Below are 56859 nucleotides of genomic sequence, written 5' to 3' on the forward strand. Positions count from 1 at the left end.
CCGCCGCTTCGTCGCGCGCTACATCGCCACGGAGATCCGCAAACCACACATCCAGGCGGCCACAAATATCGACGTCGGCGCGCGACTGGATGCCGCCTGGAAGCTATGAACCAACGCGACGACTGATTTCGTGAGGCGAGGGTAACTCGCCGGGTACGTCCAAAATAGGTTCGGCTCCCAACGCAGGCACGGATACGAAACTGCCGACGGCACTCAGCCGTCCGCTGAAGTCTCGGGGAGGCGGGGGAGCTCAGAGTTTCCGGAGTCGCAGCCGGTTGATGGAGTGGTCGGAGTCCTTGCGCAGCACCAGCGTCGCGCGCGGGCGCGTCGGCAGGATGTTCTCCACCAGATTCGGGCGGTTGGTGTTGTGCCAGATTTCCTTGGCCTGGTTGGTGGCTTCCTGGTCGTTGAAGTTCGCGTAGTGGTGGAAGTGCGAATTCGGATCCTGGAAGGCGGTCTTGCGCAGCGACAGGAAGCGCTGCACGTACCAGTTCTCGATATCCTCGATGCGGGCGTCGACATAGACCGAGAAGTCGAACAGGTCCGACACCATCAGCCGCGGCCCGGTCTGCAGCACGTTCAGCCCCTCGACGATGAGAATGTCGGGCTGGCGCACGCAGTGGTATTCGCCGGGCACGATGTCGTAGGCGATGTGGGAGTAGACGGGCGCGCACACTTCGTGCGCACCGGATTTCACCTCGGTGACGAAGCGCAGCAGCTTGCGCCGGTCGTAGGACTCCGGGAAGCCCTTGCGGTGCATGATGCCGCGCCGGGTGAGTTCGGCTGTCGGGTACAGGAATCCGTCGGTGGTGACCAGATCCACCCGCGGATGGTGGTCCCAGCGCGCCAGCAGCGCCTGCAGCACACGCGCGGTGGTGGACTTGCCGACGGCCACCGAGCCCGCCACGCCGATGACGAACGGCACCTGGCGGTCCGGGTGGGTCTCGCCGAGGAAGGTGGCGGTGGCGGCGAACAGGCGCTGCCGGGCCGCGACCTGGAGGTGGATGAGACGGGCCAGGGGGAGGTAGACCTCGGCCACCTCCTCGAGGTCGATCTGCTCACCCAGGCCGCGCAGGCCGATCAGTTCTTCCTCGGTGAGGACCAGGGGAGTCGACTTGCGCAGGGTGCGCCACTGCTTGCGGTCGAATTCCACGTAGGGGCTGGGCTCGCTCATCCGCGCCATTATTCGTGTCCCCGCAGTCGAGACCCGCGCCCCCGCACTCGGGACTCGTGTCCCCGCATTCGGGCCGGCCGACAACAACAGCTCTCGGGAAGCCGCATCGTCGCCGTGCCCGGCGATCCGGCCAACACTCCACGCATAGCCGAATTGTGCTCGGCTCCAACATTCGGGTGAACACCAGGTGTTGCTACTGGCGGGTAACCAGAGTGAGATGGACTACATCTCAGTGGCCGGGCATGTCCGGTGAGGTTGTGCGACAGCCTGATCCGCCCCGCCCGCAGCGATCGGATCGCATAGGGTCGGACTATGGCAGCGCATCCACTGGTCACTGAATATCTGCGGCTGGGTCTGGCATTCGACCGGCTCGAAGAGGGTTTCGTGGACGCCTATACCGGCGATCCCGGCCTGCGCCGCGAGGTGGAGAACGCGCCCGCGCCGGAGCCGCGTGATATCGCCCACGGGGCAGCCGCACTGCGCAAGGAACTGCCCGAGGCGGGCCTGCCCGCGGAGCGCGTCGAATTCCTGGATGCGCACCTGCGGGCGATGGAATGCTCGGGCCGCAAATTCGCCGGCGAGGACATCAACTTCATCGACGAGGTCCGCGCCTACTTCGACGTGGACATCACCCCCGGCGATACCGAGAACTACCGCGAGGCACACCGGCAGCTGGACGAGGTGCTGCCCGGTGACGGCGAACTGCTCGACCGCATTACCGTGCATCGCCGCCAGGACGAGATCCCGCCCGAACGCCTGAAGGAATGCGTGGCCGCGTTCTCCGGCGCGCTGCGGGAACTCGTGCGCGACCGCTATCCGCTGCCGGACAACGAGCACGTGGAATACGAAGTGGTGGGCGACAAGCCGTGGTCGGGCTTCAACTATTACCTGGGCAACTACCAATCCCGGGTGGCCATCAATTCCGATCTCAAGCAGCACATGTCACAGCTGCCGCAGTTGATCGCGCACGAGGCCTACCCGGGTCATCACACCGAGCACTGCCGGAAAGAGGCCGGGCTGGTGGGCGCGGGGCAGGCCGAGCAGACGCTGTTCCTGGTGAACACCCCGCAGTGCCTGATGGCGGAGGGGCTGGCCGATCTGGCCCTGAAGTCGATCGTCGGCCCGGGCTGGGGCCGCTGGGCGCAGGAGATCTACGCGGACCTGGGGCTGCGCTTCGATGGCGAACGCGCCGAAAGGATTTCGAACGCGTCCGCGAATCTGCTGAGTGTGCGCCAGGATGCCGCGCTGCTGCTGCACGATCGCCGGCGGGATGCCGGCGAGGTGTCGGAATTTCTGCAGCGCTGGAGTCTGGTCACCCCGGAGCGGGCCGCGCAATCGCTGCGATTCCTGTCATCGCCGCTGTGGCGGGCCTATATCTCCACATATGTGGAGGGATATCGATTGCTGGGAGGGTGGCTGGACCGGGCAGCCGATCCGGAAGACCGGTCCGAGCGTTTTCGCCGTCTCTTGGACGAACCCCTCACACCCGGCGCGATCCGCCGGCTGTGAGGGGTACTCCCCGACGTCCTGATTGGTGCTTACGCGCCCCAGCTGGAACAGGACGTGCCGCCGCTGGACATGGTGCACATGGTCCGGAGCAGGGTGAAGATCAGAGTCTGGATGGTGGTGGCGTCAGCGCTCATGAAAGATTCCTCGAAAGTTCGGATGGGCCAATGTCACTGGCGTAACTTGTGCCAGCGCGGCGATACATTACCGAGATTTGTTGCCCCGCCATAGCCTGATTTCGGAGTGATGTCCACCGCTCCGGGGCGGATTCGGTCGTCTCCCCTGCGCCGACGATTCCTCTGCCCCCAATTACCGGGGCACGATTCGTCCGCGCGTGGCGACCGCCGGATGGTCGCCGCCGGTCGCGGGATAGGATGACCGGACCGCGACTGGCGCACTCGAGGTGGAAGCAACCACCGGGAAGCACCGAAGTCCGGCACCGCGCGCCTGGGTGCCTGGCGACCCCCGAACCGTATTCGGGGTACCCGGACAACGGAGGTGCGCGATGAACGAGACAGAGAACCCCCGGATCGGCTCCGCGGCAGCGGCCAATAGACTCGGCAGCGTGACCCAGACGAGCGCCTCTGTCAACAGCCAGTCCCTCGCCGAACTCGATCCCGAGGTCGCGTCCGCGATGGGCGGCGAACTCGCTCGCCAGCGCGACACCCTCGAGATGATCGCCTCGGAGAACTTCGTGCCGCGCGCGGTGCTGCAGGCGCAGGGCAGCGTGCTCACCAACAAGTACGCCGAGGGCTACCCGGGTCGCCGCTACTACGGCGGCTGCGAGAACGTCGACATCGTCGAGGATCTGGCCCGCGCCCGCGTCAAGGAGCTGTTCGGCGCGGAATTCGCCAATGTCCAGCCGCATTCGGGCGCGCAGGCCAATGCCGCGGTGCTGATGGCGCTGATGAACCCGGGCGAGAAGCTGCTGGGCCTGGATCTGGCGCACGGCGGTCACCTCACCCACGGCATGCGCCTGAACTTCTCCGGCAAGCTGTACGAGGTGCACGCCTACGGCGTCGCCAAGGAAGACCACCGCGTCGACATGGACGAGGTGCGCAAGATCGCCCGCGACACCCGCCCGAAGGTGATCGTGGCCGGCTGGTCGGCGTACCCCCGGCACCTGGACTTCGCCGCCTTCCGCGAGATCGCGGACGAGGTCGGCGCCTACCTCTGGGTCGACATGGCGCACTTCGCCGGTCTGGTCGCGGCCGGGCTGCATCCGTCGCCGGTGCCGCACGCGGACGTGGTGTCCTCGACCGTGCACAAGACCCTGGGCGGCCCCCGCTCCGGTCTGATCCTGGCCAAGCAGGAATTCGCCAAGAAGCTGAACTCCGCGGTCTTCCCGGGTCAGCAGGGCGGCCCGCTCATGCACGCCATCGCCGCCAAGGCCGTGGCCTTCAAGATCGCCGGCAGCGCGGAGTTCAAGGAGCGCCAGGAGCGCACCATCTCCGGCGCCAAGATCCTCGCCGAGCGCCTGACCGCGCCCGACGCCAAGGCCAAGGGCATCACCGTGCTCACCGGCGGCACCGACGTGCACCTGGTGCTGGTGGACCTGCGCAACTCGCAGCTGGACGGCCAGCAGGGCGAGGATCTGCTGCACGAAATCGGAATCACCGTGAACCGCAACGCCGTTCCGTTCGATCCGCGCCCGCCGATGGTCACCTCCGGCCTGCGCATCGGCACCCCGGCGCTGGCCACCCGCGGCTTCGGCGACGAGCAGTTCACCGAGGTCGCCGACATCATCGCCGCCGCTCTCACCGGCTCCGCCGACCTGGACTCGCTGCGTCAGCGCGTTTCCACGCTGGCGCAGGACTTCCCGCTGTACGACGGCCTGGAGGACTGGCGCCTGCTGGGCTGACGCCCGCCGGACAACCGAGAGCCCGCCGCGATTCCCTGATCGCGGCGGGCTCTCCGCGTCGCGGTGCGACTCCATGCCGCGATGAGATTCCTTGCCTGCCAAGGATTCCCGGCTAGAACGACCAGAACTTGCGCGGCCCGCCCGTGAGGCTCGGTGCGTCCGCGGTCACGGTGGCGATCAGCTGCTTGGGATGCGGGTTCACCCAGTTCCGTTCGGAGTCGCCGTCGCGCAGGACGACCGTGGGGACGGTCTCGTTGCCGTCGGCCACCGAGCGGACGAAGGCGGCCGCCTCCGGGTCCTGCCAGATGTCGACCTCGCGGTGGACGATGCCGTGGCGATTGAGCACTCGGCGCATGCGGGAGCAGTAGGGGCAGCCCGGGCGGCGGTAGACGACCAGTTCCGGGGTGGCGTCGGTGGTCATGATCGGAGTCTAGGTCCGCGCGGCCGCCGCCACCATGCCGGCGGGGCGACGCCGAGGCCGGGAGTCGGTGCCGCGGAATCGGGGATTGCCAAGCAGCGCAGGTGATTCGGCTTGTAGCCCGTCGTCGCGTGCCGTGCCGACGGGTGGCACGGCACGCACGACGGCTCCTGATTCAGGCGTGCTTGCTCAGGTAGTCCAGGTACATCGGGCGCAGCGCCTCGCCCACCCTGCCCTCGCCGGCGTGGAAGTAGTCGTCGAGCAGGGCGACGGTGTTCCAGATGTCGACCTCGCCCTCGCCCTGATTGCCGGCCGCGACCTCGGCGCCGGGAATCGCCTTGAGCAGTTGCCACAGGAACTTGATGTCGCCGCGCCGGGCTGCCAGCTTCACGGCACGGTCGTGCAATTCCTTGGTGGGCAGCGTTGCCAGATCCGCAGTTTCGGCCATGACCTCGACTGTAATGGAGGACATGACACAGCAACCCAGGTACCGGGTCAAGCGCGTCTACGACGATCCCGATGCGGCCGACGGCCGCCGGGTACTGGTGGACCGGCTCTGGCCGCGCGGCATCAGCAAACAGCAAGCGGCCATAGACGAATGGGCCAAGGACGTGACGCCGTCGAACGAGCTGCGGAGGTGGTATCACGCCGCGCCGGAGACACGCCGTGCCGAGTTCGAGCGCAGGTATCGAATCGAGCTCACCGCGGACGCGGCGCAGGAGGGGCTGGCGCGCCTGCGGTCGGAGGCCGCAACCGCCCCGTTGACGCTGGTCACGGCCACCAAAGAGCCGGAGCACAGCCATGTTCCCGTGCTGCTGAGTGAATTGGGCGAAACACACAGAGCGGACTCGCGTTAACGCGATCTTCACCAATGCGCCCCGCAGTCCGGAAGCCGGATCGCGATTTCGGCGGTAGCGTCGGGAGTGCGAGCCGCGTAGGTGTGGCTCGTACGGGAGGTCCTGATCGTGACTGAGCAACTCAGTGCGAGGGGGCCGGCACCCGGCCCTCGGGTCGTACGACCCCAAGGCTGACCGGCCCAGCGAGAACGCTCGCGCGGTGTCGCGCGAGTGGCAAAGGAGCCCACCGTGACTGATGCACGCTCCGTCAACGCTCCCAGCAGGGACGCCGGCTCCGACCAGAGCCGGCTGACCACGACACGGGGAGTTCGCGCCTCGCAGTCGGCCGATTCCGGACCGGCGAAAACTTTCGTAGTCGACACGTCGGTGTTGCTGTCCGACCCCTGGGCACTGACCCGCTTCGGCGAGCACCATGTGGTGCTGCCGCTGGTGGTGATCAGTGAGCTCGAGGCCAAACGCCATCACCACGAACTCGGCTGGTTCGCTCGCGAGGCACTGCGCATGCTGGACGACATGCGTCTGGCACACGGTCGGCTCGATCAGCGGGTGTCGGTCGGCACCCAGGGCGGGACACTCCAGGTGGAGTTGAACCACACCGACCCAACCGTATTGCCCGTCGGATTCCGCACGGACACCAACGATTCCCGCATCCTGGCCTGCGCGCTCAACCTGGCCGCCGAGGGACAGCGAGTCGTGCTGGTGTCCAAGGACATTCCGCTGCGCGTCAAGGCCGGCGCGGTCGGCCTGCGGGCCGACGAGTACCACGCGCAGGACGTCGTCACCTCCGGCTGGACCGGCATGGTGGAACTGGAGGTCGCCACCGGCACCGTCGACAAGCTCTACTCCGACAGCGTCATCGACCTCGACGAGGCTCGGGACATGCCCTGCCACACCGGAATTCGGATGCTCAGCCCGCGCGGCAGCGCGCTGGCGCGGGTGACGCCGGACAAGCGGGTGCAACTGGTGCGGGGTGATCGGGAGGCCTTCGGGCTGCACGGGCGCTCGGCCGAACAGCGCATCGCGCTGGATCTGCTGCTCGACGAGAGCGTCGGCATCGTCTCGCTCGGCGGGCGGGCCGGCACCGGCAAATCCGCGCTGGCGCTGACCGCCGGGCTCGAAGCGGTGCTGGAGCGCCGCTCGCATCGGAAGGTGGTGGTGTTCCGGCCGCTCTACGCGGTGGGTGGACAGGAGCTCGGCTATCTGCCGGGCTCCGAGAGCGAGAAGATGGGGCCGTGGGCGCAGGCCGTCTTCGACACCCTCGACGGGCTGGCCAGCCCGGAGGTGATGGAGGAGGTGCAGGCGCGCGGCATGCTGGAGGTGCTGCCGCTCACCCACATTCGCGGGCGCTCGCTGCACGACTCCTTCGTGATCGTGGACGAGGCGCAGTCGCTGGAACGCAATGTGCTGCTCACGGTGCTGAGCCGGTTGGGCAGCGGGTCGCGGGTGGTGCTCACCCACGACGTAGCACAGCGCGACAACCTGCGCGTGGGCCGGCACGACGGCGTGGCCGCCGTGATCGAAAAGCTCAAGGGGCACCCGTTGTTCGCGCACGTCACCCTGACCCGTAGTGAGCGGTCGCCGATCGCGGCGCTGGTCACCGAGATGCTGGAGGAGTTCGGGCCCAATTCCTGACGCCCGGTAGTTAGGATCTGCCCGGTCGGGGAGCGACGCGCCCCCGGCCGGGCAATTTTTTGGCAAGTGGTTGAACTCACATGTGGTGGGGTACCTTTCGCTGTAATTCCAGCTCGGATACCCCTTCGGTGAGTGCTGTCCGATTCGCCGGATCGTAACCGAGTTGTCGGCCAGGATTCGCGGGAGGATGGAAAATGCACCATTTCGCACGACGTACGGCTGGCGCCATCGCGGTGCTTGCGGTCGTCACCGCGCTCGGCGCGGGCTGCAGCAAGGACGACGACAAGAACTCCGCGTCGACCTCGACCACCACCGCCGCCGCGCCGGCCGGCGACGACACCCACGCCGCCGAAACCAAGATGGCCACCCGCGACGGCGCCGAGATCGCCGTCGCCGGCGGCATTCTCGACAAGTACAACCAGATGGGCGGCGCCACCGGTGCTCTCGGCATGCCGACCGGCCCCGCCATGGACGGGCCCGGCGGCGGCATGGTGCAGGAATTCGACGGCGGTGGAATCTACTTCAGCTCGGCCCACGGCACCCACGTGGTGTGGGGCGAGATCCGCAAGGCCTGGGACGACCAGGGCGGCGCCGGCGGCACGCTCGGCTACCCGACCAGCGACGAATACGACATCACCGGCGGCAAGCAGAGCGATTTCAGCGGCGGCTCCATCACCTGGGTGGACAACGAGACCACGGTCACCGAGAAGTAGCCCGGCCGGTCCGGGCCGCCCGGTGACGGCATCCCGGACCTGGCTGCGGCCATAGCCGATTCGAATACCGCGCGAAGGCCCCCATGTTTGCCCCGATGCCGCTAGGTTGTTCGCGTGCAGAACGTTTTGTCCGATCGGGAACTGCTGGAATCACTCGCGGCCGAGGTGGAGACCAACCTCGCGCGGCACATCGCCGCCGCCCCCGAGTGGCAGCCCCACGACTACGTGCCGTGGGACGACGGCCGCAATTTCCAGTTCCTCGGCGGAACCGATTGGGATCCGGCGCAATCCGGCCTCAGCGAGGTCGCCAAGACCGCGCTCACGGTGAGCGTGCTGATCGCCGACAACCTGCCCGCCTACCACCGCGAGGTCGGCAAGTACCTGCGCAGCGGACCGTGGTGGCGCTGGGTCGGCCGCTGGACCGCGGAGGAGAACCGGCACGAGATTCTCATCCGCAACTACCTGATGGTCACCCGCGCCGTCGACCCGGTCGCGCTGGAGCGGATGCGCATGGCGCACATGACCACCGGCTTCCGCCGCCCCGCCATGCACCTGCCCGACGTGCTCGCCGCCTGGGCCCTGGAAGAGACCGCGGCCGCCGTCCGGCACCGCGCCACCGCGCGCCTGGCCGAGAACGTCATGGTCGCGACCATCGCCGACCGGCTGGCCGCCGACGACGAACTGCAGGCCGTCTTCTTCGCCAACCTGGTCGGCGCGGCCCTCGACCTGGCCCCCGACCAGACCGTGCGCGCCATCGCCGACCGCATCGCCGACTTCCACGCCCCGGTGGTGCAGCTCGCCGACGGCCGCACCAGCGACGAGGTCCTCGCCGAGGCCGGCGTCTACGACCGCGCGAACGAAGCCGAACTGGTCTTCGCGCCCCTGCTCGAGCAGTGGAAAGTCTTCAGCCGCACCGACTTCGATGAGGAAGGCGAGAAGGCACGCGCCGAACTGGCCCACCTGCGCCCCTGAGCGTGCCCCTGCCCCGCAGAACCTGATCCCGTGCCCTGTGCGCGGTTCGATGCCGACGCCCGCCGCGAAAACGTGGCGGGCGTCGTGCTTTCCGCCGGGAGAGCCGGCTCAGCGGGGAAGGAGTGCGCGCACGACGCCGGTGACCGTGCCGCGCAGGAAGTTCTCCCAGCTGAAGTGGTCGTGCCACAGCGTGATGCGGCCGTCACGGAACTCGAAGGTGCCGCAGACCCAGAACGAGATCTCGACCGGGCCCATGCGCAGATAGTCGGTGCGTTCGGTGAGCACCGTGCCGTCCTCGGTGGCGGCGATGTGATGCATATCGGCGCGGAAGCCGTAGCGGGGACTGTTGAGCAGATTCAGCACCCAGCGCACGCGGTCCACGCCGCGGATGTCGGGGAGCGAGGTGTTCTTCCAGACGATGCCGGGATCGACCAGCTCCAGGGCTTCGCCGACGATCTTCATTTCCATTGCCGCGAAGAACTCGCGCACCGTGGTGACCGGATCCTGCTTCAGCTCGGGTAGCTCTGACATGAGCCGAGCGTAGGCCGAAACCGGGCAGTCGCACAGATATCCGCGGCAACTACCGCTGTGTCCGTTCGGGGCGGCGACGCCGGGTCTCGATGAGCACGGCCAAGCCGTCCAGGATGCGGTCGATGCCGAAGACGAGGGCATTGTCGCGGCCGGTCTCGGCGGCGGTTCCGGACATGGTCTCGGCGAAGGCGGCCGCGGCGTGCGGAAAGCGCTCTGCCTGCGCCGACAGCACCGCGCCGAGCTCCCGGGCCAGTCCGCCCTCCAGATCCTCACCCGCCGTCGCGGTCTGCTGGGCGATGCCGCGGGCGTGACCCAGCAGCAGCACGACGGTGTCGAAACACTCGGCCGCGGTCAGGCCGGTGCCGTCCAGCGCGCCGACGGCCGAATCGAGCCAGGCCAGCTCATTGGGGCCCATGGGGCGGACGCCGGTGGACGCGTCGTTCCCCCAGGGGTGTGCGACGGCGCGGGTGAAGAAGGTCTCGGTCCACGGGCGTAGATAGGTGCGCCAGCGTTCCGGATCGGAATCCGAAGGGGCGGTGGTGTTTTCCGGCGGCACGCCGATGGCGGTGTCCAGCATGAGCGCGATGAGCTCGGTCTTGCCGGGGAGGTAGCGGTACAGCGCCATCTTGGCGCAGCCGAGGCGTTCGGCCAGCCGCGCCATGGACAGGTTGGCCAGTCCTTCGGCGTCCGCGAGGTCGATGGCCTCGGCGACGATGCGCTCCAGCGTGAGGGACGGCTTGGGCCCGCGCCGAGGGCGGTCGGGAGAGCCCCAGAGCAGTTCGAGGGTGGTCGGTGCCGGCATGGTCGCCATCCTTCCGGATTCCGGGCTTGACGCGAAACTGCGTCCATCGTACGCTATCGCCGTCAACAGCGTCCGCCGGACGCAGTTATCGAAGGAGTCACCGCCATGCGCACCACCACCGTCCTCATCTCCGGAGCCAGCGTCGCCGGTCCGGCCCTCGCCTACTGGCTGCACCGCTACGGCTTCCAGGTGACCGTGGTCGAGAAGGCGCCCGCCCTGCGTGCCGGTGGCCAGGCCATCGATTTCACCGGCGAGACCCACATGACCGTGCTCGAGCGCATGGGCGTGCTCGACGACATCGAGCGGCGGCAGACCGGTAAGACCGACTGGGTGCTGGTCGACGAGAGCGGCGTCGAGCAGGCCGTGATGGCCGGGGAGTTCCTCGGCGGCGATATCGAGATCCTGCGCGGCGACCTCGCCCGGATCCTCTACAGCCGGACCGCGGGGGAGTGCGAATACCTCTTCGGCGACACCGTCACCGCGCTGCGGGAGACCGGTGACGGGGTATACGTCGAATTCGAGAACGCGCCCGCGCGGGTCTTCGATCTGGTCTTCGGGTGCGACGGCATCCATTCACGGGTGCGGAAGCTGGCCTTCGGCCCGGAGGCGGACTTCGTCACGCACGACGGCTACTACTACGCCATCGCGGGCGCCTCGGTCTGGGAGGACATGCCGGAAGGGAATCGGCCTCGCGCCAGGTCTCTCGGCTGCAATACCCCCGGCCGGCTCGCCATGACGGGCGGTAACAAGGCCGCGCAGATGTACCTGTTCGCCTCGCCCGAAATCGACTACTCGCGTGACGATTTCGATCAGCAGCGCCGTATCGTCGCCGAGCGTTTCGCCGGAATGGGCTGGGAGGTGCCGCGCATGCTGGCCGAACTTCCGCGCCTGGACGGTTTCTACCTGGACGCCATCGCCAAGGTGTCGATGAAGCACTTCACGTCGGGGCGGGTGGCGCTGGTCGGCGATTCCGCGCACGGCCACACGCTGAACGGATTCGGCACCGGTTCGGCGATTGTCGGGGCCTATGTGCTGGCCGGTGAATTGGCCACGGCCGACGGCGATCACACCGCGGCATTCGCCCGCTACGAGGAAATCATGAAGCGCCTGCTGCGCAAGACCGACGATGCCAACCCCGGCCGATTCCTGGCGCCCCGGACCGCGCGCGGTCTGCGCCTTCGTAATTGGTTCGTGCGTTCGCGTGGCTTCAAGATGATGGCGAAGTACGCCGAGAACGCCAAGAACGACATCGATCTGAAGAACTACCCGGACATGGTCGGCGCCGCTTGAACACCTGGCGCGGGTGTGGCAGCCACCGCCGCCACACCCGCCGAGCCGGATCCCGAACGTGACGCCCTATTCGTTCTTTCCATCCACCTGCGCCATGGAGAGCACATCCAGCCGGCGATCCAGCTCCTCGAGCGAGAGCTTGTCGCCGATCAGACCGCGATCGATCACCGTCTGCCGGATCGTCTTGTGCTCCTTCAACGCCTGCTTGGCGACCGCCGCCGCCTCCTCGTAACCGATGGCGGAATTCAACGGGGTCACGATCGACGGCGAGGATTCCGCCAGCCGCCGCAGCCGGTCCACATCGGCGACCAGGCCGCGGACGCACTTGTCGGCGAACAGGCGGGAGACATTGGCCAGCAGGCGAATCGACTCCAGCACATTGCGGGCCATCATCGGAATGTAGACGTTCAATTCGAACGCGCCGTTGCCGCCGCCCCAGGCGATCGCGGCATCATTGCCGATGACCTGCGCGGCCACCTGCGTAACCGCCTCCGGCAGTACCGGATTCACCTTGCCCGGCATGATCGAGGAACCCGGCTGCAGGTCCGGCAGCTGCAGCTCGGCCAGACCGGTGAGCGGGCCCGAACCCATCCAGCGAATATCGTTGGCGATCTTGGTCAGGCTGATCGCGACCGTGCGCAGCGCACCGGACAACTCCACCAGGCTGTCGCGGGCGGCCTGCGCCTCGAAGTGATCGCGGGCCTCCGACAGGTGATCCAGATCGGTCACCCGGGTCAGCTCCGCAACGACTTTCGCGCCGAAACCGGCCGGCGCGTTCAATCCGGTGCCGACCGCGGTGCCGCCGATGGCCAGCTCGCCCACCCGGGGCAGGGTGGCCAGCAGGCGCTCGATGCCCGCGCTCACCTGCCGGGTGTAGCCGCCGAACTCCTGACCCAGGGTGATCGGAACCGCGTCCATCAGATGGGTGCGGCCGGACTTGACCACGTACTTCCACTCCTGGGACTTGTCCAGCAGCGCCAGCCGCAGATGATCCAGGGCCGGGACCAGATCCTTGACCACCGCCTCGGTGGCCGCGAGATGCGTTGCGGTGGGGAAGGTGTCATTGGACGACTGCGACATGTTCACGTCGTCGTTGGGGTGCACGGTGACGCCGTCACGGGCGGCGATGCTCGCGATCACCTCGTTGGCGTTCATGTTCGAGCTGGTGCCCGATCCGGTCTGGAAGACATCGATCGGGAACTGGTCGTCATGGCGGCCGTCGGCGATCTCCTCCGCCGCCGCGATGATGGCGTCGGCCTTGGCCTTGTCCAGCAGACCCAGATCGCGATTCACGGCCGCGCAGGCCGCCTTCAGCAGGCCGAGTGCGCGAATCTGCGCGCGCTCCAGGCCGCGTCCGCTGATCGGGAAGTTCTCCACCGCCCGCTGGGTCTGCGCCCGCCACAGCGCGTCGACGGGAACGCGGACCTCGCCCATGGTGTCGTGTTCGATGCGGTACTGCGTCTCCTCGCTCATGAACCGACCCTATGCCCGCCGCGCACCCCGTGGGAGTGCCACGCCTGAGGGAATCCGCACAGCGCCCGCAGGAATAGGACATCGCCGGCCCCGGACACAGCGCCGCCCCGGTGGACGGATCCACCGGGGCGGCAAGCTGTTTCGCTCGGATCAGGGGAGCGGCGGGGTGGCGTGCTCGTCGCCGACGAAGTCCACCGACGCGTACTCGCGCAGCTTGGTCAGCCGGTGGTAGGCGTCGACCATGCGGATGGTGCCGGACTTGGCGCGCATGACGATGGACTGGGTGTACGCGCCGCCGCCGTAGTAGCGGACGCCCTTGAGCAGGTCGCCGTCGGTGACGCCGGTGGCGCTGAAGAAGACGTCCTCACCGGAGACCAGATCCGTGGTGTTCAGGATGCGGTCCAGGTCGTGGCCGGCGTCGATGGCCTTCTGCCGCTCGGCGTCGTCCTTGGGCGCCAGCTTGGCCTGCAGCGCGCCGCCCAGGCAGCGCATGGCGGCCGCGGCGATGATGCCCTCGGGGGTGCCGCCGATGCCGATCAGCATGTCGACGCCGGACTCCGGACGGGCACAGGCGATGGCGCCGGCCACGTCACCGTCGGAGATGAGGCGGATGCGGGCGCCCGCGTCGCGCACGGCCTTCATGTGCTCGGCGTGGCGGGGGCGGTCCAGGATGCACACGGTCAGGTCGGAGACCGAGGAGTTCTTGGCCTTGGCGACCCGGCGTAGGTTCTCCGCGATCGGGGCCGAGAGGTCGATGACATCGGCGGCGTCGGGGCCGACGGCGATCTTCTCCATGTAGAACACGGCCGAGGGATCGAACATGGCGCCGCGCTCGGCGACCGCCAGCACGGAGATCGCGCCCGGGGAACCCTTCGACATCAGGGTGGTGCCGTCGATCGGGTCGACCGCGAAATCCAGTTCCGCGCCGGTGCCGTCGCCGACCAGCTCGCCGTTGTACAGCATGGGCGCTTCGTCCTTCTCGCCCTCACCGATCACGACGATGCCGCGCATGGAGACCGTCGCCACCAGCTGCCGCATGGCGTCCACGGCCGCGCCGTCGCCGCCCTCCTTGTCACCACGGCCGACCCAGCGGCCCGCGGCCATGGCGCCGGCCTCGGTGACCCGGACCAACTCGAGCGCTAGGTTGCGGTCCGGTGCCTCGCGGCGGCTGGATGCGGTCATGACGAGAGCCTCCTTGGTTGTCTAAAGCTGCGTAAATTGTCGCATTGCGGTTTACGGCCCTCGGCACGTACTTACGTTTCCCGAGACCGTGAGCTCGGTCGCACCCGGGCCCCATGGATACTGAGTGCGTGTCGTACCAAAAGCCGCGCACCCAGCACGACTACAAGGACCTGGCCTGGTCCCTGCTCCCGCTGGTGCTGATCTGCCTGGTCATCGCGGGCATCGCCAGCCAGTGCTCGTTCTCCGCGAAAGGTCCGACGCAGGGGCAGATTCCCCACTTCGACGTGAAGGCCGCGCTCACCGACGACGCCAGGCTCATGTCGTTCCCCATCCGCCTGCCCGTGCTCCCGGACTCCGGGCCGGACAAGTGGACCCCCAACTCCGGCAGCCACGACGTCCTCACCGGCACCGGCGGCGGCAACGCCAGCACAGTCGGCTACATCACGCCGCAGGGCACCTACATGCAGCTGACCCAGTCCAATGCGAGCGTGGACGCCCTGGCCAAGAAGTACGCGGCCAACCTCACCGCGACCGGCACCGAGCAGCGCGGCAACCAGAAGTGGAGCGTCTTCACCGAACCCGGCTCCGAGCCGGCCTGGATCGCCGACTTCGGTGACGCCCGTGTCCTGATCAAGGGCGCGGGCAACGGCCCCGCCTTCAACACCCTCGCCACCGCGGTCGCCCAGGCCCAGCCGCTGCCACGCGGCTGATCAGATAAATCGCTCGACGTCACCGCGGTCTATTGCTGCGATGAGCGGCATGAGCGTCCTCGACGAACTGCGCGCCCGCGAACCGATTTTCCATCGGCCCGAACTGGGCACCGATTTCGCGCCGATGGTGGCCGCCGACTTCTGGGAGATCGGCGCGTCCGGGCGGTGCTTCGACCGCGACCATGTGCTCGAGGTGCTGGCCGAGCGGCAGCGGACGCCGGCCGAGGAGATCTGGGAGACCAGCGAATTCCGATGCCAGGAGCTGGCTCCCGACCTGTACCTGCTGACCTATCTCCTGCGGCAGCCGGAGCGGGTCAGCCGGCGGGCCACCATCTGGCGGCGGGGCGGGGCGGACTGGCAGATCGTTTTTCACCAGGGCACGGTCGTCGCCTAGCGGTCACTCCTGCGCCGTGCGGTGGGCCAGGGCGTCCTCGACGCGCTTGCGGGCGCCGGCGAGGTGCTGTTCGCAGCGGGTGGCGAGGGCTTCGCCGCGTTCCCACAGGGCCAGCGAGTCGTCGAGATCCATGCCGCCCTGCTCGAGCATCTTGACGACATTGACCAGTTCGTCGCGGGCGCGCTCGTAGCCGAAGGTGGCGATTTCGGCGCGTTCGTCGTCGGTCATCAGGAGTCCTTCCGGGTCGGGCGGGGAGCCAGGGATTGGGCGCCGAGGGCGGCGGCGGAGATCGCGCCGTCGGCCACCCGGATGCGGAGCTGCGTGCCGGGCGGGGAGTCCTCGATGGCGCGGACCACCTCGCGGTCCTTGCCGTTCACCCGCTGCACCACGGCGTAACCGCGGGCCAGGGTGGCGGCCGGGCCCACCGCGGAGAGCTTTTCGCGCAGGTGCCGGGTGGTGGTGGACTCACTGCTCAGCAGATGGTCCACGGCCCGCTGGGCGCCGGCGCGCAGCCGCTCCACCTCGTCGTGGCGCTGATCGAGCAGCCGCAGCGGGTCGGCCAGCACCGGGCGGGAACGCAATTGGGTCAGGGCGCGGGCCTCGCGGTCCACCCAGCCGCGCAGGGCCGCGTTCGCGCGGGACCGAAGTTCCTGCAGCAGCGCGGTTTCGGCGGCGGCGTCGGGCACGATGCGCTTGGCGGCGTCGGTGGGCGTGGCGGCCCGCAGGTCGGCGACATAGTCCGAGATCGGATTGTCCGGCTCGTGGCCGATGGCGCTCACGATCGGCGTGGTGGCGGAAACGATGGCGCGGCACAGGGTTTCATCGGAGAACGGCAGCAGATCCTCGACACTGCCGCCGCCGCGCGCCAGCACGATCACATCCACCTCGGGATTCGCGTCGAGCGCGGCGATGGCCTCCAGGATCTGCGGCACCGCGGTCGGGCCCTGCACGGCGGTATTGCGAATCTCGAAGCGCACCGCCGGCCAGCGCTGCGTGGCCACCGTCACCACATCGTGCTCGGCGGCGCTGGCGCGGCCGGTGATCAGGCCGATCCGATTGGGCAGGAACGGGATCGGGCGCTTGAGCCGTGGATCGAACAGGCCCTCCGCCGACAGCAGCGCCTTCAAGCGTTCGATGCGGGCCAGCAGCTCGCCGATGCCCACCGGCCGAATCTCGGTGACCCGCAACGACACCGTGCCCCGCCCGGTGAAGAACGACAGCTTGCCGTACACGACGACCCGGCTGCCCTCCTGCAGCGGCACCGCCGAATTACGCAGCAGCTCCGGGTCACAGGTCACCGACAGCGACATGTCCGCCGCCGTATCCCGCAGCACCAGAAAGGCCGTCCGCGTCCCCGGCCGCACATTCATCTGGGTGATCTGCCCCTCCACCCAGACCGCCCCCAGCCGGTCGATCCACTGCGCCACCTTCACCGCGACGGTCCGCACCGGCATCGGGTTCTCGGCGGACGAGCTCGGCGGCCGCGGCGTCGTATCGGTGCTCACCGCACGATTCTGTCAGTGCCCACCGACGCCCGGCGCACACCGCCCGCCGACACGGGATTCGCGCGCTGTCCGACCCCGCGGATCCCGGTTGATACAAACACCGGCCGCCGGGCGGTAGCCCGAGCGGCCGGCGCTGGTCGAGGATTGCCGATGTGACGGCGTCGGAGTTCCGGGGCCGGGCCCCGAACGTTGTATCGGGTTCGGGCGGAGCCCGCAGTCCCGAGTTGTTTCGGGGGTCCGGGGCGGAGCCCCGCAGTCTCAGGGGTTTCAGGGGTGAAACCCCTGAGAGCTCCCGAGAGTTGGGTTCACTTCGCCTGAACGGTCGCGATGCGGTTGGTCAGCATGGTGACGAACGGGGCGCGGTCGAGGGTCTCCTGCTCGTAGGCCAGGAGAGCCGCGAGGTCGTCGACGGTCAGCTGGCGCAGGCGGGCGCGCAGCTGGGCGATGGTCATGGCGGAGTAGTCGAAGCGGGCCGCCACTTCGGGTTCGACGACGGCGCTGCTGTGGTGGCCGTTGGTGGTCGCCTTGGAAGCCGTTGCGGGTGCGGCGGTCTCGGTGATCTCCGGATCGGCTGCCTCCTGCGCGGCCGATTCGGCGGGCACCGGTTCGGTCTCGACCGCGACCGGCTCGGTCTCGACCGCGACCGGTTCCGGGGCCGCGACCGGCGCCACCACGGCCGGAGCGGGCTCCGCGACGGCCGGTTCCGGATCGGTGAAGAGGTCGAAACGGCTCTGCCGAACCGATTCGGCGGCGAAGCTCGAAGTTTGCTCGTCTTCCTCGTCCTCATCGAAGGTGGCCCAGGCGGGCTGTTCTTCGGGCTGGTTGAGCAAACGGTCGAAAACGGCGTCGCCCTTGAGAGCGAGGCTGGTCACGAACTGCTGGAGGTGCATGGTGGTCTGCAGCACCTGGCTGATCGCGGTGATCGGGAAATTGATCGCGGTCGTCGGTAGCCGACGAGTTTCCTCGAGAGCATAGACGGCGGCCCCGGCGGCGACCCGGGCCAGGAACGGAGGTCGGAACATGTCCCTAGCCTGCCCGAAACGCCGTGTGATGCAAAGGCGAAAAGCCGCGAAAAGTGATTGTGACCCTGACCTCCGCGCGAATGCGCGCCGGAGCGCACACGTATTCTGTGGGGCATGTCCTCGGCTATCCCTTTGAACGTCGGAATCGTCGGGTCCGCGGCGGGTGATGCCGACGCGCCACGGGGCCCACAAGACAAGCGAGTACTGCTCGCCGAACCGCGCGGCTACTGCGCCGGTGTGGACCGAGCGGTCGAAACGGTGGAGAAGGCGCTCGAAAAGCACGGCGCGCCCATCTATGTCCGCAAGGAAATCGTGCACAACCGGCACGTGGTGGAAACGCTGCGCGAGCGCGGTGTGATCTTCGTCGACCAGACCGAGGAGGTGCCGGAGGGCGCGCTCGTGGTGTTCTCCGCGCACGGCGTCTCCCCGGCCGTTCACGAGTCCGCCGCCCGCCGCAACCTGCACACCATCGACGCCACCTGCCCGCTGGTCACCAAGGTGCACCAGGAGGCCAAGCGCTTCGCCCGCGACGACTTCGACATCCTGCTCATCGGCCACGAGGGCCACGAGGAGGTCGAGGGCACCGCCGGTGAGGCGCCCGACCATGTGCAGCTGGTGGACGGCCCCGACGCTGTCGACTCGGTCACCGTGCGCGACGAGAACAAGGTGATCTGGCTCTCCCAGACCACGCTGTCGGTCGACGAGACCATGGAGACGGTCAACCGCCTGCGCCAGAAGTTCCCCAAGCTGCAGGATCCGCCGAGCGACGACATCTGCTACGCCACCTCCAACCGCCAGACCGCGGTGAAGGCCATGGCTCCCGAATGCGATCTGGTGATCGTGGTCGGCTCCCGGAACTCGTCCAACTCGGTCCGGCTGGTGGAGGTCGCGCTGAGCGCCGGCGCCCGCGCCGCGCAGTTGGTGGACTATGCCCGCGAGGTGGATCCCGCCTGGCTGGAGGGTATTCGCACGGTCGGCGTCACCTCCGGCGCCTCGGTTCCGGAGATTCTCGTGGAGGGCGTGCTGGAATTGCTGGCCGAGCACGGTTTCGGTGCGGTGGTTCCGGTCACCACCGCCAATGAGACGCTGGTCTTCTCGCTGCCGCGCGAACTTCGCACCGCGCGCGCGTAACTCGTTCCGAAACGCATTCGCGCCCTCCGCATTCGTTGTGGAGGGCGCGAATTTGCTATCCGGATGATCTTATTTCGTGCCCGATTTCCTGATTGCCGGAAATACACGGTGCGGGTCGCTCGAATGTCGCCGGGGATTCAGCGTTCGATGCGACCCGAATCACGTTCGCGGTAGCGCACATTCGGCCGCGGATGCGGTGGCAGTTCACCCGGCTGCGCGCGACGGCGGCGGCCGCCCTCGGCGGGGGCCGGATTGCGCTCGGGGGCGGCGTGGCGTTCGGCGCCGCGACCCACGGCCTGCTCGGGGCTCTGCGCGCGGCGGCGGCGGCCCTCGCCCTGGGCGGCTTCCGGCGCCGGCGGGGTGGCGCGACGCTCACCGTTGCGGGGGCGATCGGCCGGGGCGGCGCGGCGTTCACCGTTGCGCGGCTGGTCGCCAGGGGCCGCGCGGCGCTCGCCGGCGCGGGACGGCTGCTCGGCGTACTGGGCCCGGCGGCGCCCCTCGGCGGTAGCGGCGCCGGACTGGTTCGGGCCCGCGGCGCGGCGGCGGCCCTCGGTGGCGGCCGGGGTGCGTTCGGCGGCGGTCTGATCCGGATCCTGGGCGCGGCGGCGGCGGCCCTCGCCGGCGGGTCGTCCGGTGTTGCTCACCCGCGGCGGCCCGGCCGCGACCCGGGCGTCCGCGCGGCGGGACGAACGAGCGGCCTCGGTGTCGGGAGTGTCGCCTTCCTCAGCGGCGTCCGCGCCGGGCCGGAAGCGGCGTCTGGCGGGTTCCTTGGTGGAGCGGGTGCGCTGAGCGCGGGCGCTGCCGGGGCGGGTGGCACGGGCCCGGGTACCGCGTGGTTCGCCGGTCGCGCCGGCCTTGGTCTCGCGGTGGTGCAGCACGATGCGGACCGCGCCGACGATCAGCACGATCACGGTGGCCAGCGCCATGGTGGGGAACCGATTCACCAGCGGGATGGCCAGATTCAGCAGGATGTCCTTCAGCTTGAGACTGCCGGAGGACCCGAATAGGAACTGGTAGGCCAGCGGCACCGCGATGAACAGCAGCAGCGGGGGGAGCACGAGCGTGGTGAACAGTCCCCGGTAGCGGACCGCGAGCACGGCCACCACACAGCCGGCGATGTACAGCAGGGCGAAGGAACCGGTGAGTTCGTCGCCCTGTGGTCGGCTACCCGAGCTCTGAGCGTCGATCAGAAGACCGACGAACGTGCACGTCACAGCGATCAGCACCGCGGCTCCGGCCGGGACGCCGGGAACCGACGGCAGGATCGAACGGTGCGACTGGGGCACCTCGGTTCGCTCGCGTTGGGTAACTGCCACGTCAAGCACACTAAGGCATATCGGTGTTTCGCGAGGCAGGCGACATCAGGCGGCTATGCGGAATCGCATGAACCCGGTGATAGCTATTCGACCCCAGCGCATAGACCAAGCGGTTGCTCAGGCATCACCCCCGCTGTTCGATCCCATCGGCGAACCCCACCGCGTACTCGTCCGCGAACCCCACGGCCCGCGGCCAGCTCTCCACCCGCCGGACCTCCGGGACCGGCGCATCGGCGATCTCCAGGTCGTGCAGCTTCCGGGCGGTCACCATGACCCGCGACTCCACCGACGCCACGGTGTGGTTGTAGGCGTCGACCGCCTTGCCCAGCTGCGCGCCCAGCCGGTCCAGGTGGCGGCCGGTGGTGCCGAGCCGGGTATAGAGCTCACGGCCCAGCTGCTGGATCACCGCCATGTCCGCCGACAGCGCCTCCTGCCGCCAGCCCAGCGCGACCGTGCGCAGCAGGGCCATGAGTGTGGTGGGCGTCGCCAGGACCACATTGCGACCGAAGGCGTACTCGAGCAACCCGGAGTCGGTGGTGAGGGCCGCGTCCAGGAACGGATCGCCGGGCACGAACAGGACCACGAACTCGGGGGAGGGATCGAAGGCCGCCCAGTACTCCTTGGCCGCCAGCTGATCCACATGGTTGCGCAGATGCCGGGCGTGGCGGGCCAGGTGGCCCTCGCGCTCGCGCGGGTCCTCGGTACCGGCGGCGTCCAGGAAGGCGATGCAGGGCACCTTGGCGTCCACCACGATCTGGCGGCCGCCGGACAGGCGCACCACCAGATCCGGGCGCACCACGGTGTCGCCGCGACGGGTGACCTGGGTGTCGAAATCACAGTGCCGGGCCATGCCGGCCAGTTCGACCACACGCTCGAGCTGGATCTCGCCCCAGCGGCCGCGCACCTGGGGCGCGCGCAGCGCGGCCACCAATTGACCGGTCTGCGTGAACAACTGATGTGACATCCGCTGCATGCCCGCGACCTGTTCGCGCAGGCCGGAGTACGCGTTGATGCGGTTGTGCTCGACCTCGCGAATGTGGCGGTCGAGGCTGCCGACCGCCTCCCGCAGCGGATCGACCAGCGCGCCGATGGCGTGGGACTGCCGGCGGGCCGCGTCCTCGCTGGCCGCGCCGAGTGATTGCCGCAACAGTTGCTCGTTGTCCCGCATGGCCGCCAGCCGCGCCTCGGCCACCGCCGCCCGCTGTCCCGCGCGTGCGGCGTGGCCGAGCCAGCCCAGGGCCAGCCCCGATACGAACACCAGCAGCAGCGCGAACAGCATCGGTGCGGTCATGGCGGAGATAGTGCCGGAGACCACCGACAATTCCGCCGCTCCGGGATTTCGGCGGCGCGTCGGGACCAATTCCGCCTCTCCGGGACTTCAGCGGGCGGCTCGGAGCCGTCGACGGTTGGGCGTCCGTGCCGGTGGTCGGGTGCCGACCCGATTCCGGGCGTGCCCGGTGAGTTACCCCGACCGTTGCGAAAACAGCTGTCGCCCTGGCATACGCGCGGTGTGTTCGACGCGACTCGCGAGGGTGTCGCGCGGGTTGTCGGGGGGATCCAATAGCGTCTTGCGGCATGCGGATCCTGCACACCTCCGACTGGCATATCGGGCGCACCTTTCATGGCGTCGATCTGCTGGCCGATCAGGAGTGCTCGCTGCGGGCCATCGCGGAATTGGTGGCGGCCGAGGGGGTGGACGTGGTCGTGCTGCCAGGGGATGTGTACGACCGTTCCATTCCCAGTGCGGATGCGATTGCGGTGTGCAATCGGGGATTCGAGGCAATTCGGGCGGCGGGGGCGACCATTGTCGCCACCTCCGGTAATCACGACTCGCCGACTCGGCTCGGTGCGCTCGGCAGTTTCGCGGCGGCGGGCGGATTGCATTTGCGCTGCCGGATCGCGGATGTGGCGCGGCCGATCGTGCTGTCCGATGAATTCGGCGACATTGCCTTCTACGGCATTCCCTACCTGGAGCCGGAGATCACCCGGGTGGAATTGGGCGTGCCGCAGGCGCGTTCGCACGCCGAGATCCTGGACGCGGCCATGAGCCTGGTGCGTGCCGATCTCGCCGGGCGGGCGGGGGCGCGGTCGGTGGTGCTGGCGCATGCTTTCGTGGTGGGCGGCGAGGCCACCGGGTCGGAGCGGTCCATTTCGGTCGGGGGCGTGGAGACCGTGCCGCTGTCGGCCTTCGCCGGGATCGACTATGTGGCGCTCGGCCACCTGCACTCGCCGCAGACGCTGTCGGAGTCCGTCCGCTATTCGGGTTCGCCGCTGCCGTATTCGTTCGGCGAGCGCTCGCACCGCAAAGCGGTCTGGATCGTGGACATCGACGCCGCGGGGCTGTCCGCCGTCGAGCGCCACGAACTCCCGGTGGTGCGTGGCCTCTCACAACTCGCCGGGCCCCTGGAATCCCTCCTGGAAGCGCCGGAGCACACCGAAGCCGAATCGCACTATGTCTCGGCCACCCTCACCGACGAGGCGCGCCCCGTGGACGCGCTGCGCCGCCTCCGCGAGCGTTTCCCGCACGCCGTCCACGTGGAATGGCAACGCCCCGAAGGCAACCCGGAACTTCGCTACCGCGAACGCGTGCACGGCCGCCGTGACACCGAGATAGCCCGGAGCTTCCTCGCCGACGTCCGCGGCACCCCCACCCCCGGCGAAATGACCTGGCTCGAACGCGCCCTCGCCGCCGCCACCCGTGAAACCGACGCTCCCCTGCGCCTTCCCGCCCCGGCCGAAACCGCCGCGCCCGTTTCTCCGGCCGCTGTCGCCGCCGAGGATGTCGTGCCTGTCGGTGCTGCGTTGGGCGATCCGGCCGCCGCATCGGTCGAACGGGCTGCGGCCGCCGCGGTTGCCGTCTCTGTCGAGGCGGCCGGCATTTCCGAAGGCGGCGCACTGACAGCTGCAGTGCCCGGGGAGGCTGTCGTGGCCGCGGAGGGCGCGTTGTTCGCCGTGCCCGATGATGCCGATGCGGCGGGTGCAGGCGCCGGACATGGATCGGTGGGCGCCGATTCGGTGGGAGGCGGCGGCGGGGCCGAGGTTGCGGCGCGGGTGGTGAGTGCGGCCGGGTTCGATGGGTCGGTGCGTGGGGTGGACGCGGCGGAGGCCGACGCGGCGCTCGGGCTGTTCGATCTGGGTGACTTCGGGTTGGAGCCGGGCGAATCGGGCGATATGGCCGGCGGGATGACCGCATGAGCGTTGGGGCGCTGAGTGTTTCGGCGTGTCCCGCGGTGGGCGGTGGGTGCCGGGTAGTTGGATGGGGAGTGGCGTTGAGGGAAGGGAGCGCTGCGTGCGGCTGCATCGGCTGGAGCTGACGGCGTTCGGGCCGTTCGCCGAGACGGCCGTGGTCGACTTCGACGAGCTCGGTGCGGACGGGTTGTTCCTGCTGCACGGGCAAACCGGGGCGGGGAAGACCACGGTGCTGGACGCCATCGCGTTCGCGCTGTACGGGAGCGTGCCGGGGGCACGTGGCGATATCAAGCGGCTGCATTCGGACCACGCCGACGAGCAGACGCCGCCCCGGGTGCTGCTGGAGGCCACGGTGGGTGGCCGGCGGCTGCGCCTGAACCGGTCGGCGGAATTCCAGCGGCCGAGCAAGCGCGCCAAGTCGGGCTGGGTGAAGGAGAACGCGGCCGCCACGCTGGAGTGGCTGGACGGGCGGGGCCAGAACCTGTCCCGCATTCCCGATATCGGCGACGAGGTGCTGCGCCTGCTGGGCATGAGCGCCGATCAGTTCTTCCAGGTCGTACTACTGCCGCAGGGTGATTTCGCGCGGTTCCTGCGGGCCGACAACGAGGATCGCGAGAAGCTGCTCGAAAAGCTCTTCGACACCGAGCGTTTCGGCACCGCCGAGCAGTGGCTGGTCGACAAACGCCGGACGAGCTCGGCCGATCTGGATGCCCGCAAGCACAGCATCGACCGTCTCATCGCCCAGGTCGGCACGGCCGCGGGCCTGCCCGCCACCGAGACGGCCGGGCTGCTCGAGTCGGTCGGCTGGTCGCAGTCCCTGCTGGCAGCCGCCCGCTCCTTGGTGACCGAGACGGCCGCCGATCTGCGGCAGCGCCGGCAGGATTCGGCCGGTGTGCGCGCCGCAGCGGAGGCGGAGCGCCGCCGCCACGAGCTCTTCCGCCGCAGCACCGCGGCCCGCATCCAGCTGGCCGACTTCGCCGCCACCGCCGACCACCGCACTGCGCGTCAGTCCGAACTCGATCGGGCCCGCCGCGCCGAACCCGTCGCCACCGCCCTGGCCGAGGCCCGCGCCGCCGCCGTCACGCTGCGCCGCCGCACCGACGACGCCACCCGCGCCGCCGAGCGACTCGCCGACCGCCTCCTCGAACCGGCCAGCGCCGAGCTCTCCGGAACCACCTGGGCCGCAGCCGATCTCGCCGCAGCGGAACTCACCGGCACCGACCTCGCCGCCGACCTCGCGGACATCGACGCCGGCGCAGGTCACGCTGGAGATCTCACCGCCCCCAGCCCGTCCGACGCCGTCGACTCCGACGCTGGTGACCGGACGCACGACGGCAACGGTGTCGAGGACGCTGGACCGGCGATGCTCGAGGGCCGTGCCCGGGGGCTCGAGGCGGCTGTGCAGCGGTGGAGCGCACAGGTGGGCGCGCTCGATGAGGTTCGGGCGGATGCGGATTCGGCGACCCGGTTGACGCGGGAGCTGGCCGGGTTGCGGACCGAGCAGGCCGATCTGGCTGCCCGTGCCGGCAAGCTGGCTCATCGGTTGCGGGAGCTGCCGGAAGCCGTTGCCGCGGTGGAGGTCCGGTTGCGGGACGCCGCGGATGCGGCGGCCGCATTGCCCGGACTGGAGGCCGAGTGCCAGCGGTTGCGCACCTCGGCCGCTGCCGCGGTGGAATTGGAGCGGCGGCGCGGTGAACTGGCCGGGGCGGGAACCGCTTTCGAGCGGGCGCGGATCGGGCACACCGAGGCGTGGCGGCGTACGCAGGCACTGCGGGAGCAGCGCATGGCCGGGATGGCGGCGGAGCTGGCGGAGGGACTGGCCGCCGGCGAGCCGTGCGCGGTGTGCGGGTCCCTCGCGCACCCGGATCCGGCGCGGCCGGCCGAGCATGCGGTGTCCAAGGCCGACGAGGACGCGGCGCTGGCCGCGGAGCGGAAGGCCGAGGCCGAGCGGGAGCGGGCCGGGCAACGGGTCGCCGAGCTGGAGCGGGCGGTCGAGGTGCTGGTCGAGCGGGGCGGCGATGTCGACAAGGCGGAACTTGCCGCCGCACTGGACGATTCGACCCGGCGGTACACCGCGGCCAAGGGCATCGCGGGTCTCGTGGACGGGCTGACCGCCGAACTCGGCACGCTGCGCGCGGATCAGACCCGGCTACAGGACGAGGCGCGGGAATGTGAAAGCCGTTCCAGTGCAACGACGGAGCGGATCGTCGCCACCGATCGGCGGCTGGCCGAACTCACCGAGCGGCTGCGCGCGGCCGCCGGCGCCGACGGCACCGTCGACCGCCGCCGGGCCCGCCTGACGGCGCTGGTCGAGGAGGCCACCGCGGTGCGGTCCGCGCGCGTCGCGGCGGCCACCGCTCGCGAGCAGGTCGCGGCGGCCGCCGTCCGGGTCGAAAAGCTTTCCTACGACGCGGGTCTGGTGGATTCCGCGCCGCCGGTGATGGGGGAGTCGGGGCCGGACTACGGCGTGCTGGGCGAGTACGCCCGCGCGGTCGACGCCGCCTCCCGCACCGCCGCGCAGCAAACGGCCATCGAGGACGAACTGGTGGCCGCCGACCGGGCTCGCGCGCACGCCGAGGCCGTGCTGGCCGAACCCGAGATCCAGTCGGCCGGGGAGGACGAACCCGGCGATCCGCGCGAGCTGGAAACCGCGGTGGCACAGGCGGAATCGGAGCTGAACCGGGCCGTCGCCGCGAACGCCGAGGCGGACCGGCGGCTGGCGCAGCTGGAGGGCCTGTGCGCACAGCTGTCGGCGGCCGTCGATCGCATCGCCCCGCTCCAGCGCTCCCACGACGAGCTGGCCCGTCTGGCCGAGGTGGTGTCCGGCCGTGGCGAGAACAACCGCCGCATGTCCCTGCGCTCGTACGTGCTGGCCGCCCGCCTGGAGGAGGTGGCGCTGGCCGGTTCGGTGCGGCTGCGCCGGATGTCCAGCGGCCGTTACGAATTCGTCCACACCGATGCCGCGGGCCCGCGTGGCCGCCGCGGCGGCCTGGGCCTCGACATCCGCGACGACTACACCGGCGCGATCCGCCCGGCCAAAACCCTCTCCGGTGGCGAGACCTTCATGGCCTCGCTGGCCCTGGCCCTGGGCCTGGCCGACGTCGTGTCGGCCGAATCCGGCGGCCTGGTCATGGACACCCTCTTCATCGACGAAGGCTTCGGCAGCCTCGACGCCGATACCCTCGACGCCGTGATGGGCGTCCTGGACGAGCTCCGTTCCGGGGGCCGGGTGGTCGGCGTGGTGAGCCATGTGGACGAAATGCGCCAGCGTATCCCCAGCCGCCTGCACGTCATTCGCGGCCGCACCGGCTCTCGCCTCGAAACCTCGGTCGGCGCATAGGCTTTCGACAGGGCGAAAGCCCGCACGGCAACGGCACCCGGCACCCCGGCCCGTCACGGCTCCAGGTCGGCCACGCCTTTGCCGCTCGAGATGTCGAACGGCACCGATACCTGATCGTGCGCGATCAACCAGGTGCCGTCGATCTTCCGCAGGCCGTAGGTGACCCGGACCCACATTCCGCTCGTCGCGGCCCCGTTCCTCAGCGTGCCGCTGAGACGAGCGAAGGCGTGCCCGAATGCCACATCATCACCGATGGTGAACGTCAGATCACGAACCTCATAGGTCACAGTCTCGAAGAACAGGAAGACTTTCGCCCAGTTCTCGAGTTTCGCCGCTATCCCGACATGCTGGAGCGGCGGCTCGACATCGAAGGACACGACGTCGGGCGTGTACGCCTGTTTCAGGGCGTCGAGGTCCTTGGCTCGCAGTCCTTCGACCACCTTGTCGATGTTCCGGCGAATCTCGACTTCGTCGGCCTCGATGCGGTCGGCGCGTGACCGAAAGTCGTTGGGTGTGGTCATGATCGACTCCTCAGGAATTGACGAGCGTGGTTTCGCCGGCCGCTCGCAGCGGCGCGAGCGCACCACTCCAGGCGATGAGCTGATCCAGCGTCTTGGTCAGGGCGGCGGCATGATGGTCGCGAGGTGTGAAGGTGGTGTGGTCCTCGAAATCGGTGAGCACCGAGATCGCGACTTGATAGCCGACATCGGCCATGCCCAGCGTGCTGCAGACCACCCGCAGCTGCACCACGGCGCGGGCGCCGCCGGCCGTGCCGTAGGAGACGAATCCGACTGCCTTGTCGGTCCATTCCCGGAGCAGATGGTCGAGGGCGTTCTTCAGCACCCCGGGGGCGCCGCTGTTGTACTCCGGGGTGACAATCACGAAGCCGTCGAAGCGGGCGATCCGTTCGGCCCAGGCGCGGGTGTGTGCATGCATCGACGGGCCGAACATCGGCGGCACGGGCTCGTCGAGATGCGGGAGCGGGTGGTCGCGCAGGTCGATCAGTTCGAACTCGGCGTCGCCGCGCTGCGCCGCCGAGTCCAGAACCCACTGTGCGACCTGCGGGCCTTTGCGGTTGGGCCGGGTACTGCCGAGGATGATGCCGATTCTGATCATCTCCGGAACTCCTGCTCTGCTGAGAACGTCATGACCCTCCGACGACACAGCCGTCCGGAATGTCAGGCCGCCTCACAAATCGGGTCGCTGATTCGTCGATTCGGTGGGTACGCACAGACCGAAGGAGCCGCACATGACCGACCCGCACCTGCCCGGGGTGATCGATGAACGCCGTCAGCTGATCAATCTCGCCTACCGGCTGCTCGGCTCCCTGTCCGAGGCCGAGGATGTGGTACAGGAGACCTACGCTCGCTGGTACGCGCTGTCCGAGCGGCAGCGGCGGGAGGTGGCGGCGCCCGGCGGGTGGTTGACGACGGTCGCCGGCCGGATCTGCCTCGATCTGCTCGGCTCGGCGCGCGCCAGGCGGGAACGCTATGTGGGCGAATGGATTCCGGAGCCGGTCCCCGACCGATCCGAATGGCTCGACGGTCCCGCCCCCGTCGATCCCGCCGACCGGGTCACCCTCGACGAGTCGATCAGCATGGCCTTCCTCGTCGTGCTGGATTCCATGACACCGGCAGAGCGGGTGTCGTTCATCCTGCACGACGTCTTCCGCTATTCCTTCGCCGAGGTCGCCGGCATCGTCGGGCGCACCCCCGCAGCCTGCCGCCAGCTCGCCTCCAGCGCCCGCCGCCGCATCGATACCTCGCGGAGCCCGTCGAGCGCCGTGCGCGCCGAGGTGGTCCGGGATTTCAAACGGGCTTGGGAGACAAAGGATATCGAGGCCCTGATCGGCCTGCTCGATCCGCAGGTGATCGCCACGGCCGACGGCGGCGGTCTGGCGCTATCCTTCCACGACCCGATCAACGGCGGTGAGCAGGTCGCCCACGCCTGGATGGAAATCGCCACCCGCGGTGCCGCGGTAACCCTGCTGGAGCGGACGGTGAACGGCCAGCCCGGCCTGGTCGCGCAGCTCGACGGCACCATCGTCTCGGTCTACGCGTTCGATATCGCGGACGACCGGATCACCCGCATCTGGGTGATCCGGAACCCGGAGAAACTGCGGCCCTGGACGGCCGGCTGAACCGAACAGCGCATCCGTACGCTGTTCCGATTCGGTTATCGGCCCGCGAAGCGCACTTCGGCGCGGGCGCGGGCCTTGGCGGCCTCGACCTCGCGGTCCTTGGGCGGGGCGGTGGTGGTCAGGCTGTTCAGCAGGCGGGTGGTCGCCGCGGCGATCTCCTCCACCGCCAGGTCGAAGGCGTCCTGGTTGGCCTGGGACGGTTTGGTGCTTCCGCTGATCTTGCGGACGTACTGCAAGGCGGCCGCGTGCACCTCGTCCGGGGTGGCCGGCGGCTCGAAGTTGTGCAGGGTGTGAATGTTGCGGCACATGGCTGCCACGGTACGCCCGGGCACCGACGCGGCCCGGGCACGCTCGGGCGCCGACCCCGGGGGCGAGAGCCCTCAGGCCGACTCGTGGTCGAGCAGCCAGCGCTTGATCGGCAGGCCGTAGCGGAAGCCGCCGAGGCTGCCGTCGGTGCGGATCACCCGGTGGCAGGGCACGAAGAGCGCGGCGGCATTGCGGGCGCAGGCATTGGCCGCCGCGCGGGTGGCGGCGGGCCGCCCGGAGATGGCCGCGAAGTCGGTGTAGGTGACGGGAGCTCCGGCCGGCACCTTGCGCAGGATCTCCCAGGCGTGGGTGAGGAACGGTCCGGAGACCTGGCGCACGGCGATGCCGTCGATGGCCGTGAGGTCACCGGCGTGGTACTCGGTGACCGCCCGCGTGACCGCGCCGAGGGCGTCGCGTGCGCGCAGGGCGGCGGGCCGGATGCCGGGGTGGATGAGCACCCGCAGTTCCTCCGGGTCAGCGGTCCAGCCGGAGGCGAGGACCACCCCGTCGGCGTCCACGATGGCGGTGAACGGACCGGCGGGTGTTGCGACGGTGGCGTAATCGGCTGTGCCGAAAGGGGTTTCGGAGCTCACTGCGGGGTCCTCCGGTTGGCCTCGGTGGGGTGGGCGAGGGCGTATTTCCACAGATGCATGGTGAGATAGGAGCGCCACGGCGACCAGCGGGCGGTATCGGCGAGGTCGATGCCGAGCAGGCCCGCGCCGCGGCGCACGATCAGGTCGGAGGGTAGGAGCACATCCGGATCGGCGAGCAGGCGCATGGTGACGTAGTCCGCGGTCCAGGGCCCGACCCCGTCCAGGGCCAGTAGGTCGCGGCGCAGTTCACCGGCGGTGCGGCCGGAGTGCAGCACCAGGTCGCCGGTGGCCAGCGCCTTGGCCGCGCCGACGATGGCCTCGATGCGCCGGCTCGGCCCGGTCAGTACCTCGGAGCCGCGTTCGGCGATGGCCTCGGCGGTGGGGAACAGGTGCGGGATCGGCCCGGCGATGGTCTCGCCCAGGCCCTGTACCAGCCGCGCGGTGTGGGTATTGGCCGCGGCCACCGAGATCTGCTGCCCGATCATGGTGCGCAGCAACAGTTCCGGGCCGTCCAGGCAGCCGGGGACCCGGATGCCGGCGGGCAGCACGGCGCCCGGAAAGCCCGGGCGCGGTGGGCTTCCCGCCATGCCGGCGGCCATGGCCTCGTCGATCCCGATGGGATCGGCATCCAGATCCAGGAGGTGCCGGATGCGGGCGACGGTCGGCGCGAGGTCGCGCATGTCCTGCAGCGACAGTGAGGCCCGCACGTGGCCGGGCTGGATGGACAGCCGAATGGTGGTGTGGCCGTGCGGGGTTCGCAGGCTGCGGCTGTAGACGCCGTTCTCCCACAGCTCCACGCCCGGGACGCTGTGGGCGGACAGGAACCATTCCAGCCACGACTTGTCCAACGGTTCGCGATAAGGGAGTCGCAGGGTGAGCAGCCCGTTGGTGGCCGGCAGCGTGTCGCCGTTGCGGCGCCGGGATTCCTCGCGCAGCGTGGTCGGGCTCACCGCGAACACCTCGCGCACGGTGTCGTTGAACTGCCGGATGCTGGCGAATCCGGCCGCGAACGCGATGTCCGACATCGGCAGCCGGGTGGTCTGGATCAGCAGCCGGGCGGTGTGCGCGCGGTGGGCGCGCGCCAGTGCCAGGGGGCCGGCGCCGAGCTCGCTGGTGAGTACCCGGGTGAGCTGGCGCTGGGAGTAGCCGAGGGCGTCGGCGAGGGCGGGCACGCCGCCGCGCTCGATGACGCCGTCGCCGATCAGGCGCATGGCGCGGGAGGCCAGGTCCGCGCGGGTGTTCCAGAGGGGCGAGCCGGGCGCGGCGTCGGGCAGGCACCGGCGGCAGGCGCGGAAGCCGTGCTGCTGCGCGGCGGCCGCGGTGGGCAGGAAGGTGACGTTGGTGCGTTTGGGGGTGATGGCCGGACAGGAAGGGCGGCAATAGATTCCGGTGGTGCGCACCGCGGTCACGAACTGCCCGTCGAACCGGGCGTCCCGGGTTGCCACGGCGCGGTAGCAACGCTCGAAATCCAAGTCGTTCGCACTCACGCATACCACCATGTCAGTCCCGGCCGACCTCTGCTAGCGGGTATCGGACATGGATGTTGGCGGAAAACCGCCACTCGTGTCAACAGCAGCGATTTGCGGGGTTCTCGGCGGCGGCCGCATGGCGATCGAGCCAATACTGGCGCTCGCTGGGAATCTCGCATCCCGGGTGCCGCAGCCGCAGGTGATCGACGTAGCGGGCGTAGTCGTTGCCGCCGAGGATCGAGTTGAACCACCAGGCAACGGCTTTCACGGCCCGGACGAGGGCGAGCCCCGCCCGCCGCAGCGGACCTGCGGCGAGCGGGGCTTCGGGGGTACTCATCGGCGCGTCAATGACTGGCGACCGTGGCCGCGCCGGGCGCGCGGATCTTGCCCTCGGCGATCAGGGTGTCCCATTCCTGCTGGACCTCCTTCTCCGCCTTGGTGGCGAGGAAACCGCTGGGGCCGAAGATCTTCGACGGCACCTCCGGCGATTCGGTGGTCTCACCGCCGCCCTTGCGGATGGCGCGCAGGCAGACCCACACGCCGACCAGCGCCACGATCAGCACCATCACCGCGAACACGATGGAGAGCGTGCCCTGGACGAAGGTATTGCGGATGATCTTGTCCATATCGTGGATCTGCTGATTCAGCGCGGCGACGTCCTTGACGCCCTTCGGCAGCTGCCCCGCATCGCGTGCGGCGATGTAGGCGTTCTGCTTGTCGATGGTGTTGTTGTGCAGCGTCCAGTAGCCGATCTTCGGGTCACCCGAGAAGATCTTCTGGAACGAGGCAGTCATGGTGACGATCAGGTCCCAGGCCAGCGGAAGCGCCGGTATCCAGGCCCATTTCACCAGCCCCTTCTTGACCACGATCACCAGCACCACCGTCAGCGCGATCGCCGCCAGCAGCTGGTTGGAGATGCCGAACAGCGGGTACAGGGTGTTGATGCCGCCCAGCGGGTCGGTGACACCCATCAGCAGCACCGAACCCCACGCGGCCACGACCACGCCGGAGCAGATGAACACGCCCGGCCACCACGACGGATCCCGGAACTTCTTGGCCACGCCGCCCAGGTTGCCCAGCGAATCGGAGAGCATGAACCGCGCGACGCGGGTGCCCGCGTCGATGGTGGTGAGGATGAACAGCGCCTCGAACATGATGGCGAAGTGGTACCAGAACGCCTTGAGCGAGGTGCCGCCGATGAACTTGTGCATCACCTCGGTCATGCCGATGGCGAGGGTGGGCGCGCCACCGGTGCGCGAGTAGACCCGGGACTCACCGACGCTCTGCGCCATGTCGTTGAGGTACTTCGCGTCGATCGGGCTGCCGCCCACACCGAGCTTGTTCACGCTGTCGGCCGCGGCCTGCGCGGAGGTGAGGCCGGGGCTGTTGATGGCGAAGTACAGGTGCTGATCCAGGATCGACGCCGCGATGATCGCCATGACCGCCACGAACGACTCCATCAGCATGCCGCCGTAGCCGATCATGCGCGCCTGCGACTGCTTCTCCAGCAGCTTCGGCGTGGTGCCCGAGGACACCAGCGAGTGGAAGCCGGACAGCGCGCCGCAGGCGATGGTGATGAACAGGAACGGGAACAGGCTGCCCGCGAAGGACGGACCGTTGCTGTTGGACGCGAACTGGGAGACCGCGGGGGCCTGCAGCACCGGCATGGTGACCAGCACGCCGATGGCGAGCAGGCCGATGGTGCCGATCTTCATGAAGGTGGACAGGTAGTCGCGCGGAGCCAGCAGCAGCCACACCGGCAGCACCGAGGCGATGAAGCCGTAGATGATCAGCATCCAGGCGATAGTGGTGCCGGACAGCGTGAACAGGTCGCGGCCCCAACCGGATTGGGACACCGGATTGCCCAGCAGAATCGCCGCCAGCAGCAGCACGAAGCCGAACAGCGACACCTCGCCGACCTTTCCGGGCCGGAAGAAGCGCAGGTACAGGCCCATGAACAGGGCGATCGGGATGGTCATCGAAATGGAGAACACACCCCACGGGCTACCGCCCTCGAGTGCGCCGGTGGTCGGATTCTTGGTCGCGGCAAGGGCATTCACCACCACGATGCCCAGCACCGCGAGCAGGATCATCATGATCACCAGCACCGCGATGATGGCCGCGATGCCGCCGACCACGCCGAGCTCGTCGCGCGCCATCTGGCCCAGCGACCGGCCGCGGCGCTTCACCGAGGCCCACAGCACCAGGTAGTCCTGCACCGCACCGGCCAGCACCACGCCGACGATGATCCAGATGGTGCCGGGCAGATAGCCCATCTGCGCGGCCAGCACCGGGCCGACCAGCGGGCCGGCGCCCGCGATGGCGGCGAAGTGGTGGCCGAACAGGACCCGGCGGTCCATCGGCATGTAGTCCTTGCCGTTCTCCATCTCCTCGGCGGGAGTGGCGACGTCATCGCGCGGCTTGGTGATCCGGTATTCGATGAGCCGGGCGTAGAACTGGTACGCGAGTACGTAAGTGCAGAGGGCGGCGATGACGATCCACACCGCGTTCACGTTCTCGCCGCGCATGAAAGCGAGGATGGCCCAGGCGATTGCGCCGATGACGGCGATGACGAGGAAGATGCCCTTCTTCGCGGGCGTCATGGGCGTCCGGTCCACGACACCTACCGGAGGTAGGTCGGGATCCGTCCGGAGGTATTCGATGGTCGCCATGCGACAACTCTCCCTGCGGTACTGCGGCTTCTAACTGAAATGGTCACAACGTAGCCCAACCGACATGCGAGTGAACCGGCTTCGACCGGCTGTTCACCTGCTGTCGTACCGCCAGGTACGGGTGGCCCGGCGGACGCTGCGGCCGGCGCGCGGGGGTGGTGCGGGCCAGTCGGATTCCCGCGACTTCGCGTGTTTGCCGCGTGTCGCAGATTGCTCCCCGTATGCTGCCATGCTGGTTCGAGATCTGCGTCACTGTGGTCCTTTAGTTCGTTTAGTTCACGGAGATATATCTTTGGCGAGCGAATGGGCGGCCCGGCCCGGCGGAATGGATCGGCGTAGCCTGCTGCGCTCGGCCGCGCTGGCGGCGCTGCTGGCCGCGGGCGGCTGCGCGGGCCGGGACGACGACGCGGTCACCTTCTTCTTCCAGGCGCGGCCCGAGGAGGCCCGGGCGCGGCTGCGCATCATCGACGAATTCCACCGGCGGCGACCGGATATCAGGATCCGCACCATCATGTCCGGGCCCGACCCCCTGCAGCAGATGCTCACCTACTGCGCGGGCGGCAAATGCCCGGATGTGCTGATGGCGTGGGAGCTGCTCTACGCCGGGCTCGCCGATCGGGGTGTGCTGGTGGATCTGCGCGAATTCCTGGACCGGGAGCCGGATTACGCCACCCGGCTGCGCGCCGACGGGTACGCGACGCTGCGCGACACCTTCGTCTGGGACGGCGGGCAGTACGCGCTGCCGGAGCAGTGGTCGGGGGTGTTCCTCTACTACAACCGGAAGCTGTTCGCCGAGGCCGGGATTCGCCCGCCCGCCCACTGGTCCGAGGCCTGGACCTTCGCGGAGTTCCTGGCGGCCGCGCGGGCGCTCACCCGCCGCGACGCCGACGGGCGCACCGGGCAGTGGGGATTCGTGGACGCCTGGGTGCCCTACTTCTCGGCGGCCTGCTTCGGTATGAACAACGGCGTCGAATGGTTCAGTCCGCCGGTGCGGCCCACCAGCACCAATCTGGGGGATCCGCGGTTCGCGGCCGGGTTCCAGTTCTATGCCGACCTGGCCGTGCGGCACCGGGTCGCGCCCAGTGTCGGTGACCGGCAATCGGTTTCGGCGCAGGATCTGTTCCGCAGCGGGCGGGCCGCCATGCTCATGGGCGGGCACTGGCTGTATTCGGAGTTCACCGGGCACGACGACCTCGACTTCGATGTCACGGTGCTGCCGATCGGGCCGGGCGGGGGCCCGGGCGCGATCACCGATATCGGCAGCACCGGACTGGCCATCGCGGCGAGCAGTCCGCGGCGCGAACAGGCCTGGGAATTCGTGAAGTTCGCGACCGGGCCCGAGGGGCAGGCCATCATCGCGGAGTCGGGTCTGTTCGTGCCGGTCCTGCGATCGGCCATGCAGTCACCGGGATTCGCCGCGGCCCACCCGGCGCTGCGCAATCTCGAGGTCTTCACCGAGGGGCCGGAGAATTCGCGTCCGCTGGCCGTGACGCCCGTGTGGGGCAAGGTGGAGGCGCTGCTCGAGCGTGGCTGCAATCGAGTGCTGCGGGGCGCGGCGACAGCGGCCTCGCTGGGCGGGCAGACCAGCGCCGATATCGATCAGCTGCTGCGGGCGGCGGTATGAGGGGTGGGCCGGTGCTGGGGCGACGGCGGGCGCGCGCCGGAAGGCTGTTCGTGGCACCGAATCTGGCCGCCATCCTGGTGTTCATGCTGTTCCCGCTGGGGTTTTCGCTGTATCTGAGCTTCCACTCCTGGGATCTGTTCAGCCCGCCGCGGTTCGTGGGTGTGGCGAACTATCGGCGGCTGTTCTCCGCGGACCCGCTGTTCTATATCGCCCTGCGGAATACGGCGGTGTTCACGATCCTGACGCTGGTGCCGACCGTGGCGGTCAGCCTCGCCGTCGCGGGACTGCTGAATCGGAAGCTGCGCGGTGTCGGGGTGTTCCGGACCGTGGCGTTCCTGCCGCTGGTGGCGTCGACCGTCGCCATGGCGGTGGTGTTCCGCTTCATCTTCGCCAGCGATGACGGGCTCGCCAATATTCTCCTGGGCGGGCTCGGCCTCGGCCCGGTGCCGTGGCTGACCGATCCGCAGTGGGCCATGGTCTCGCTGAGCCTGGTGACGGTGTGGAAATCGGTGCCCTTCGCCACCGTCATCCTGCTCGCGGCCATGCAGGGCGTCCCCGAAAACCTGTACGAGGCAGCGAAAATCGACGGCGCGAACGCCTGGCGGCGTTTCCGCTCGATCACCATCCCGCTGATTCGCGGCGCGCTCTCCTTCGTCCTGGTCATCACCGTCATCAACTCGGTCCAGGCCTTCGACCAGGCCTATGCCCTGACCGGCAGCAACGGCGGCCCCGAGACCGGCACCTACGTTCTGGGAATCATGCTGTTCCAGAACGCCTTCCGCTTCTACGAGGTCGGCTACGCCTGCGCCCTGGCCTGGGTGATCTTCGCAATCCTGCTGGCCTTCACCCTGATCCAGCAATGGCTGGCCCGACGATCCGAGGCGGAGCTTTGAGCCGCGGCGGAGTGGTGCGCCGCCTGATCACCGGAGTGCTGACCTATCTGGCGCTGATCGTGGTGGCGTGGTGCGCGCTGACCCCGATCCTGTGGTCCGTCTCGGCCTCCCTGAAGTCCGACGGTGAGCTGACCGACGCGGCGCCGCTGCCGTCGCACCCCCGATGGTCCAACTACCGGGAGGCTTTCGACGCCATCCCGCTCGGCCGCATGCTGCTCAACACCGTCGTCTACGCCGCCTGCGTGACCGCCGGCCAGGTCTTCTTCTGCTCTCTGGCCGGATACGCCTTCGCCCGCCTGCGTTTCGCCGGCCGTGAGGTGCTGTTCGTGGGCTACCTGGCCACCCTCATGGTCCCGCTCACCGTCACCGTCATCCCGCAGTTCCTGCTCATGCGGGCCTTCGGCTGGATGGACACCCCCTGGGCGATGATCGTCCCCGGTCTCTTCGGGAGCGCCTTCGGCACGTACCTGATGCGCCAGTTCTTCCGCACCCTCCCCATCGAACTGGAGGAGGCGGCCATCCTGGACGGCTGCACCCCGTGGCAGACCTATTGGCGAGTCCTGTTGCCGCACACCAAACCGGCGGTCATGGTCCTGGCGGTCCTCACCTGGATTACCGTCTGGAACGACTTCCTCTGGCCCTTGATCATGATTCAACGCAACGACTACGCGACCGCCACCCTGGGTCTCGTCCGGCTCCAGGGGCAGTACTCGACCAACTGGCCGCTGCTCATGGCCGCGGCCACGGTCATCCTGCTGCCGTTGCTGCTGCTCTATGCGCTCGCTCAGCGCGCCTTCGTCCGCGGCATCGCCCTCTCCGGCCTGGGTGGCCGCTGATGGGCAGGACCGGTAGCTGGTCGGGCACGTGCCGTCCACATGCCCGACCTAGCGGCTAGCCGACCCGTGCCGCTTCGCGGCTGAGGATGCGTTCGCGTTGTTCTTCGAACCGGATGACGTCGCGACCGAGTTTCTCGAGGTACTGGTCGAGTACGTCGCGACTGCGTTCGCCACGCGCGGTGAAATCGGTGCGCTTGAAGACGTTCCAGATGCGCAGGACCGGCAACAGGACCTCGTCCAGATGCTGGCGCAGATCGTAGATTCCGTGCTTGACCATCAAGACGCCGTTGCGACGCCAGTTCGGCATGCCGGTGCCGGGCATGGCGAAGGTCATCACGATCTTGGTCACCGACTCCATCGCCTGGTCGGGCGCGACGTCGAAGGCGGCACCGGTGATGTTGCGATAGAACATCATGTGCAGGTTCTCGTCGGCCGCGATGCGTTGCAGCATCCGATCGGCGATCGGGTCGTCGCAGACCCGTCCGGTGCTGCGATGACTGACCCGGGTGGCCAACTCCTGGAAGGTCACGTACGCGACCTGATCGAGGACGCCGCCGAAGCCATCCGGCGCGTGGACGCCGCGGGTCAGGTGCACCATCCGGTCGTTCTCCAGCGCGACGGGGTCGACAGCGCGGGTGCACACCAGGTAGTCCCGCATGGCGATCGCGTGGCGGTTCTCCTCGGCGGTCCAGCGGCCGACCCAGGTGCCCCACGCGCCGTCCCGGGAGAAGTTCTCGGCGATCACCCGGTGGTAGGAGGGCAGGTTGTCCTCGGTCAGCAGGTTCGTGATCATCGCGATCCTGGCGACCTGGGAGAGGCGTGACTGCTCGGGCTCCCAATCGTCGCCACCCATGGCCGCGAAGTTGCGGCCCTCGCTCCAGGGCACATAGTCGTGCGGACACCAGTCCTTCGCCGTGGACAGATGCCGGTCGATATTGGCCGCGACAACCGGCTCCAATTCCGTCAGTAACTCGATTTGCGTCAAGTCCCTAGCCATACAGCGCCTTTCGGATTCGGTGGAAAAAACCACGGAACATACCGCTGTTCATGCATCACTGACTGCGCGGCATCGCCGCGCTTATACCCTAGACGGACGCGATGGGATTGGGGCGTATCCGGCCCTACCAGTCGAACCGCCGAGACGAATTTGCCGCATTTGTGACGACCATCACGATCGTGGCGTTCGCGCTGGTGAGAGTCGGTGGGGAAGGGTCTGTTCGGGGTCCTCGCAGTTTGCGAATGGTGTGCATGGGTATCGGTCTGTTTCGTGCGAGATACGACGGAACCGAACAGGGCCGGCTTTCCGCTGCGGAGGTCGGTCGCCGCGAGTGCCATGGGCAATGCCACCGAGTGGTTCGACTACGGCGTGTACGCCGCCACGGCCGGCTACCTCACGTCCGCCTTCTTCCCGGGCTCGCTGGGCACCCTCGGCACCATGCTGGGCTTCGCGATCTCGTTCGTGCTGCGCCCGCTGGGCGGCATGGTGTGGGGTCCGCTGGGCGACCGCATCGGCCGCAAGGCCGTGCTGGCGACCACGATCCTGATCATGTCGGTGGCCACCGGGGCCATCGGCATCCTGCCGACCCATGCCGCGGCCGGTGTGCTCGCGCCGATCCTGCTGATCCTGCTGCGGGTGGTGCAGGGGTTCTCCACCGGCGGAGAATATGGCGGCGCCGCAACCTATCTCGCGGAATGCGCGGAGGACCGCAGGCGCGGATTCCTGGGTAGTTTCCTCGAATTCGGCACGCTCGCAGGCTTTGTCGGCGGTTCGGCGGTGGTGCTGGCCTGCCAGCTGGCGCTCGGTTCGGACGCCATGTACGCCGGCGGCTGGCGTATCCCGTTCCTGCTGGCCGTCCCCCTGGGCCTGACCGGCTGGTATCTGCGCAGCAAGCTGGACGAGTCCCCGGTCTTCACCGAGCTGTCCGAGCAGGACGACCGGACCGCCCCGCCGGGCGGGCTGCGCCAGGTGCTCACCACCTACCGGCGCGAACTGCTCACCCTGATCGGGCTGGTGGTGGCGCTCAACGTGGTGAACTACACGCTGCTCACGTATCAGCCCACCTACCTGCAGCACACCATCGGCCTGGGCGAATCCACCACCACCGCCATGATGCTCATCGGCCAGCTGGTGATGATGGTGTCGCTGCCGTTGTTCGGCCGCCTCTCCGACCGGGTCGGCCGACGCCCGCTGTGGCTGGTCTCGCTGGTGGGGCTCACCGTCCTCGCGGTGCCCATGTACTGGCTGATGGGCCGCGGGACCGTCTGGGCCGTCATCGGATTCGTGGTGCTGGGCCTGCTGTACATACCGCAGCTGTCCACCATCAGCTCGACTTTCCCGGCCATCTTCCCCACCCACGTGCGCTATGCGGGATTCGCGTTGGGCTACAACGTATCCACGGCCGTCTTCGGCGGAACCGCCCCGCTGGTCAACGAGGCGGTCATCGAGCGCACCGGCTGGTCCCTGTTCCCCGCGGGCTATATGGTCGTCGCCTCCCTGATCGGCCTGGCCGCCTGCGCTTTCCTGCGCGAAACCGCCGGAACCTCACTACACGGCACCGAGATCCCCGCCGCCGAGCGCACACCCGTCGCGAGCACGAGCCGCGAACTGCCCTCCCTGAGTGCGGAAGGTTGACGGCACGCCGGTGTGGGTAAAGAACCCAGCATCCGTCGTTGTCGACCACTGGGGGAAATGTGCCCGAACCTGACGGTCAACTCTCTGAAATCTCCACCACCGCTCCGACATTCGTTTTCGTCCACGGCTTGACGAGCAACAGTTTCTTCTGGACGCCGGTAGTGCGCGAACTGGCATTGCTCGGACACCGCAGCCTGCCCGTGGACCTGCCCGGCCACGGGCTCGACGGCTCGATACCGCTGTCGTATCAGGCGCAGGACATTGCCGCATTCACCACCGTGCCGTCGCCGATGGCGGCAATCACCGTGCAGGACAATGTCACCCACGTCATCGACGCGGTGCGGCAGGTGCGGCGGCACGGCCCGGTGATCCTGGTCGGTCACAGCCTCGGCGGCATCACGATCGGTCTGGTCGGCAATGCCATACCCGAAGCCATTCACCGCATCGTCTACCTGTCCGCCTTCTGCCCGCCGACCCCGGACGCGCCCAGCGCCATGGCGCTGAGCCAGACACCCGAAGCCCTGAAGGACGTCCCGATCCCGAATCCGGACCATTCGCTCTTTCTGGGAATGGAACCGGTATCCCGCGGCCTCATCCGATTCAACCTGCGTTCGGCCGATCCCGAAGCGCTCGAGGATTTCCGGGTGACCAATATGCCCGAGGCCACGCTCGAGCAGATGCTCCTGGTACTCAACTTCGGAATGCAGCCCGAGGACGGCGCGCAAACCAATTTCGCCGACGCCCGGGTCGAGGCCGACACCTGGGGGCGAATTCCTCACAGCTACATACGTCTCACCCGGGACAATGTCATCTCCGCGGCGCTGGCCACGAAAATGATCGACGACGCCGACCGCCTCACCCCGGACAATCCCTTCGACGTGCACAGCCTCGAGGCCGGGCATGCCGGTGTCATGTTCCGGGCTCGCGAACTGGCGGCCATCCTCGATCAGCTCGTCTGAACCGACGATCAAGGCCGCCAATTGGTTTCGTCTGCGTCGGGTCGCGCTGGGCGGATCGACCGAGGCTGTCGACTCGGCTCAGAGCGCTGGGTCGCCGGTGCTCCGGCCGGAAGCGGAGATTCGGCGCTGCCTTGCGTTCGTGCGTCATCCGTCGGCGAGGCGTTGATGGTGGCGGGTGGCGGAAGTGGTTCGGCGCGGCGGCTACGGGTCAGCTATCGGGCACTGAATAATGCTGTGGATGAGCGCGATCCGGTGGAATCGTCGGTCGGTATTGGCTTCGATGGCCGTGTTGTCGGTGGGGGCTGGGCTCGGCGGGCGAACCGCGATCGCGCGGGCGGCGGCGACCACGCGGTACACGATGACCGCGTTCACCAATAGCAGTGATACCGACCTGTATGTCTATGAATCCGAGGACGCGGCACACTTCACGCTGCTGCGCGCCGGCGCCTACCGCCCGGCGGCCGGGCTGGTGCGGGATCCCAGTTTGCTCCGGCATTCCGACGAGGCCTACTACATCGCGTACACCACTGCCGGAGACGGACACACCATCGGATTCGCCCGTAGCACCGACCGGCTCACCTGGACTCACCTGTCGGATTATCCGGTCCCGGTGCCGGGAGCCGAAGCTGCCTGGGCGCCAACATGGTTCGACCTCATTCCCGGATATGTCGGAGTGCTCGTCTCCATCTCGCAGGGGTATGGCTTCCGGCCCTATCTGATCGTCACGGCCGATCCGGCGCGGCCGGTGTGGAGCTCACCGATTCCGCTCGCGGGGATCGGGCCGCAGCGGCCGGGGCACCTCGGCTACATCGACACTGCCGTCGTGGCGCGCGACGGCAGCTACTACGCCTTCACGAAAAACGAATCGAGCAAGTACATCGAGCTTGCGGTCGCTACTACGCCGCTGGGGCCGTACCGGTTCATCGGCACCGGCGACTGGGCCGGGTGGGGTACACCGCGGGAGGGGCACTGCGTGATCGAACTACCCGACGGAGGACACCGGATCTACTTCGACGCCTACACCGAGAAGAGGTACTTCTACAGCGACAGCCACGACGGATTCCGCACCTGGACCGCACCCGTCGAGCTGCCAGGATTGTCCGGAACCGTCCGCCACGTCACGGTCCTCCCCGAACCGGCCGGCACCCAGTAGTAATCACCACACTGGCAATCGCTGCTGACTTCTAGGTGGAGTTCACGGGTAGGTGGCGGCCGCGTAGCGGTGGGCGAGGGTGCGGATGTGGGTGACGAGTTCGGGTGGGTCGGTGACGCGGAAATCCATCATCAGCATGCTGAGGTAGATGGCGATGGTTTCCAGGCGGTCGGCTCCGGTCAGCAGGAGGCAGGAGGTGTCGTCGAGGGGTTCGACGACGCCGACTGTGGGGTTGATCCGGGCTATGACGGTTTCGGCGGGGGCCAGGACGGTGACGCGGGCGTGGACTTGCCAACCCGTGGTGGCTATTTCGCGCAGGACGAAGGCGACGAGATCGGAGTCGGGGAGTGGGCGCGGCGCGAAATGGCGTGTGCCGGGAGTGATTTCGGTGATCGACGCCACCGGGAGTGCCTGCCAGGAGTGCGATTCGAGACTGTAGGCGACCAGGTACCAGCGGCGTTGCCAGCTGATCAACCGGTAGGGCTCGAGTTCGGTGGCGTCGGCGCAGAGGGTGGTGGCGGCGCGGATGGCGGTGGCGAGGGTGGCGAGGGTTTCGGCGGGGACGGGGGTGTCGGGTTCCCGGGAGCCGGTGACGGCGGGGCCGATGTCGGTGACGGAACGCAGTGCGGTGACCTTGCGTTGCAGGCGTTTCGGGAGGATGCGGTCCATTTTCGCCTGGGCGCGTTCGAGATTGGCATGGATGTCGGCGATGCCGGTGCTGCCATCGGCGGCCACGTTCATGGCGACGGCCACGGCGACGGCCTCGTCGTCGTCGAGCAGCAGCGGGGGCATGGTGGCGCCCTGGCCGAGGCGGTAGCCGCCGACCGGGCCGCGGGCGGCGTGCACCGGGTAGCCGAGTTCGCGCAGGCGCGCGATGTCCTGGCGGAGGGTGCGGTCGGTGACGGAGAGTCGTTCGGCCAGTTCGCGGCCGGTGAGGGCGCGCTCCTGGAGCAGGGACAGCAGGCGCAGCAAACGGGTTGTGGTGGAGGTCACACGGAACCCTTTCGTCCGGCCGGATGATTAGGAAGAAAACCAGCCTAATCGGGTCATACCTTTATCTCAACGGATCGAAACGACCTGAGAGGCAAGAACAATGAGCGCCAACCCGCAGACCGACAACTCGCCCGCCACCGTCCTCGCCCCGGCCTGGCGCGAGGTCCTCGCGGCGTCGCACCGCGCGCTCGCCGAGGTCGTGGCCGGTGTAGGCGCGGACCAGTGGGACAACCCCACCGCGTGCTCGGAATGGACTGTGACGCAGGTGGTTCAGCACGCGGCCGGTGATCAGCTGGCCTACGCCAAGTTCCTCGGCATCGGTGACGGCCCGGCCTACAACCCGTTCGAGCCCTCCGGGCACATTGACGGCGGCGCGGTCGAATTGGTCTCCGCCGCAATCGAACCCACCGCCACCGCCTGGGCCACCGTCACCGACGGCACCGAGACCGTGCCCACCCCGCTGCCGCACGGCGAGCTCCCCACCCCGGTGGCCGCGGTCATGTGCGCGCTCGACGCCGCCGTGCACGCCTGGGACATCGCCATCGGCACCGGGCAGCCCTCGCCGCTCACCGAAGAACTGGCCGGGCACCTGCTCACCGCCGCCCGCGGCCTCGTCGAGCCGCTGCGCGACTACGGCGTCTTCGCGCCCGTCGTCACCGAACTGCCCGCGAGCGGCACCCCGGTGGCCGACGAACTGCTGGCCTACCTCGGCCGCCACCCGCGGGCCTGACAGACCGGCCCCGGACCTGCGGTGACGGCGCGGGCCGCCGGTCCGGGTAGACTCCCACTCTCGTGAGTCTCACCCTCGGAATCGTCGGCCTGCCCAACGTCGGAAAGTCGACGCTGTTCAACGCTCTGACGCGCAATGACGTGCTGGCCGCGAACTACCCGTTCGCCACCATCGAGCCGAATGTCGGTGTGGTGCCGCTGCCGGACCCGAGGTTGAACACCCTGGCCGGCATCTTCGGCTCCGAGCGCCTCGTCCCCGCGGTGGTGTCGTTCGTCGACATCGCGGGCATCGTGAAGGGCGCCTCCGAGGGTGCGGGCCTGGGCAACAAGTTCCTCGCCAATATCCGTGAGGCCGATGCCATCTGCCAGGTCGTGCGCGTCTTCGCCGACGACGACGTGATCCACGTCGACGGCAAGGTGGACCCGCTGTCCGACATCGAGGTGATCGAGACCGAGCTCATCCTGGCCGACCTGCAGACCCTCGAGAAGGCCGTGGTCCGTCTCGACAAGGAAGCCAAGGTCAAGAAGGACCGCAAGCCGGTCGCCGACACCGCCAAGCAGGCGCAGGAGATCCTCAACAGTGGCAAGACCCTGTTCGCCGCCCGCGACCAGCTGGACACCGAGCTGCTGAAGGAACTCTCGCTGCTCACCATCAAGCCGTTCCTCTATGTCTTCAACGCCGACGAGTCGATCCTCACCGACGAGGACAAGAAGGCCGAGCTGAAGGCCGCCGTCGCCCCCGCCGACGCCGTGTTCCTGGACGCCAAGGTCGAGGCCGAACTGCTCGAACTGGACGAGGAATCCGCCCTCGAACTGCTGGAGTCCATCGGCCAGACCGAGCCGGGCCTGCACGCCCTGGCCCGCGCCGGCTTCCACACCCTCGGCCTGCAGACCTACCTCACCGCCGGTCCCAAGGAAGCCCGCGCCTGGACCATCCACCAGGGCGACACCGCCCCCAAGGCCGCCGGCGTCATCCACACCGACTTCGAACGCGGCTTCATCAAGGCCGAGATCGTCGCCTTCACCGACCTCGTCGAGGCCGGCTCCATGGCCGCCGCCAAGTCCGCCGGCAAGGTCCGGATGGAAGGCAAGGACTACGTCATGGCCGACGGCGACGTCGTCGAGTTCAGATTCAACGTCTGAGCCTCTGCGAAGAAGTAGGGCAGCGTGTGTATCGCTGCTGGTAGAAACTCTGCTGAGCCCCCATCCGGTATCCCGGTGGGGGCTTAGTCCTTTCGTAGACCCCGTGCACTGGCCGGTTCGGTCAGCGCGGTATGCGGCAATAGAGTGCGTCGCGAGAGCCAGCGAGGACGAGGCGAACGTTCAGGACGGGCCAGCCATGCACCGGCATCAGCCGGGGCAATAGGCAGTCTCGGCGGCGTTCACGAAGGCCATCGCCGAGCCGAAATCGCCTGGCTCTTCGCTCAGGAACTCGGCCAGACTTCGCTTCGATAGGCCGGCCGCGAGCAGATCGCAGACGGCATGGCCACCCTCGGAAATGCCCGGGAAATCCGAGATGATGTCGGGAACTATCTGAATGCCATCCCGCTGGATGAGCAGGAACGCGAAATGCGCGTCCTGTAACGGGCCGTAGTTGTGGGGGCCCGCGACCGGCCACAGCTCTGCCGACGGCAACGCCGAGGCGGGGGCGGCGAACAAAACAGCAGCGGCCGCGGCGGCGAGCCCTGTAGCGATCTTCGAGAAGAGCAAGACGATTCCAATCGTGGGACAACTGCGCGACCCGGTGATCGCCACCAAGATCGTAAATGAGGTCGCCGAACTGCGCCGGGCGTCAATTCGCGTTCCACCACTGGACCCCACGTGGCGGGTACCGGCGGCCAGGCAAGGCCGGTAGCGGCAGACCTACCCGCCACATCGCGTACCGCACGAGCTGCCCACATTGACGCTCAGAACCAGCCCCATGACCCACGAGCTCCACCGACGACTCACCCAGACGAAGCACAACCGGCCAGAGCACACCCGCGGCATCAACCCGCCGTCAAGTTCACAACCTCCGACATCCCACTCCGATCATCGCTACGCACGCCGATCCTGCCCGGCGTCCGCTAATCGGCAGTAGCGGACGTTCTGCACCGCAACAGGTTCCGGCCGCCGACACCCGCGCTGGCCGGTTCGGTCCGCGCGATATGCGGCAGAAGAGGACATCGTTTCATGCTGCTAGTCGCTCTTGACCCGTCCTTCCCGATGAGGGTGGCCAGCGCGAAAATGACGGAATTAGACCCCACCGTGAAGCGCGGCCGCACTGTGGCCGGGTCACCGTGCATTGCCGAGATGAATCAGTGGTGGACCGATCACTCATCACTCGGCTCAATCACATGAGGTACACGCGACTACATCTGTCCAGCACGCGGTCACCACTGCTGCGCGGGTCCACCGTTACACGGGATGACCTGAACGACGCTCGTGAGGGTTCTGCCCTCGAGGGTTTGGCCGTCCAGACACATGGCTCCGTCGAGGCCATTGTGGAGAGTGTTGCCGGGGCCGGTGAACCACTCCTGCACGAGGCCGCCGTTGCACGGGATGACTTGAGCGACTCCGGTCAGCGAGATGCCGTCCAACGTCTGCGCGTCGAGGCACATACCCGGGTTGAGGCCGTTTCGCAGACTGTTGGCGGATCCGCTGATCCACTGCTGCGCGGGCCCACTGTTGCAGGTGATGACTTGAGCGACCCCCGTCAATGTGACACCGTCCATCGTCTGCGCATCCAGACACGTCCCCTGAACGAGCCCATTGACCAGCGTCATACTCGCCGCTGAAGCGGACGGCGCGCAGATCACCATTGCCGCGGCGGCCAGCGCGGCTCCTGTCCCGAGCAGCCGCACCGGCTGCCGACTTCCCCGCTGCGCCGACGAACCGTCCGCCGACTGACCCACTCGAGTAACTAGCGACTTCTTCATATCGTTCCCCTCCGCATCGCAACCAACATCTGGAGCGACTTCCGTTGTAGCCGAACATCTTCCGTCCGACGCGAAGCGAAAGTATCCAGGCCAGCTTTCAAGATCCTTAACAACCTCATACGCCCGGCACGCCCGATCGCTCTTGACAATGTCGGACATCGTCCTTGTCGAATGAGGCACGCATGGATGCAGCGCTCGGCTGAAGCAACTGGCTGTATCTGCTCCGCTCAGCGCGGGAATCCTCACCGAGCACGATCATCGGCATGAGCGCGCACTTGAGTTCGCTAGAGTCAGCCGGACGATGCGGCCGGCGCGTCGGATCTCACGAGGCGCCAGCGCCGGTTGGGTCGAGGAGAGGCGCAGAGGTTATTCTGCTTCGGAACGTGACTCGATGTGTGAGCAGGGGGTTTGACGTGCAGATATGGGATATCAATGGGGTCGAGTTCAGATTCAACGTCTGAGCCTCTGCGAAGAAGTAGGGCAGCGCGCGTATCGCTGCTGGTAGAGACTCTGCTGAGCCCCCATCCGGTGTCCCGGTGGGGGCTCAGTCGATTCCGCCGGCTCCGCGGGCTGGCCGGTTCGGTCAGCGCGGTATGCGGCTAGTTGGAGGGCATCCGCCTGACTGCCAAGGACTGGTAATCATGAGGGCGCGAGCGTCGACGACGATTTCCTCGAATGCATCCGGATGGCTCTGCGCGAGTCGGAGCGAGCCTCGGAATTCTGCAAACCCCTCGGAGGGCACTCGGTTACGACTGACCAGGTGAGAGCATCGAGCTCCTGCGGTCATCCCGTTCGTCAACGGGTCAGTCCGAGCAGCGCTGCGGTGATTCCGAAATCGGGCCCGAAGTCTTCGATGCGGCCGGTGCGGCAGCCCTCGGAACGCATCTGGATGCGTTCGCAGAAGAGGCTGACCATCTCGCCGTTCCCGAAAGTGGTGCCGAGCAGGGCGTGGCCGCGGGCGTATTGCTGGTCTCGGTTCACGGATCGGTCGATGTTCTGGAAGAGCAGTGGCGTGATATCGACCATCTCGGTCAGGCCGGTGGCGTTTGCGCGTAATTGGGCAGTGACGGTGGTGAGTGTGGAAAGGGTTCCCGCGAGCTGATCCTGGTACTGGCTGAATGCGCCGCTGGTGTTGCCGAGTGTCGCGTTGAGCTGGTCGAGGGTGGCCTGCAGGCCCGGGGATTGCTGGGCCAGTAGCGTCGAGAGCTGCGTCATCTTGTCGCTGAACTCGCGGACTGATCGGTCGTTGTCGGCCAGCATGGCGGTCAGCTCGTTGAGTTTGACGATGACGCCGGCGATCGCACCGCCGTTGCCTGTGCCCGCGTTCAGGGCCCCGGACAAGGCTGCGAGGGTGTCCCGGATCTTTTCGCCCTGCCCGTTGACCATCGGGTAGAGCACCCGCCCCGAGAGCGGCCCGTCGTCGGTGCCGTTCTCGGGTTCAAGGGCGGCGGCGAATTGATCGATGGTTTTGATCATCGTGTCGAGCTCGACGGGAGTGCGTGTCTGCTCAACGGGCAGGTGCGCGTTGTCCGGCAGTGTCGGGCCGCCGGTGTAGCGGGGTGTGAGTTCGACGTGCCGGTTGGTGATGATCGATGGTGAGACCAATACTGCCACAACATGTTCGGGCAGCTGAACCGAGGGATCGACGCTCAGGTGGACGTCGTTGTAGGCGCCGTGTGGGACGACCTTGTCCACGGTCCCGACCTCGAGTCCGAGCACTGTGACGGGGTTTCCCTCGAAAATGCCTGCGGTATTGCGGAAGTCGGCGGACAGGTGGTTCGAGGGCCGGCTCGGCCGGTCGCGCGCAGAACCCCAGTACAGCAGTGCCGCGGCAGCGACTGCGGCGACGAGGCCGATACGGAGCAGGGGTGTTCGGACTTGGGGCAGTGTGGTCATTGCGCGTGAGCCTCTCGCCGGCCACAGCGCGTGTAGAACCCACCAGGGGCCGGCGATGGTCGGTGGGCTGCGGCTCGCATGGTGTTTCTCCGAATGTCGAATCGATCGATGAAGCCGCTGCTGCGAGATACAACAGCAGTTGTGTGAAACCGTCGGGGTGTGAGCAGATTCGGATACTGAGCGCCGTGTCCGGGACGGTTGGTTCAGTAAGCGGACGGCTGGGTGCTACACCGCGGAGCTCTGTGTGCCGGTACAGGCCAAGCGCGATCGCGGCTCCCCGGATCCGCCTGACCCGCTCGCATCTCGGCGCTACCGATCATGGTCCATAGAACAGTCGTTCGCACGGCAGGCGCGGCAGCACAGGACTGTCGGCGATGGTGTCGTGTATCAATCCGATTGTGCACCAATGCTTTCGACTCCAATCGTGGATCAAGTTGCGTACTGCCGCCGCAGTGGCCGTGTAGTCGAAGACCACGCCGGCCAGCCAGATTCGCACGTGGACATCACCTTCGGGCGAGAACCATTCCTCGGCAGTCACGGCCGATCGCCTTCCCCAGTCATTAGCGTGTCAACCTTCCCGAGCGAGGAGCCTGGCTCTCGAGGAACGGCGGCCGGCTGGTTACGGCGGCGGGATCAGGCGTTGGCCACCTGGTAGACGGTGCGCAGGTACGCCTCGCTGCGGGGCGAACCGATGAGGCCGGCGCCCATCTTGTTCATCGCGTAGGTGATGGTCATGCGGCGGTCCAGATCCATCACGACCATCGAGCCGCCCCAGCCTCCCCAGAAGCAGATCCGTTCGTCGGGGATGTACGGGACGAGGCGCTTGTGCGGCAGGCCGTACCCGATGCCGAAGCGCAGCGGGACGCCCAGCACCATGTCGGGTCCATTGCTCTGTTCTTCGAAGATCAACTCGATCGTGGCTGGAGTCAGCAAAGTGATGTCGTCGACGGTTCCGCCGCGTGGAATGACGGACATGATGCGTGCGAGGGAGCGCGCGTTGCCGTGGCCGTTGTAAGCGCCCAGGTCCGCGCGCCGCCACGGCGCGGTGTTCGCGGCGTCCGCGTCGAGTGGGGGTGTGCCGAGGGTTTTGCGCAGCAGATTGCCCTCGGGCAGCGCGGTGAGGTCGAACGGAAGCGGCGGCGGGGCAACGACATCGGCGATGCGCGGCCAATCGGTTTCGCGCGCACCGATCTGGAAATCGGCGTCCAGAGGATCGGCGATTTCCTCGGCGACGAACTGCGCGAGGGTCTTGCCCGTGACCCGGCGAACGACTTCTCCGAGCAACTGGCCGAAGTTCTGGGCGTGGTATCCCGACGCGGTTCCCGGTTCCCACCACGGCGCCTGCGCGGCCAGGTGCGCGCTGGCCAGCTCCCAGTCGTAGAGGTCGCCGAGGCCGAAGGGCGGTTCCCAGCCCGAGACACCGGAGGTGTGCGAAAGCAGGTGGCGCAGTTCGATGTGTTCTTTGCCGTTGGCGGCGAATTCGGGCCAGTACTTCGCGACCGGGGCGTGCACGTCGAGTATTCCGCGGTCCACCAGCATCAGTACTGCCAGGCTGGTGACCGTTTTGGTGCAGGACCATACGTTGGTGATGGTGTCCTTCTCCCAGGGCCGGGTTCGTTCGCTGTCGCTGTAACCGCCCCACAGGTCAACCACGGTCTCGCCGTCGATGTCGATGACGATCGAGGCACCCAGCTCCTCGCCCGAGGCGATGTTCTGCTCGAATGTTGTTCGTAGCTGGTCGAATTGGGGGCTACATTGCCCGGACGCAGTCATGAGTAGATCCCTTTCGGTGTATAGGTCGGATCACCCAGCAGCGCCGCGACCGCGAGGGCGGCTTTGGCTGCGTCGGGGTCGTCTCCGGTGATCAGGTCGGCGTAGATGAACGATTCGCCGATGCGTGCGATCAGGTAGGCCAAGTCGTGCGCGGACATCGGATGGATGAGGTGCCCGCGGTCCAGTTCCTGCTGCACCACGCGCTCGATGGCGTTGACGATTTCGTGCTGGACCGGGCTGTCCTTGGTGGTGAGCAGCCGCAGCGCTCGTTCGGGTTCGCGGCGCAGGAACGTCCGGAAGAACGGGGCGTCGATCAGCGCCTGCCCGAACATTCGCGTCACATCCGCGATCCGGGCGACGCCGGTTCGGGTCGTCGCTGCCACCGCGGCGCGGTGAGTCGGTTCGGCCAGCGACCACAGGATCGTCGCGAGCAGCTGGTCACGATTGCCGACCCAGCGGAACAGTGTCGACCGGTCGACGCCCAGTTCGGCGGCGAGCTTCTGCATGTCCAGCCGGTCGCCGTCCAGGAATTTGCGCCGTGCGAGAGCGACCGCCTGATTGCCGAGGGCTTTGTTGTGACCGAGACCACTCATGAATGCAACATACTCATATCTGATGCAACGAATCAAGCGTTTGTTGCGCGAGGGTTCACCCTGAGGGCGTAATCGCCCGCTGGCGCGTCCGCCAAGCGGCGCGATCGTCGAGCGTGAGACCCCGCGGATCCACGAATGGACCCAGGCATGTCACCTCCACACGGCGGCCGCTGCTGTTTCGGACGCTGTCGTTCAGAGGCAAATTCTTGTCGCGCACAGACAAGTTCTTGTCGCCTGTGCTGCCAAAACTTGGTTCTCATCACCCCGCCGCGAAGTCTGCGGCCGGGATCGGAACCCGCCGGCGTCGGCCTGGCTGGGCGAGGTCCGCCACCAGCATCGGCGACGGCCAGGAAGGCAACGGCGCGTTCCTGGGCTCGAGCCGAGCACCGGCTCACCCGCCGCACCGTGGACGACGCGACGCGGCCAATGCACGAAGGAGACGCTGTACCGATGTTGAGCACCATGCATGACGAGCCGCTCTCGCTCGCGACGCTGCTGAGATACGCAGCGACAACCCACGGCGAGAGCACCGTGTCCACCTGGACCGGTTCTGGCGTGCGGACCATGACCTACCGCGAGATGGGTTCCGAGGCGGCACGCCTGGCGAATGCACTGCGCGGCTTGGGTATCGGCGTTGGTGACCGGGTCGGCACCTTCATGTGGAACAACAACGAGCACCTGGTCGCGTACATCGCAGTGCCCGCCATGGGCGCGGTGCTGCACGCGCTCAACATCCGCCTGTTCCCCGAGCAGTTGGTGTATGTGGCCAACCATGCCGAGGATCGGGTCGTGATCGTGGACGGCTCGCTGGTGCCGATGTTCGCGCAGTACCTGCCCAACTTGAAGACGGTGCGCCACGTGATCGTCGTCAACGGGGATGCTGCCGCGCTCGCGGCCCCCGAGGGTGTGCAGGTGCATTCCTACACGGACTTGCTCGCCGCCGCGGCCGGACCGTTCGACTACCCGATCCTGGACGAAAAGTCCGCCGCAGCAATGTGTTACACCTCCGGCACGACAGGGGATCCGAAGGGTGTCGTGTATTCGCATCGCTCCAACTGGCTGCACGCGATGCAGGTGTGCTCTCCGATGGGCATGGGCTGCAACGATTCCGATCTCGTGTTGGCGATCGTGCCGATGTTCCACGCCAACGCCTGGGGCCTGCCGTATGCGGCGTTGATGTCGGGCGCGAACCTGCTCATGCCCGACCGCTTCCTGCAACCGGGACCGCTGCTCGAGCTCATTGCCGACCAGAAACCGAATTTCGCGGCGGCCGTACCGACCATCTGGGGTGGTGTGCTGGCCGCGCTGGCGGCCGCGCCCCAGGACATCTCGCACCTGCACAGCGCGGTGGTGGGCGGATCAGCTGTGCCGCCATCGATGATGCGCGCCTTCCAGGAACAGCACGGCGTGCGCATCCTGCAGGCCTGGGGCATGACCGAAACCTCACCGCTGGGTAGTGTCGCCCACCCGCCTGCCGAGGCCTGCGGCGAGCGGGAGTGGGAATTCCGTTACACCCAGGGCCGTTTCCCTGCCGGCGTGCAGGCCCGTCTGGTCGGCGACGACGGCACCGTGCTGCCTCATGACGGACAGGCAGTGGGCGAGTTGCAGGTTCGCGGACCGTGGATCACCGCGTCCTACTACTCACCCGAGGGTGTGGTCGTCGACGCTGACAAATTCGATGACGGCTGGCTGCGCACCGGCGACGTCGGCATGATCAGCCCCCGCGGGTTCCTCACCTTGGTAGATCGCGCCAAGGACGTGATCAAGTCCGGCGGGGAGTGGATCTCTTCGGTGGACCTGGAAAACGCCGTCATGGCGCACCCGGACGTCGCCGAGGCCGCGGTCATCGGCGTGCCGGACGACAAATGGGACGAGCGGCCATTGGTCGCGATCGTTCTCGAGGAAAACACCGACGCCACCGCCGAACAACTGCGGGAATTCCTCGCCGACAAGTTCGCCAAGTGGCAGCTGCCCGAGCGATGGACATTCCTGGCCGAGGTTCCCAAGACCAGCGTCGGCAAGTTCGACAAGAAGCGCCTGCGCGCCCAGTACGCCGACGGTGACCTGACTGTCACCACCTTGCCCTGACCCCAGGTCTTCGACCTGCTGACCCCGATCGACCCGACCTGGTCGGGGTCGAGGGCGAATCCGGCGATCATCCCGACGGCTCGCCGGACCCTGCTCGAAATCACCACAGTGAATGGTCCCTGCTCGAAACCACCACGCGCGGAACGGAGTTCACATGTCTCAGGTACACCAGGATCGCGAAGACAACCGGTGCCAGCACGGAGGCGACGTCGAAATCGTTGCTCAGCTCGGCCATCCCGCCCTGCGCCGGCTCGCCGCAGCGGCCGAAGGGCTCTCCGATACCGCGCTCGATCAGATCATCGCGATCGTGGATATCATCCGGGTCATCGAAGGCGTCCATACCTGCGTCTGCGATATCTGACGAACGCGCGGACCATCGCAGGCAATCGGCCACAGCATCGAACCAGTCGCAGCGGTGAGATCATCGCTCAGCGAAACCGCCCGGCCTGCAGGATCACCACGGCGATGATGCCGCTCGTGTCGCGGGCGGCAACATCGCCAGAACTTCAGAGCATGCGTGCGGGGCGGCGTTTGCGTTTGCGTCCGGGGCTCGAGCGTTGCAGCACCGACAGATACGAGGCCGGGAACAGCCTGGCTACGACATCGGCCGTGACGGCGGAGGAAGCGATCAGCACGCGGGGTTTGCGACGCTCGACGCCGTCGAGGATCTGCTCGGCGGCCTTGTCTGCTGGATAGGTGAGGAGTTTGGTGAACGCCGCCCGCCCGGCCCGTATCTGATCGTCGTTGGCTGCTCCGGCGATGCGGGCGGTTTCGGCGATCCGGGTGCGGATTCCGCCGGGATGCACAGTGGTGACGCCGACGTCTTGATTGGCGAGTTCGTGTCGCAGTGCCTCGCTGAACCCGCGCAGGGCGAACTTACTTGCGGCGTAGGCGCTTTGCCCCGGTGGGGCGATGAGCCCGAACAAGCTCGAGACATTGACGATGTGGCTGCCCGGTGCCGCGAGCAGGGTCGGGAGCAGCAGCCGGGTCAAGACGACCGGGGCGCGGAAGTTGATGTCTTGAACCCATTCGAATTCGTCGGCCGCGAGATCTGTGAATCCACCCCCCAATGCCACTCCGGCGTTGTTGATCAGCAAGGTGATTCCCCGATGCCGGGCCAGGATCGTCGCGACCATCACCTCCACGCCTTCGAGATCGGCCAGGTCGACCACGTAGGTGTCCACCACCCGGTCCGGGTAGGCCTGCCCGAGCAAGTCTTCGACGTCACTGAGTCGGTCGGCGTCACGGTCGACCAGGACCAGGTTGCTCCCACGTTCGGCCAGCCGGTATGCCATCTGTTCGCCCATGCCGCTCGCGGCGCCGGTGACCAACGCGGTGGTCCCCTCGAATGCGTAGGGGGGAAGAGACATCGGTTCTCCTTCAACAGTGGCGCGAGGGTTGCTCAGCCCCCAGTCTGTTGCGGCGAACCTGCTGTTACTTGATTGGAGATGACAACTATTTATCCCTGAGCGACAGCACAGGGCTCAGTCTGACCAGCCATGAGAACCGCGATAACGCCAGTTCAGCGTGCTCGAGCGCTGCGGCGCACTTCGCGCGGCGTGGCGTTCCACCATCGTCGGCAGCATCGAGTCAGGGTGGCTTGTTCGGTCAGCCCGACCATGGCGGCCACCTGGCTCATCGGCATATCAGTGGTGGTGAGGTAGCGGCGGGTCTGGTTGCGGCGGACCTCGTCGAGAATGGCGGCGAACGAGGTGCCCTCCGCGGACAGCCGCCGTTGCAGCGTGCGCGGATGCACCGCCAAAACCTTTGCTACGACACCGATCTCTGTCGGCGCGGTGCCCAGCGACTGCTGCAGCACGTGCTGCACCTGTGCCGCGACCGACGGTGCGGGACGGAACGGAGCCTGTTCGGCCAAGAAGGTCAACGCCGAGCGCATCAGTGTCTCGTCCGCACCAGACAGAGGAAGGGTCGTGATGCTGCGCGGCACCCGCAACATGGCCGCCGGACGCGCGATCTGCACCGGTGCGCCGAAGAACCGCTCGTACCGGTCGATCGGCGCGCGCGGCTGATACGGCAGGTCCACCGACCGCAGCCCGTACCGGCCTCCCAGCAGGAATTCGAGGGCGCGATGAACGAAGCCGAGTCCCAGATCCACCCCTTGCACCGAGACGACCCGCTCATCCGGCGCGACCCTGTATCGCAGAGCCAACACCCCTCGTGCCCCGTTCGGATCTGCCTCCGCCGCGATGCTCATTCCCCGGGCATGCAGGAACAGGTACCGCGACGTGCATTCGAGCACGGTGGCGACGGTCGGTGCGTTCCGGATCGCCAAAGCCAGCGGGCCCAGCGATCCCAGATCCTGGCGCATGGCCACCCGCAATCCGAGATCCGGGCAGTCCAGCACCTGTGCGGCGGACTCGAGGACCCTGGCAACGGTGAGGTCCGAGACGAGCACGTCGTCACTGTCGAGAGCGACCGGCGAGAGCCCTGCCCTCGCAGCCAGCTCGTCCGCGTCACCACCAAGCTCGGCCACGGTGGCGCGGAACCCCCGCAGCGCGGCGGAACGGATCGTCGACATGTCGGCCAGTATTAAATCTCGGTCATCACAGGGCAAGGAAGCCAATCTCGAATTGGAGCCATCTCAGTGTGTTGCTAGGTGCCGGCGTCAGCTGCCCGATTGTTTCAAGAGGTTATACGGCTCCGGAACTTGAGGTGCTCCGCTCGTGAACCGGCCCTGTGACGTGGCCATCTACGGAAGATGCTGTGTAACAGCACATTCGAGGCGGTGGGTTTCAGATGATGCTGATCATCGACGCACATTTGGGATTCAACGTCAATGGGGTCGAGTTCAGATTCAACGTCTGAGCCTCGGCGAAGAAGTAGGGCAGCGCGTGTATCGCTGCTGGTAGAGACTCTGCTGAGCCCCCGTCCCGTTCCCGGGTGGGGGCTCAGCCCTGTCGGCGGCCCGCGCGAAGGCCCGGCTCGGTCAGCGGATGCCGGGCGTGCGCGGGTCCGGACCGAGGCAGGCTTGAATGACGCAGCCCGGCGCGGTATCCGCGAACGGCGGTGCCAACGGGTAGTTCAGGCAGCTGAAGACATTGCAGCCCGGATATGCCGCGGGCCCGACGCCGAAGACCGCGATCAGCAGATTCGTATCCACGGACGGGCTCGAATCCGCGCGCGGCGGCGGTTCGACATACGGACCGGGATCGGGCACCAGAGGGTCTTGGAATGCCGCGAACAATCTGCGCAAGAATTCGTGCGCCAGCTCCGTGGTGTCCTCCAGAGCCTCCGCGATGCCCTGGCTGCTGACACTTCCGAAGAGTCCGGTCCACACCACCGTCAAATCCAGACTCGGCACGATGAAGACGTTCTGCATGCCGAGTCCGACCATGAAATACACGTCGGCGGGCTTGAAGTCCTGGGACTCTTCGCATCCGAGGCCGATCCAGAGCAGGTAGCCAAAACACTTGTTCGCTGGTGACGGCTCGCGTGCCATGCGCAGATAAGTCTCGGAGACGAGTTGCTGCGTGCCCCAGCGCCCGTTATTGCTCATCAGCAGACCGAGCTTCGCGAAATCGTTCGGCGGGATCATCAGATGGGCATAACCGTA

Annotated in this window: 53 protein-coding genes and 1 pseudogene (2 of these 54 cut by a window edge); 23 read left to right on the forward strand and 31 right to left on the reverse strand. The window is 67.9% G+C overall.

Annotated features, from left to right (window positions below; all coding sequences use genetic code 11):
- Positions 1–109, forward strand: the 3' end of a protein-coding gene (locus tag ABZV44_RS08420; protein ID WP_354833428.1) for a hypothetical protein. It extends 497 nt beyond the left edge of the window; 109 of the gene's 606 nt are visible here — the last part of the coding sequence; its start codon lies beyond the left edge, outside the window; it ends in the stop codon at positions 107–109.
- Between the two features lie 141 nt (positions 110–250).
- Here ABZV44_RS08420 and coaA read toward each other — a convergent pair whose 3' ends face one another.
- The gene (gene coaA, locus ABZV44_RS08425) at positions 251–1183 is read right to left on the reverse strand and encodes a type I pantothenate kinase (RefSeq protein WP_354833430.1); all 933 of its coding nucleotides are present in this window, start codon (positions 1181–1183) and stop codon (positions 251–253) included.
- Positions 1184–1486: 303 nt separating this feature from the next.
- Here coaA and ABZV44_RS08430 point away from each other — a divergent pair, with 303 nt between their 5' ends.
- Complete coding sequence (locus tag ABZV44_RS08430; RefSeq protein WP_354833432.1) at positions 1487–2683, forward strand: DUF885 domain-containing protein; 1197 nt, start codon at positions 1487–1489, stop codon at positions 2681–2683.
- Between the two features lie 562 nt (positions 2684–3245).
- Complete coding sequence (gene glyA / locus ABZV44_RS08435; protein WP_354833434.1) at positions 3246–4541, forward strand: serine hydroxymethyltransferase; 1296 nt, start codon at positions 3246–3248, stop codon at positions 4539–4541.
- 112 nt (positions 4542–4653) lie between these two features.
- Here the strand turns inward: glyA and ABZV44_RS08440 are convergent, their stop codons facing one another.
- Complete coding sequence (locus ABZV44_RS08440) at positions 4654–4962, reverse strand: glutaredoxin domain-containing protein (protein ID WP_354833436.1); 309 nt, start codon at positions 4960–4962, stop codon at positions 4654–4656.
- A gap of 172 nt (positions 4963–5134) precedes the next feature.
- Positions 5135–5407, reverse strand: coding sequence for a hypothetical protein (locus ABZV44_RS08445; protein ID WP_354833438.1), 273 nt, complete (start codon positions 5405–5407; stop codon positions 5135–5137).
- A gap of 22 nt (positions 5408–5429) precedes the next feature.
- On the opposite strand from ABZV44_RS08445, the gene ABZV44_RS08450 reads away from it, so the two are divergent.
- The 4 genes from ABZV44_RS08450 (at position 5430) to ABZV44_RS08465 (ending at position 9133) form a co-directional block, all read left to right on the forward strand.
- A complete protein-coding gene (locus ABZV44_RS08450) occupies positions 5430–5816 on the forward strand; it encodes a DUF488 family protein (RefSeq protein ID WP_354833440.1) in 387 nt (128 codons plus the stop codon).
- A gap of 288 nt (positions 5817–6104) precedes the next feature.
- Positions 6105–7448 (forward strand): PhoH family protein, encoded by a 1344-nt coding sequence (locus ABZV44_RS08455; RefSeq protein WP_354834070.1) that lies wholly within the window; start codon positions 6105–6107, stop codon positions 7446–7448.
- Positions 7449–7642: 194 nt separating this feature from the next.
- Entirely contained in the window at positions 7643–8161 is a 519-nt protein-coding gene (locus tag ABZV44_RS08460; RefSeq protein WP_354833442.1) for an esterase, read from the forward strand.
- 114 nt (positions 8162–8275) lie between these two features.
- The gene (locus ABZV44_RS08465; RefSeq protein WP_354833444.1) at positions 8276–9133 is read left to right on the forward strand and encodes an acyl-ACP desaturase; all 858 of its coding nucleotides are present in this window, start codon (positions 8276–8278) and stop codon (positions 9131–9133) included.
- A 108-nt stretch (positions 9134–9241) separates the two neighbouring features.
- Here ABZV44_RS08465 and ABZV44_RS08470 read toward each other — a convergent pair whose 3' ends face one another.
- Positions 9242–9664, reverse strand: coding sequence for a limonene-1,2-epoxide hydrolase family protein (locus ABZV44_RS08470; RefSeq protein ID WP_354833445.1), 423 nt, complete (start codon positions 9662–9664; stop codon positions 9242–9244).
- Between the two features lie 49 nt (positions 9665–9713).
- Positions 9714–10466 (reverse strand): TetR/AcrR family transcriptional regulator, encoded by a 753-nt coding sequence (locus ABZV44_RS08475; protein WP_354833447.1) that lies wholly within the window; start codon positions 10464–10466, stop codon positions 9714–9716.
- Between the two features lie 105 nt (positions 10467–10571).
- Here ABZV44_RS08475 and ABZV44_RS08480 point away from each other — a divergent pair, with 105 nt between their 5' ends.
- Complete coding sequence (locus ABZV44_RS08480) at positions 10572–11756, forward strand: FAD-dependent monooxygenase (protein ID WP_354833449.1); 1185 nt, start codon at positions 10572–10574, stop codon at positions 11754–11756.
- Positions 11757–11822: 66 nt separating this feature from the next.
- On the opposite strand, the gene ABZV44_RS08485 is transcribed toward ABZV44_RS08480, so the two are convergent.
- On the reverse strand, positions 11823–13229 hold the full coding sequence (locus tag ABZV44_RS08485; RefSeq protein WP_354833451.1) for a class II fumarate hydratase: 1407 nt from the start codon (positions 13227–13229) through the stop codon (positions 11823–11825).
- 150 nt (positions 13230–13379) lie between these two features.
- A complete protein-coding gene (gene glpX / locus ABZV44_RS08490; RefSeq protein WP_354833453.1) occupies positions 13380–14411 on the reverse strand; it encodes a class II fructose-bisphosphatase in 1032 nt (343 codons plus the stop codon).
- 128 nt (positions 14412–14539) lie between these two features.
- Between glpX and ABZV44_RS08495 the strand changes: the two genes are divergently transcribed.
- Both ABZV44_RS08495 and ABZV44_RS08500 read left to right on the forward strand, forming a co-directional pair.
- Entirely contained in the window at positions 14540–15121 is a 582-nt protein-coding gene (locus ABZV44_RS08495; protein WP_354833455.1) for a DUF4245 domain-containing protein, read from the forward strand.
- A gap of 40 nt (positions 15122–15161) precedes the next feature.
- Positions 15162–15515, forward strand: coding sequence for a DUF4440 domain-containing protein (locus tag ABZV44_RS08500; protein WP_354833457.1), 354 nt, complete (start codon positions 15162–15164; stop codon positions 15513–15515).
- Between the two features lie 3 nt (positions 15516–15518).
- On the opposite strand, the gene ABZV44_RS08505 is transcribed toward ABZV44_RS08500, so the two are convergent.
- The 3 genes from ABZV44_RS08505 to ABZV44_RS08515 form a co-directional block, all read right to left on the reverse strand.
- Positions 15519–15743 (reverse strand): exodeoxyribonuclease VII small subunit, encoded by a 225-nt coding sequence (locus ABZV44_RS08505; protein WP_354833459.1) that lies wholly within the window; start codon positions 15741–15743, stop codon positions 15519–15521.
- Entirely contained in the window at positions 15743–16969 is a 1227-nt protein-coding gene (xseA, locus tag ABZV44_RS08510) for an exodeoxyribonuclease VII large subunit (protein ID WP_354834072.1), read from the reverse strand. Before xseA ends, ABZV44_RS08505 begins: the two co-directional genes overlap by 1 nt.
- Positions 16970–17325: 356 nt before the next feature.
- The gene (locus ABZV44_RS08515; RefSeq protein ID WP_354833460.1) at positions 17326–18042 is read right to left on the reverse strand and encodes a lipid droplet-associated protein; all 717 of its coding nucleotides are present in this window, start codon (positions 18040–18042) and stop codon (positions 17326–17328) included.
- Positions 18043–18156: 114 nt separating this feature from the next.
- Between ABZV44_RS08515 and ABZV44_RS08520 the strand changes: the two genes are divergently transcribed.
- A complete protein-coding gene (locus ABZV44_RS08520) occupies positions 18157–19173 on the forward strand; it encodes a 4-hydroxy-3-methylbut-2-enyl diphosphate reductase (protein ID WP_354833462.1) in 1017 nt (338 codons plus the stop codon).
- A 137-nt stretch (positions 19174–19310) separates the two neighbouring features.
- Here ABZV44_RS08520 and ABZV44_RS08525 read toward each other — a convergent pair whose 3' ends face one another.
- On the reverse strand, positions 19311–20489 hold the full coding sequence (locus ABZV44_RS08525) for a DUF6542 domain-containing protein (protein WP_354833463.1): 1179 nt from the start codon (positions 20487–20489) through the stop codon (positions 19311–19313).
- A gap of 124 nt (positions 20490–20613) precedes the next feature.
- Positions 20614–21780, reverse strand: a complete 1167-nt coding sequence (locus tag ABZV44_RS08530; RefSeq protein ID WP_354833465.1) for a DNA recombination protein RmuC — start codon at positions 21778–21780, stop codon at positions 20614–20616.
- 284 nt (positions 21781–22064) lie between these two features.
- Between ABZV44_RS08530 and ABZV44_RS08535 the strand changes: the two are divergent.
- Both ABZV44_RS08535 and ABZV44_RS08540 read left to right on the forward strand, forming a co-directional pair.
- Positions 22065–23186, forward strand: a pseudogene (locus tag ABZV44_RS08535) (exonuclease SbcCD subunit D); the annotation flags it as partial.
- 592 nt (positions 23187–23778) lie between these two features.
- On the forward strand, positions 23779–27018 hold the full coding sequence (locus ABZV44_RS08540) for an SMC family ATPase (protein WP_354833467.1): 3240 nt from the start codon (positions 23779–23781) through the stop codon (positions 27016–27018).
- 53 nt (positions 27019–27071) lie between these two features.
- On the opposite strand, the gene ABZV44_RS08545 is transcribed toward ABZV44_RS08540, so the two are convergent.
- Both ABZV44_RS08545 and ABZV44_RS08550 read right to left on the reverse strand, forming a co-directional pair.
- On the reverse strand, positions 27072–27539 hold the full coding sequence (locus tag ABZV44_RS08545) for a nuclear transport factor 2 family protein (protein WP_354833469.1): 468 nt from the start codon (positions 27537–27539) through the stop codon (positions 27072–27074).
- Positions 27540–27549: 10 nt separating this feature from the next.
- A complete protein-coding gene (locus ABZV44_RS08550; RefSeq protein WP_354833471.1) occupies positions 27550–28134 on the reverse strand; it encodes an NAD(P)H-dependent oxidoreductase in 585 nt (194 codons plus the stop codon).
- A gap of 133 nt (positions 28135–28267) precedes the next feature.
- On the opposite strand from ABZV44_RS08550, the gene sigJ reads away from it, so the two are divergent.
- Positions 28268–29158 carry an RNA polymerase sigma factor SigJ gene (gene sigJ, locus ABZV44_RS08555; protein ID WP_354833472.1) on the forward strand — a complete coding sequence of 297 codons (891 nt, stop codon included), beginning with the start codon at positions 28268–28270 and terminating at the stop codon, positions 29156–29158.
- A 35-nt stretch (positions 29159–29193) separates the two neighbouring features.
- Here the strand turns inward: sigJ and ABZV44_RS08560 are convergent, their stop codons facing one another.
- From ABZV44_RS08560 to ABZV44_RS08580, 5 genes are all read right to left on the reverse strand, one after another.
- Positions 29194–29466 carry a DUF2277 domain-containing protein gene (locus ABZV44_RS08560; RefSeq protein ID WP_354833474.1) on the reverse strand — a complete coding sequence of 91 codons (273 nt, stop codon included), beginning with the start codon at positions 29464–29466 and terminating at the stop codon, positions 29194–29196.
- A 72-nt stretch (positions 29467–29538) separates the two neighbouring features.
- Positions 29539–30057: a methylated-DNA--[protein]-cysteine S-methyltransferase gene (locus ABZV44_RS08565; protein WP_354833475.1), complete on the reverse strand. Its 519-nt coding sequence runs from the start codon at positions 30055–30057 to the stop codon at positions 29539–29541.
- Entirely contained in the window at positions 30054–31556 is a 1503-nt protein-coding gene (locus tag ABZV44_RS08570; RefSeq protein ID WP_354833477.1) for an Ada metal-binding domain-containing protein, read from the reverse strand. Before ABZV44_RS08570 ends, ABZV44_RS08565 begins: the two co-directional genes overlap by 4 nt.
- 67 nt (positions 31557–31623) lie before the next feature.
- Positions 31624–31863, reverse strand: coding sequence for a YbdD/YjiX family protein (locus tag ABZV44_RS08575; protein WP_354833479.1), 240 nt, complete (start codon positions 31861–31863; stop codon positions 31624–31626).
- Positions 31864–31870: 7 nt separating this feature from the next.
- Entirely contained in the window at positions 31871–34198 is a 2328-nt protein-coding gene (locus tag ABZV44_RS08580; protein ID WP_354833481.1) for a carbon starvation CstA family protein, read from the reverse strand.
- 325 nt (positions 34199–34523) lie between these two features.
- Between ABZV44_RS08580 and ABZV44_RS08585 the strand changes: the two genes are divergently transcribed.
- Genes ABZV44_RS08585 through ABZV44_RS08595 form a run of 3 tightly spaced genes read left to right on the forward strand, consistent with a single transcriptional unit; the run spans position 34524 to position 37551 of the window.
- Entirely contained in the window at positions 34524–35822 is a 1299-nt protein-coding gene (locus ABZV44_RS08585) for a sugar ABC transporter substrate-binding protein (RefSeq protein WP_354834074.1), read from the forward strand.
- A complete protein-coding gene (locus ABZV44_RS08590; RefSeq protein WP_354833483.1) occupies positions 35819–36715 on the forward strand; it encodes a sugar ABC transporter permease in 897 nt (298 codons plus the stop codon). The genes ABZV44_RS08585 and ABZV44_RS08590 overlap by 4 nt, the downstream gene beginning before the upstream one ends.
- Positions 36712–37551: a carbohydrate ABC transporter permease gene (locus tag ABZV44_RS08595; protein WP_354833485.1), complete on the forward strand. Its 840-nt coding sequence runs from the start codon at positions 36712–36714 to the stop codon at positions 37549–37551. The genes ABZV44_RS08590 and ABZV44_RS08595 overlap by 4 nt, the downstream gene beginning before the upstream one ends.
- A gap of 55 nt (positions 37552–37606) precedes the next feature.
- On the opposite strand, the gene ABZV44_RS08600 is transcribed toward ABZV44_RS08595, so the two are convergent.
- Positions 37607–38548, reverse strand: coding sequence for an acyl-ACP desaturase (locus ABZV44_RS08600; RefSeq protein WP_354833487.1), 942 nt, complete (start codon positions 38546–38548; stop codon positions 37607–37609).
- A 336-nt stretch (positions 38549–38884) separates the two neighbouring features.
- On the opposite strand from ABZV44_RS08600, the gene ABZV44_RS08605 reads away from it, so the two are divergent.
- The 3 genes from ABZV44_RS08605 to ABZV44_RS08615 all read left to right on the forward strand — a co-directional run bounded on the left by ABZV44_RS08605 (position 38885) and on the right by ABZV44_RS08615 (position 42295).
- Positions 38885–40183: an MFS transporter gene (locus ABZV44_RS08605; protein WP_354834077.1), complete on the forward strand. Its 1299-nt coding sequence runs from the start codon at positions 38885–38887 to the stop codon at positions 40181–40183.
- Between the two features lie 59 nt (positions 40184–40242).
- Positions 40243–41142: an alpha/beta hydrolase gene (locus ABZV44_RS08610; RefSeq protein ID WP_354834080.1), complete on the forward strand. Its 900-nt coding sequence runs from the start codon at positions 40243–40245 to the stop codon at positions 41140–41142.
- Between the two features lie 238 nt (positions 41143–41380).
- Positions 41381–42295, forward strand: a complete 915-nt coding sequence (locus ABZV44_RS08615; protein WP_354833489.1) for a hypothetical protein — start codon at positions 41381–41383, stop codon at positions 42293–42295.
- Between the two features lie 42 nt (positions 42296–42337).
- Here ABZV44_RS08615 and ABZV44_RS08620 read toward each other — a convergent pair whose 3' ends face one another.
- Positions 42338–43288 (reverse strand): transcriptional regulator, encoded by a 951-nt coding sequence (locus tag ABZV44_RS08620; protein ID WP_354833491.1) that lies wholly within the window; start codon positions 43286–43288, stop codon positions 42338–42340.
- Positions 43289–43388: 100 nt separating this feature from the next.
- On the opposite strand from ABZV44_RS08620, the gene ABZV44_RS08625 reads away from it, so the two are divergent.
- Both ABZV44_RS08625 and ychF read left to right on the forward strand, forming a co-directional pair.
- On the forward strand, positions 43389–44018 hold the full coding sequence (locus ABZV44_RS08625) for a TIGR03086 family metal-binding protein (RefSeq protein WP_354833492.1): 630 nt from the start codon (positions 43389–43391) through the stop codon (positions 44016–44018).
- Positions 44019–44080: 62 nt separating this feature from the next.
- Complete coding sequence (gene ychF, locus ABZV44_RS08630; RefSeq protein ID WP_354833494.1) at positions 44081–45160, forward strand: redox-regulated ATPase YchF; 1080 nt, start codon at positions 44081–44083, stop codon at positions 45158–45160.
- A 207-nt stretch (positions 45161–45367) separates the two neighbouring features.
- Here the strand turns inward: ychF and ABZV44_RS08635 are convergent, their stop codons facing one another.
- From ABZV44_RS08635 to ABZV44_RS08660, 6 genes are all read right to left on the reverse strand, one after another.
- The gene (locus tag ABZV44_RS08635; RefSeq protein WP_354833496.1) at positions 45368–45727 is read right to left on the reverse strand and encodes a DUF732 domain-containing protein; all 360 of its coding nucleotides are present in this window, start codon (positions 45725–45727) and stop codon (positions 45368–45370) included.
- Between the two features lie 662 nt (positions 45728–46389).
- Positions 46390–46935: an RICIN domain-containing protein gene (locus ABZV44_RS08640; RefSeq protein ID WP_354833498.1), complete on the reverse strand. Its 546-nt coding sequence runs from the start codon at positions 46933–46935 to the stop codon at positions 46390–46392.
- A 795-nt stretch (positions 46936–47730) separates the two neighbouring features.
- Positions 47731–48831 carry an MCE family protein gene (locus tag ABZV44_RS08645; RefSeq protein ID WP_354833500.1) on the reverse strand — a complete coding sequence of 367 codons (1101 nt, stop codon included), beginning with the start codon at positions 48829–48831 and terminating at the stop codon, positions 47731–47733.
- A gap of 316 nt (positions 48832–49147) precedes the next feature.
- On the reverse strand, positions 49148–49369 hold the full coding sequence (locus tag ABZV44_RS08650; RefSeq protein WP_354833502.1) for a hypothetical protein: 222 nt from the start codon (positions 49367–49369) through the stop codon (positions 49148–49150).
- Between the two features lie 95 nt (positions 49370–49464).
- Positions 49465–50604 carry a serine hydrolase domain-containing protein gene (locus ABZV44_RS08655; RefSeq protein ID WP_354833504.1) on the reverse strand — a complete coding sequence of 380 codons (1140 nt, stop codon included), beginning with the start codon at positions 50602–50604 and terminating at the stop codon, positions 49465–49467.
- Positions 50601–51197 (reverse strand): QsdR family transcriptional regulator, encoded by a 597-nt coding sequence (locus ABZV44_RS08660; protein WP_354833506.1) that lies wholly within the window; start codon positions 51195–51197, stop codon positions 50601–50603. Before ABZV44_RS08660 ends, ABZV44_RS08655 begins: the two co-directional genes overlap by 4 nt.
- A 450-nt stretch (positions 51198–51647) precedes the next feature.
- Here ABZV44_RS08660 and ABZV44_RS08665 point away from each other — a divergent pair, with 450 nt between their 5' ends.
- Positions 51648–53285, forward strand: a complete 1638-nt coding sequence (locus ABZV44_RS08665) for a long-chain fatty acid--CoA ligase (RefSeq protein ID WP_354833508.1) — start codon at positions 51648–51650, stop codon at positions 53283–53285.
- 100 nt (positions 53286–53385) lie between these two features.
- Here ABZV44_RS08665 and ABZV44_RS08670 read toward each other — a convergent pair whose 3' ends face one another.
- The 4 genes from ABZV44_RS08670 to ABZV44_RS08685 form a co-directional block, all read right to left on the reverse strand.
- The gene (locus ABZV44_RS08670; protein WP_354833510.1) at positions 53386–53625 is read right to left on the reverse strand and encodes a hypothetical protein; all 240 of its coding nucleotides are present in this window, start codon (positions 53623–53625) and stop codon (positions 53386–53388) included.
- A gap of 166 nt (positions 53626–53791) precedes the next feature.
- The gene (locus ABZV44_RS08675; RefSeq protein WP_354833512.1) at positions 53792–54655 is read right to left on the reverse strand and encodes an SDR family NAD(P)-dependent oxidoreductase; all 864 of its coding nucleotides are present in this window, start codon (positions 54653–54655) and stop codon (positions 53792–53794) included.
- Positions 54656–54807: 152 nt separating this feature from the next.
- Positions 54808–55869 (reverse strand): AraC family transcriptional regulator, encoded by a 1062-nt coding sequence (locus tag ABZV44_RS08680; RefSeq protein ID WP_354833514.1) that lies wholly within the window; start codon positions 55867–55869, stop codon positions 54808–54810.
- Between the two features lie 363 nt (positions 55870–56232).
- A protein-coding gene (locus ABZV44_RS08685) for a serine hydrolase (RefSeq protein WP_354833516.1) crosses the window boundary here: on the reverse strand, positions 56233–56859 show its end. Its footprint extends 723 nt past the window's final position; only the last 627 of its 1350 coding nucleotides appear in the window; the start codon falls outside the window, past its right edge; the stop codon is at positions 56233–56235.

The organism is Nocardia sp. NPDC004860, from assembly GCF_040609015.1.
In the GTDB taxonomy this organism is placed as follows: Bacteria; Actinomycetota; Actinomycetes; order Mycobacteriales; family Mycobacteriaceae; genus Nocardia.

Coding starts and splice junctions, on each gene's coding strand:
- coaA (WP_354833430.1), bottom strand. CDS start 1,183: ATGGCGCGGATGAGCGAGCCCAGCCCCTACGTGGAATTCGACCGCAAG.
- ABZV44_RS08430 (WP_354833432.1), top strand. CDS start 1,487: ATGGCAGCGCATCCACTGGTCACTGAATATCTGCGGCTGGGTCTGGCA.
- ABZV44_RS08440 (WP_354833436.1), bottom strand. CDS start 4,962: ATGACCACCGACGCCACCCCGGAACTGGTCGTCTACCGCCGCCCGGGC.
- ABZV44_RS08445 (WP_354833438.1), bottom strand. CDS start 5,407: ATGGCCGAAACTGCGGATCTGGCAACGCTGCCCACCAAGGAATTGCAC.
- ABZV44_RS08450 (WP_354833440.1), top strand. CDS start 5,430: ATGACACAGCAACCCAGGTACCGGGTCAAGCGCGTCTACGACGATCCC.
- ABZV44_RS08460 (WP_354833442.1), top strand. CDS start 7,643: ATGCACCATTTCGCACGACGTACGGCTGGCGCCATCGCGGTGCTTGCG.
- ABZV44_RS08470 (WP_354833445.1), bottom strand. CDS start 9,664: ATGTCAGAGCTACCCGAGCTGAAGCAGGATCCGGTCACCACGGTGCGC.
- ABZV44_RS08475 (WP_354833447.1), bottom strand. CDS start 10,466: ATGCCGGCACCGACCACCCTCGAACTGCTCTGGGGCTCTCCCGACCGC.
- ABZV44_RS08480 (WP_354833449.1), top strand. CDS start 10,572: ATGCGCACCACCACCGTCCTCATCTCCGGAGCCAGCGTCGCCGGTCCG.
- ABZV44_RS08485 (WP_354833451.1), bottom strand. CDS start 13,229: ATGAGCGAGGAGACGCAGTACCGCATCGAACACGACACCATGGGCGAG.
- glpX (WP_354833453.1), bottom strand. CDS start 14,411: ATGACCGCATCCAGCCGCCGCGAGGCACCGGACCGCAACCTAGCGCTC.
- ABZV44_RS08500 (WP_354833457.1), top strand. CDS start 15,162: ATGAGCGGCATGAGCGTCCTCGACGAACTGCGCGCCCGCGAACCGATT.
- ABZV44_RS08505 (WP_354833459.1), bottom strand. CDS start 15,743: ATGACCGACGACGAACGCGCCGAAATCGCCACCTTCGGCTACGAGCGC.
- xseA (WP_354834072.1), bottom strand. CDS start 16,969: ATGCCGGTGCGGACCGTCGCGGTGAAGGTGGCGCAGTGGATCGACCGG.
- ABZV44_RS08515 (WP_354833460.1), bottom strand. CDS start 18,042: ATGTTCCGACCTCCGTTCCTGGCCCGGGTCGCCGCCGGGGCCGCCGTC.
- ABZV44_RS08520 (WP_354833462.1), top strand. CDS start 18,157: ATGTCCTCGGCTATCCCTTTGAACGTCGGAATCGTCGGGTCCGCGGCG.
- ABZV44_RS08530 (WP_354833465.1), bottom strand. CDS start 21,780: ATGACCGCACCGATGCTGTTCGCGCTGCTGCTGGTGTTCGTATCGGGG.
- ABZV44_RS08545 (WP_354833469.1), bottom strand. CDS start 27,539: ATGACCACACCCAACGACTTTCGGTCACGCGCCGACCGCATCGAGGCC.
- ABZV44_RS08550 (WP_354833471.1), bottom strand. CDS start 28,134: ATGATCAGAATCGGCATCATCCTCGGCAGTACCCGGCCCAACCGCAAA.
- sigJ (WP_354833472.1), top strand. CDS start 28,268: ATGACCGACCCGCACCTGCCCGGGGTGATCGATGAACGCCGTCAGCTG.
- ABZV44_RS08560 (WP_354833474.1), bottom strand. CDS start 29,466: ATGTGCCGCAACATTCACACCCTGCACAACTTCGAGCCGCCGGCCACC.
- ABZV44_RS08570 (WP_354833477.1), bottom strand. CDS start 31,556: ATGGTGGTATGCGTGAGTGCGAACGACTTGGATTTCGAGCGTTGCTAC.
- ABZV44_RS08575 (WP_354833479.1), bottom strand. CDS start 31,863: ATGAGTACCCCCGAAGCCCCGCTCGCCGCAGGTCCGCTGCGGCGGGCG.
- ABZV44_RS08580 (WP_354833481.1), bottom strand. CDS start 34,198: ATGGCGACCATCGAATACCTCCGGACGGATCCCGACCTACCTCCGGTA.
- ABZV44_RS08585 (WP_354834074.1), top strand. CDS start 34,524: ATGGATCGGCGTAGCCTGCTGCGCTCGGCCGCGCTGGCGGCGCTGCTG.
- ABZV44_RS08590 (WP_354833483.1), top strand. CDS start 35,819: ATGAGGGGTGGGCCGGTGCTGGGGCGACGGCGGGCGCGCGCCGGAAGG.
- ABZV44_RS08600 (WP_354833487.1), bottom strand. CDS start 38,548: ATGGCTAGGGACTTGACGCAAATCGAGTTACTGACGGAATTGGAGCCG.
- ABZV44_RS08605 (WP_354834077.1), top strand. CDS start 38,885: ATGGGCAATGCCACCGAGTGGTTCGACTACGGCGTGTACGCCGCCACG.
- ABZV44_RS08615 (WP_354833489.1), top strand. CDS start 41,381: ATGAGCGCGATCCGGTGGAATCGTCGGTCGGTATTGGCTTCGATGGCC.
- ABZV44_RS08625 (WP_354833492.1), top strand. CDS start 43,389: ATGAGCGCCAACCCGCAGACCGACAACTCGCCCGCCACCGTCCTCGCC.
- ABZV44_RS08640 (WP_354833498.1), bottom strand. CDS start 46,935: ATGAAGAAGTCGCTAGTTACTCGAGTGGGTCAGTCGGCGGACGGTTCG.
- ABZV44_RS08645 (WP_354833500.1), bottom strand. CDS start 48,831: ATGACCACACTGCCCCAAGTCCGAACACCCCTGCTCCGTATCGGCCTC.
- ABZV44_RS08655 (WP_354833504.1), bottom strand. CDS start 50,604: ATGACTGCGTCCGGGCAATGTAGCCCCCAATTCGACCAGCTACGAACA.
- ABZV44_RS08660 (WP_354833506.1), bottom strand. CDS start 51,197: ATGAGTGGTCTCGGTCACAACAAAGCCCTCGGCAATCAGGCGGTCGCT.
- ABZV44_RS08665 (WP_354833508.1), top strand. CDS start 51,648: ATGTTGAGCACCATGCATGACGAGCCGCTCTCGCTCGCGACGCTGCTG.
- ABZV44_RS08670 (WP_354833510.1), bottom strand. CDS start 53,625: ATGGACGCCTTCGATGACCCGGATGATATCCACGATCGCGATGATCTG.
- ABZV44_RS08675 (WP_354833512.1), bottom strand. CDS start 54,655: ATGTCTCTTCCCCCCTACGCATTCGAGGGGACCACCGCGTTGGTCACC.